Source organism: Streptococcus sp. Marseille-Q6488, assembly GCF_946902925.1.
Lineage (GTDB): Bacteria > Bacillota > Bacilli > Lactobacillales > Streptococcaceae > Streptococcus.
Map to the genome: position 1 here is coordinate 1 of NZ_CAMPPZ010000010.1, position 57671 is coordinate 57671.

Here is a 57671-nt window from a genome sequence, read left to right on the forward strand (position 1 = left end):
ACTCATGGATTTCATCCGCCCCAGCTAAAAGTCATGCCGTATTCAATCTCGTATTCACTTTTGGTAGACATGCTAGAAACCCACTGATTTCAAGGGATTAGGAAGACGTGTACTATTTATACCATAATCCGCTTTCATAGATAAAGAAAAGGTAAGAAAAATGAAACATTTAGAAATTGAATTGAAAACACTCTTGAAAAAAGATGAGTATGATCGTCTAAAAGACCAGTTCACAGGTGTCACTTCTGTTCTTCAAAAAAATTACTACATCGACACACCTGATTTTGAGCTGCGAGAAAAGAAAGTTGCTATGCGCATTCGAACCTTTGAAGACTGGGCAGAATTGACACTCAAAGTCCCACAAAGTGTTGGGAACATGGAATACAACCAAAAATTGCAACTAAAAGATGCTGAGAACTATCTGAGTAAGGAAGAACTTCCTCAAGGGCTGGTTCTTGATGAATTGGCTAAACATGGTATCCAAACTAGTGAATGGCAGGTTCTTGGTTGTCTAACAACGCTTCGCTATGAAATGCAAACAGCTATCGGTCTCATGGCTCTGGATGAAAGTCAATACTTTGATATGACGGATTACGAATTGGAGCTTGAAGTGGAAAATCACGAGCAAGGCAAACAGGATTTCCAACAATTTTTAGAGAAAAATCAGATTTCCTATCAAAAAGCTCCTTCAAAATTGGTTCGATTTGTCAAAAGTATGAAAAATAGCTGAAATAATCTCCATTTTTTGGTAAAATAGAAAAGATAAAAATACAAAAATCCCAGTTCATATATGTAAGGCAAATATCACTAGGATTTATAAAGTTTACAGAGGACGGTCTATAATGTCAGATAGAAAAAACATGAAACTTTTCGCACTCAACTCTAACCAAGAGATTGCACAGAAAATTGCCCAAGCTGTTGGTGTCCCACTTGGAAAACTATCATCACGTCAATTTTCAGACGGAGAAATCCAAGTAAATATCGAAGAAAGTGTCCGTGGTTATGATGTGTACATCATCCAATCAACAAGTTTCCCTGTTAACAACCACCTAATGGAATTGCTTATCATGGTCGACGCTTGTGTGCGCGCAAGTGCCCACAGTATCAACGTTGTCCTTCCATATTTTGGCTATGCACGTCAAGACCGCATTGCTTCACCACGTGAGCCACTTACAGCTAAACTAGTTGCTAATATGCTAGTTAAGGCTGGGGTTGATCGTATCCTGACTCTTGATTTGCATGCCGTTCAGGTTCAAGGTTTCTTTGATATTCCAGTGGATAATCTTTTCACTGTTCCCCTATTTGCAAAACACTATTGCGATAAGGGCCTCCTTGGCTCAGATGTTGTTGTCGTCAGCCCTAAAAATTCAGGTGTCAAACGTGCTCGTAGCTTGGCTGAGTATCTTGATGCTCCTATCGCCATTATCGATTACCCTCAAGACGATGCAACTCGTAACGAAGGTTACATTATTGGTGATGTTGAAGGTAAGAAAGCCATCTTGATTGATGATATTCTTAACACAGGACGTACCTTCTCTGAAGCTGCTAAAATCGTTGAACGTGAAGGGGCTACAGAAATTTATGCTGTTTCTAGCCACGGTCTCTTCGTCGAAGGAGCTGCTGAACTTCTTGACAATACTAAGATTAAAGAAATTCTTGTGACTGATTCAGTAGCAACAAAAGAAAAAACTCCTAAAAACGTATGCTACATCACTGCTAGTGAGTTAATTGGTGATGCCATCGTCCGTATCCACGAAAGAAAACCAGTCAGCCCACTCTTTGCCTACAACAAAAAGAAATAAGGTGATTCTTTGATTTATTTGGACAATGCTGCGACAACTCCTATGTCAGCAGTTGCTATTTCAGCTATGACCAAGGTGATGCAAGAAACCTACGGCAACCCTTCTAGTATTCATGGTCATGGTCGTCAAGCTGGTAAACTCTTACGAGAAGCCCGTCAGGAACTAGCCCAGTTACTGGGGACAAAACCTCAACATATCTTTTTCACTTCTGGTGGGACTGAAGGCAACAATACTGCTATCATTGGCTACTGCCTTCGTCACCAAGAACAAGGAAAACATATCATCACAACTGCCATTGAACACCATGCTGTCCTTGAAACCATTGATTACTTGGTTCAACACTTTGGGTTTGAAGCAACCATTATTCAACCAGAAAATCAAGAAATCACAGCCCAGCAAATTCAAGAGGCCTTACGTGACGATACGATTTTGGTTTCTACCATGTTTGCCAATAATGAGACTGGAAACCTACTGCCCATTGCTGAAATTGGCCAAATACTCAAGCAACACCCAGCCGCCTATCATGTCGATGCAGTTCAGGCTATTGGTAAAATCCCTATACACCCAGAAGAATTGGGCATTGATTTTCTCACTGCTTCTGCCCACAAGTTCCATGGTCCTAAGGGAATCGGCTTTCTCTACGCATCTAGCATGGATTTTGATTCCTATCTACATGGCGGAGACCAAGAACAGAAAAAACGTGCAGGAACTGAAAATTTAGCTGCTATCGTAGGCATGATTGCAGCCCTAAAAGAGGACCTAGAACAGCAAGAAGAACATTTTCAACATGTACAAAATCTAGAAACTGCCTTTCTGGCAGAGCTAGAGGGTATTCAATATTACTTGAACAGAGGAGACCATCATCTCCCTTATGTCCTCAATATTGGATTTCCTGGCCAGAAAAACGACCTCTTACTCCTTCGTCTAGATTTAGCTGGAATTTCAATCTCTACTGGCTCAGCCTGTACGGCAGGCATTGTCCAATCCAGCCATGTTCTTGAAGCTATGTACGGAGCAAATTCAGAACGCTTGAAGGAATCCGTTCGTATCAGTTTGTCGCCACAAAATACCGTTGAAGACCTACAAACCCTCGCAAAAAACTTAAAAGAAATTATCGGAGGTTAGCCATATGGCATTTGAAAAAACCATTCAGTTAAAAAATTGTCGTTACGACTACACTCTTAGCCCTTCTGTTAAAAAATTCACCCTCAAAGATAACACCTTTTTTGAGACAAAAGTTGGTAACTATGAACTGACTCGCCTTTTGGAAAAAGTGCCAAACAGCGGTGAAGGATTCCAACTCAAAATCATCATTAACAAGGAACTTACAGGGGCTAAAATCAATATCACTGACAAGTTTGGCCTTCGTCTGGTTGATATTTTCAAATCAGAAGACCACCACATTCATCAGGAAAAATTCTATTTCCTCATGGATAGCTTGGTAGAACGTGGTGTCTTCACAAAATCGGAAAGATAGGTCCCATATGTTTGAACTGACCTATAAGGACAGCTATCATGTAGAGCGCACTCTCAAGTATGAGGATTACGAGGCTCTCATGCTGGCTCTATCAGGATGTGTGACTCTGCCAGATACACTTTATGTAACTTCTTTGACCTTTCAAGAGCAGGAAGTTTACCAAGGACTGGTCGGAGACCTCTACCGTTTTCTATCACATGCAGATTTTTTACATCAAAACTAAGATTTTTCTTAGTTTTTTCTTGTTTTTGTTGATTTTTTCACAATGTTTCTATAAAATAGAAGAATAGAAAGGTTGTGATTTTGTGAAAGATAAACAGTCTGCTATTCCAAAAGCTACAGCGAAAAGACTCTCTCTCTACTATCGAATTTTTAAGAGATTTCATGCAGAAAAGATTGAACGTGCCAACTCTAAGCAAATTGCAGAGGCTATCGGTATTGATTCAGCGACCGTACGTCGGGATTTTTCCTATTTTGGTGAACTAGGTCGTCGTGGTTTTGGCTATGATGTTAAAAAACTGATGACGTTTTTTGCCGATTTACTCAATGATAACTCTATTACCAATGTCATGCTGGTTGGTATTGGAAATATGGGCCATGCCCTTCTCCACTACCGCTTCCACGAGCGTAACAAGATGAAGATTATCATGGCCTTTGACCTGGATGACCATCCTGAAGTCGGTAGCCAAACTCCTGATGGGATTCCCATTTACGGAATTTCTCAAATCAAGGATAAAATCAAGGATGCTGATGTCAAAACTGCTATCCTGACCGTTCCCAGCGTCAAGTCACAAGAGGTTGCCAATCTCTTGGTGGATGCTGGCGTGAAAGGAATTCTCAGTTTTTCACCAGTCCATCTGCATTTACCAAAGGACGTGGTCGTTCAGTATGTCGATTTGACAAGTGAACTCCAAACCCTCCTCTATTTCATGAGAAAAGAGGATTAGAAAGCGAAAATCATTTTATGAAAAAACCAGTTATAGGGATTACAGGAAACGAAAAAACTCATCCAGATGATGACATCATGATGAGCTACGCAGCAAAAGGCTTTGTTGAAGGCGTTAAAGACGCTGGAGGGATTCCCATCATCCTACCGATTGGTGATCAAGAAATGGCCTGCCACTATATCAGTATGATTGACAAGCTCATCTTGACAGGTGGGCAAAATGTTGATCCAAAATTCTATGGTGAACCAAAAACTATTGATAGCGATGACTACCACCTTCAAAGAGATATATTCGAACTAGCCCTCATCAAGGAAGCTATCAAACAGCAAAAGCCGATTTTCTCTGTCTGTCGTGGGACTCAGCTTTTTAACGTTGCCATGGGTGGAACTTTGTACCAAGATATAGAAGACCACTGGCAGGATTGTTCTGCCGAATACACAACTCAACGCTTGGTGACAGAACCAAATACTGTTCTTCGAGAAATCTATGGAGAAATCTCCCATATCAACTCCTTCCACCACCAGAGCATCAAGGATTTAGCACCAAATTTAAAGATTGCGGCTCATGATCCTAAAGATGGTATTATAGAAGCTGTTATGAGTACGGATGATGTCGCCTTTCTCGGTGTCCAATGGCATCCAGAATTTCTATTTGAAAATCGTCCCAAGGATAAAAATCTCTTTGATTATGTCGTTAATGAACTTTAGATTAAATCCGTCTTTTCACGGTAACTAAAGTAACTAGATTGTGAGACAATCAAATGGTCCAAGAGGACAATCCCCATCAGTTCGCAGGCTTCTTTGACAAGTTTAGTGACATGATCATCATTTCGGCTAGGCGCTACCGCTCCTGAAGGATGATTGTGAACCAAGATGAGAGAAGTCGCCATATGCTTGATTGCATAGTGAAGGATCTCTCGCGGCTCAGCGATACTACGAGTGGCAGAACCGATAAAAATGGTCTGTTGATGGATGATTTGATTTTGAGTATTGAGATAGAGCGCCACCAGGTGCTCTTGTTTTTTGTCCCCTAATTCCTGTTGCATCTTCTTGGCCAACTTTTGACTACTGAGAATACTTTCCATTTCAAGGGTCTCGTATTTGTGAATACGATGCCCCAATTCAATCATAGCTTGCAACTCTATAGCCTTAACACGACCGATACCAGACAGACTCTGCAATTCCTGCAGGGTCATTTTTTTCAAATCCGTTAGGCTTGAAAGATTGCTCAAGACTTTCTGGGCAATTTCAAAAACGCTGGCTTGACGTGTTCCTGTCCTAAGTAAAATAGCTAGCAACTCTTGATTACTGAGCGCTTCAACTCCTTCCTTGGCCAGTCTTTCTCTTGGCAATAATGAATCTTCTTGAAATGAAATACTGTACATAAAAATCCTCCTCACTTTATTATTCGTGAGAAGGATGAAAAATTAGATTTTTTTCTCAATTGGAGCCACACTGGCTAAAAGTTTTTTCAAACCTACTTCTGGGAAATTGATTTTCAATTCCTGCGTAGCACCACTACCTGAAACTTCCAGAACGGTTCCCTCTCCCCACTTCTTGTGGAGGGCAATATCACCAATGGACCAATTTGTCTCACTAGACGCTGATTTTGCGCCAGCTGTAAATTGACCAAATGGGAGACCGCTTGATTGGATAGTTCTTGGGGCAGCACTACGTTTACGGTCTTGAAGAGCTTGAGCCAGACTCATACCTTGACCGAAGGCAAGACCACCACTGCTATATGATGCCTTAAAGCTTGCATTGGCTGGACGGGCCAATCCTTGATACTCAAGCAAGTCTGAACTAATTTCATTAATAAAACGAGTCGGACGGTTGTAGTTGGTACGACCGAAAAGCAGGCGCGAGTTGGCATTGGTCAGATAGAGAATTTTCTCTGCACGCGTAATTCCTACATAGGCTAGACGGCGCTCTTCTTCTAGTTCATCTTGATCTTCAGCTGCACGGCTAAGCGGGAAGACATTTTCTTCCATCCCAATCAAAAATACAACTGGAAACTCTAGACCTTTGGCAGCATGCAGGGTCATCAAGGTCACTTCTGATGTCTCCTGACTACCTGAATCTGTGTCGGCAATCAAGGCCAAGTCATTTAAGAAACGACTCAGTTTGTCCAGACCAGTTTCTTCTTCTGCCACATCAGAGGTGTCATCAAAGTTTTTTGTCACAGAAAGGAACTCTTCGATATTTTCAACCCGAGCCTTGCTTTCTAGAGTTGCTTGGGCATTAAGAATATCGACGTATCCTGTTTTTTCTAGAACAGCCTCAACCAACTCTGTAATAGTTAAGTGATCTAGCTGCTCTCGTAAATCTAGAATCATATTGGCAAAATCCCAGATAGACTGAGATACCTTACCCTTGATACCAGATAACATGATATTAGCTGAAGCATCTAACATAGACATGTCTTGCATATTCGCAAAATCACGGATTTTCTCAACAGTACCTGGGCCAATTCCACGTTTAGGCTCGTTAATAATACGTTCAAAACTAATATTATCACTCAAATTAGCAATAAGGTTGAGGTAGGCAATAATATCACGAATTTCCTTACGGCTGTAGAACTTGGTCCCTCCGACCATTGTATAAGGGATATTTGACTTGAGCAGGGCTTCTTCAATGGTACGAGACTGCGCATTTGTACGATAGAGAACTGCAAAATCCTTGTGAAGAAAGTTTTGACTGCGACTAAGTTCATCGATGGTTCTGGCTACAAATACAGCCTCATCTAGCTCATCATCGGCACGATAGTAAACGATTTGTTCCCCATCAGCGTTTTGGGTCCAGAGATTCTTAGGACGGCGGTTTTTATTGTTTTGAATAACCTCATTGGCCGCTTGGAGAATAGTTTTGGTTGAACGGTAATTCTCCTCCAACAAAACAACCTTGGCTTGAGGATAATCTTTCTCGAAGTCCAAGATATTCTGCATATCAGCACCACGCCAACCGTAGATAGACTGGTCCGCATCTCCAACAACACAGATATTTTTAAAACGGGAAGCCAAGAGTTTGACCAATTGGTACTGAGCATGGTTGGTATCTTGGTACTCATCAACGTGGATGTATTGGAATTTCTGTTGATAATAAGTCAAAACATCAGGATTTTGATCAAAGAGACGCAGGGTCAGCATAATCAAATCATCAAAGTCAACCGACTCCGACTGACGCAGTTCTTTCTGATAGGCTGTATAACACTGGGCCACAATTTGCGTGTACATATCGCCAGCTTGGGCAGCATAAGCCACATCATCAATCAAGTCATTCTTGGCATTGGAAATAGTCCCCAAGATGCTCCGTTCATTCCATTTTTTCGGATCCAAGTTTAACTGCTTAAGAATGCGTTTCATAAGAGTTCGCTGTTCACCAGGATCCACAATAGTAAAATTACGGTTGTAGCCAATATGATCCGCATCACGACGCAGAATACGAACACACATGGAGTGAAAAGTCGCAATCAGACAGTCCTGAGTGGCTGGATTGAGGTTATAAGCACGCTCTTTCATCTCACGCGCAGCCTTATTAGTAAAGGTAATGGCCAAGATATTCCAAGGATTGACCAGCTTTTCATCAATCAGATAAGCAATGCGGTGGGTCAAAACTCGAGTCTTTCCAGAACCAGCCCCCGCCATGATCAACAAGGGACCTTCTGTCGTTTGTACCGCCTCAGCCTGACGGTCATTCATTCCATTTAATAATGCGTTCATCTTCTCTTCCTTACTCTTGAAGTCAATATTTCTATTATATCAGAATTCAGGGAAAATAGAAACTTTACGGGGAGTAGCAAAATATAGTGGATTGAAACTAGAATACTACACTGTGGGTTTCTAAAACACTCGACTCTTTCACTCAATTTTTTCATAAACTAGCTCAATACCTCAATATAAAAAAGTAAATTTAAGATTGGCAATACGAACGTTAAACAGAATTCCATTTATCTTTTTAAAACCAAAACAACGATATCGTAAAACCTCTACACGAACAATAGATTGCGACACTAAAATATTCTCCCCTAGTTTTGCTTTACTAATAGTATATAGGAGGAAAGCCCTGAATCCTAGATCCTCTGTTATGATGTGGTTACAAACAGAGTTGAAAAAAATCTTAAAATCAGAAAAACGCATTATACCAGGTACTTAAAGCTTGATACAATGCGTTTTATTATAAAAAGATCTACTAGATTTTTTATCAAAATAAACTTCCAGTAGTCTTTTCACTTTTTATTAATAAGTCCCTTCTTCACCTTGACTAGTCAAAATAACAGGTCCATCTTTCGTAATGACAAATTGGTGTTCATACTGACATGACAATCCACCGTCAATGGTCTTATGGGCCCAACCAGTCTTCATATCTGTATCAATTTCCCAGTCACCTGTATTGATCATTGGTTCAATAGTCAAGACCATTCCTTCACGAAGACGGAGTCCTCGACCTGCAATACCATAGTTCGGAACCATTGGTTCTTCATGCATGGTTGGGCCAACACCATGACCAACCAAATCACGCACTACACCGTATCCACGACTTTCAGCATATTCTTGAATAGCTGCTCCAATATCACCAATACGATTTCCAACAACAGCTTGCTCAATACCCTTGTACATAGCTTCTTTGGTTACATCCATCAAGTTTTTCACTTCTTCGGACGGTGTACCTACAGCATAAGCCCAACATGAGTCTGCAAGACCACCAGAATAGCTCTGAGTGTATTTCTTCATTTGCTCAACATTGTTGAAGTTTAATTTTGAGACATTCAGGTCAGATTTAGCAATAGGACCTCCCAAAACCATATCAACTTTGAGCAAATCACCATCTTTCAAGATATAGTGACGAGGGAAAGCGTGAGCCACTTCATCATTAAGAGAGCAGCAGGTAGCATAAGGATAGTCCATCATTGCACCATCAACCCCAATCTGAAGCGGAAGGAAATTTTCTTCCTTACAACGACGGCGGACATACTCTTCAACTTCCCACATATCTACGCCAGGCTTAATCAAATCACGTAAGCCGATATGAATACTTGCTAGAAAATCACCGGCCTTATCCATAGCTTCGATTTCACGAGCTGATTTTAATGTTATCATTTTTTCTCCTAGTTTCTAATTAATTTTAACGGTTACATTTGCTTTTGAAACAATCTGGTGACCATGATAAATATCGTAGTCAATAATAGCTGATCGTCTCGTATGATGAATAATCCGTGCTTGAATGCGCAGTATATCATCTATCTGAACAGCCTGCAAAAAGTAGATCAGCATCTGCTCGATAATGAGATTGCGACCACTATTCACAACTAAATCTTGAGTCATATGGGTCAAAATTTCTGCCAATACACCATTAGCCAAAACACCATTTTTCTCTAGCATAAAGGGTTCCACTGTAATCACTACTTCATCATGGTGATAAGAAAGTTTTTGACCAATCTGCTCAGAAAAAGTAGGTAGAGCAGAAACTTGGGAACGACTCATCTTCTCCATGACATCTCGTCTGGTTACAACCCCAAGCAAGGTTTGATTGCTTCGAACAACTGGTACCATTTCAAAGTCTTCTGCTATCATTCGTTGACTCACATTGGCAATATTGGTCGCTAACCCTGTTACGAAGATACTGCGCGTCATCACCTTGTCAATCGTCGTGCTGGGAGACTTGTCTCCTGCGTCACGCATAGTAACAAGCCCAACAACCACTTGATGTTGATTGATAACAGGGAAACGACTGCTACGATTCTTGCGTACCAAGTCCAAATAATCTTTAACAGTGTCTGTCTCTCTCAGAAAACCATATTCATGACTTGGACGATAAAGCTTCTCAACTGTCAAAATATCAGTCTTGATTTGGACATTTGACAAGGCTTTATTGATCATGGTCGCGACAGTGAAAGTGTCATGCTTGCTTCTCAGAACAGGAATTCCTTTTTGATTGGCCAGTTTAAGAACATCATCATGAATCTGAAATCCCCCTGTAACCAAAACGGCATTTTCATTTTCAAGTGCTAACAGTTGGATACGGGTACGGTCTCCGACAATCAAGAGCCCCCCATCATGAAGGTAAGATAAGATATTTTGCTCAGTCATGGCACCGATTGAAAACTTACTAAATTCTCTCTCTAAACCTTCTTGTCCAGCCAGAACCTCAGAAGAGGTCACTTCAGCAATTTCAGCAAAAGTTAATCTTTCGATAGCAACTTTCTGGGATTTAACACGAATTGTTCCACTTCTAGGACGGGTCTCCACAATTCCACGGTTTTCAGCTTCCTTGATAGCGCGATAAGCCGTTCCATCACTGACTCCCAGATGGTTGGAAATGCTACGAACACTGACCCTTTTACCTACTGGTAATTCCTCCAAATAGCTTAGAATTTCCTGATGCTTACTCATTGAATTCTCCTTTTACATACCGAAATTCAAGATAATCCCGCATTTTCCTTGTATAGCGATCACTTCCTTTAAACTGACGAATCAATCGAAATCCAGACTTAAGGGCAACCCGTTGACTAGCTTCATTTTCAAGGTGGGTAATGATGGATAATTGTTTTAAGCCAACTTCTTCAAAAGAAAGTTGACAAATTTTTCTAACAACCTCTGTCATAAATCCTTGCGACCAAGCATCTTTTCTCAAAAAATAGCCAAGTTCAGCTTCTTTTTTAATTTCATCTAACTTTTCAAACTTAACAGAACCAATCATTTTTTCAGTTTTCTTGTCACAAATAGCCCATACTCCCAAAGGGGACTTCATAAAGTAATTGGCCAACGCATATTGGCTCTCTTCCAGACTTGCCTGAGTCGGGAAAATAAATTGAAGATTGTCTGGATTTGAAGCTATCTCATGGAAGTCTTGACTATCACTAAAAAAGAAAGGACGCAAATACAAGCGATCCGTTTCAAAAAAAGAAAACATTGCTAATTTGGTCCAAATATTCATAAACACCTCTACGGTTTAATCCTCAACAAGTGTAATATCCGCTCCTAGATTACGTAATTTTTCGATAATATCAGAATAACCACGTAAGATAAACTCGATATTGGTAATTTCAGTTTTACCTTCAGCCATAAGCCCAGCAATGACTAGTGCAGCCCCAGCTCGTAGGTCAGTCGCTTTAACACTTGCCCCACGCAAATTACGTCCACCTGTGTACAAAATATGACCATTTGTTGTCGAAATGTCCGCATCCATCTTTGCTAGTTCAAAAACATGATTTACACGTTTTTCGTAAATCGTATCAACAATTGTACCACGACCATTCGCTCTTAGTAAAAGTGGGGTAATCGGTTGTTGCAAATCAGTTGCAAAGCCTGGGTAAGGAGCTGTCTTAATATTGATTGCCTTCAAATTAGACTGCTCTTCGACAAAAATGCTGTCTTCAGATACAGTCATTCTCACTCCCATTTCTTCCAGCTTAGCAATAAATCCTTCTAGGTGTTCGTAAAGAACATTATTTATACGAATCCCCTTGCCGACTGCAGCAGCTAAAGATATATATGTTCCAGCTTCAATGCGGTCTGGAATAACCTGATGACGTGTCCCATGTAATCTTTCGACACCATCAATAATGATGATATTGGTTCCTGCCCCACGGATATGGGCACCCATATTATTCAAGAGGGTAGCTACATCAATAATCTCAGGCTCACGGGCTGCATTTTCAATAATAGTACGACCATTCGCTTTAACCGCAGCAATCATCGTATTGATCGTTGCCCCTACACTAACCGTATCCATGTAAATACTTGCACCATGAAGTCCTGTATCTTTAGCAGATAACTTCATGTTATCTCCCTCGTAGCTAACAGTGGCACCCATAGCTTCAAACGCCTTAAGGTGTAAGTCAATCGGACGAGGACCAAGATCACATCCTCCCGGTAGACCAACTGTCGCTTCACCAAAACGACCCAAGAGGCTCCCATAAAAATAGTAAGATGCACGAAGACTGTTGATTTTCCCATAAGGCATTGGAATATTTTGAACACCTCTTGGATCAATCTCCAAGACATCGTCATAACGCTTAACAGTAGCTCCCATCAATTCCATGATTTCGACAAGACTTGCTACATCCGAAATATCTGGAACGCAATCCAAAGTCACCACATCATCAGCCAAGATAATAGCTGGAATTAAGGCTACAACACTATTTTTAGCACCACTAATAGTGATTTCACCTTGTAGTGGTAATCCACCATTGATAACAATTTTTCTCATTCTAAGTTTTCAATACTCTTTCAAGATTTCTAATAAGGTCTTTAAAATAAATTATATCATAAATGCAACCTTTTTTCCATCCTTTTCAATTTTATTGGATAAATCAGAGTTGATGATTTAGTCACTGATACTCAATGAAAATCAAAGAGCAAACTAGGAAGCTAGCCGCAGGCTGCTCAAAACACTGTTTTGAGGTTGTAGATAAGACTGACGAAGTCAGTCACATATATACGGCAAGGCGATATTGACGTGATTTGAAGAGATTTTCGAAGAGTATAATCTTTCTCGAATCGCTATTGCCCCTTTTTTGCCCCCTGAAATCGAGTAGGAGCTAAGACTAACCCCCTTATCTAAGTATCGGAATACGGCTGTTCAACTAAACTTTAGAAAGAACTTCTCCCCCTTCTCTCAGTTCACAGAAGCGTTTTATACATAGCGTCCTATATTTCATGAACAAGACGTTTTCAGGCTAGCATCCTATCAGACAATCTATTTTAAAGATAACCGTGACTCAGGATCACCTCTATCTGTCGTTTTCTCTTTATAGTGATAGACCTCACGGGATAAGTCATACATCTTTCCTCGTGTATACAAGATATGAGGACGTTAAAAGGTTACAGTGAAAATAGAAAATCTTAGTCCGAATTCAATTACTCTCGTGCTTTATGTATATAGGTTACGACTACCTTTTTGGACTTTAGAGTTTTGAGCCCCCTTATCCACTATATACGCCTTACTATCACGTTCCTGTTCGTAGAGCCACGATTTCGCTATCCCTTCCCCTGACGATTCTTATTTCCAGCATCAGACTTAAAACGATCTATCCCCAGACCGTTTTAATCCGCTACCTCACGATAGTCAGGCTTGGGAATCGCTATTTGACTCGCCGAGAATTTTGACATCAGATATACTATAACAAAGTGAAATAAGAATCAAACAATTTAATTTTGAAATTCAAATCAATTGATAACAATATTTTAGAAGATATGCTGTGCTATTCCAGATTCAGTTTGCTATACATCCCGTCGTACCACAAAATCCCGTATCTGATGAGGCACGGGATTTTTTAGCTTCTTTACTGAGATGGATTGTCTTTTTTAGTTCGTGCCAATCTCAGAGCACGATTTGGATTGAGACGATTAAACAGTTCTTCCAATTTCTTTTCATTCCAAACGTCTGCAGCGGAAACAAAATTACCATCCGCATCTCGGAAAGATATCGGTTTATCTCCCATATCAGTCTCCTAGTCTACAAATTCAAACTCAAATTTACCAATGCGGACCAAATCCCCATCCTTAGCACCACGCGCACGAAGGGCTTCATCAACCCCCATACCACGAAGTTGGCGGGCAAATTTCATAACAGATTCATCACGATCAAAGTTGGTCATATTAAAGAGTTTCATGAGTTTTTCACCAGAAAGCACCCATGTTGCATCGTCATCACGACTAATTTCAAAGGCTTTTTCTTCCTCGTCAAATCCATAGTAAGCTTCTTCTTCCATATCTGACTCGTCGTAGAGCAAGAATTCTGGTGTCTTGTCTAACAATTCAGCTGTCGCATCCAAGAGCGTTGCCAAACCTTGCTTGGTCAATCCAGAAATCGGGAAGATAGCTGGTAACTCTTCAAATTCATCGTAGTTTTCAGCCAATTTCTTCTTGAATTCTTCAAGATTTTCCTGACTCTCAGGCATATCCATCTTATTGGCTACGATAATCTGTGGACGCTCCATGAGACGAAGATTGTATGACTCCAGCTCTTTATTGATAGCTAGGTAGTCCTCATAAGGATCACGGCCTTCGCTAGCTGACATATCAATGATATGGAGGATGACACGTGTACGCTCAATGTGGCGGAGGAACTGGGTTCCCAAACCAACACCTTGACTAGCCCCTTCAATCAAACCTGGTAAATCGGCTACTGCAAAAGATTCACCCGATTGGGTGCGAACCATACCTAAATTTGGTACAATTGTCGTAAAGTGGTAGGCTCCAATTTTAGGTTTAGCTGAGGTAATAACACTTAAAAGTGTTGATTTCCCAACAGATGGGAATCCTACTAAACCGACATCTGCCAAGATTTTTAGTTCCAATTGTAACTCACGTTCCTGACCTGGTTCTCCGTTTTCAGAGATTTCAGGTGCAGGATTTTTGGGTGTCGCAAAGCGGATGTTTCCACGTCCACCACGACCACCGTGGGCTACAATAAATTCTTGACCATGTTCAATCAAATCTTTCAAAACCTTGCCAGTCTCTGCATCACGAACAGTCGTACCTTGTGGAACACGAACTCTGAGATCCTCTGCACCACGACCATGCATCCCTTTGGTCATTCCTTTCTCACCAGAATCAGCCTTGAAATGGCGATTATAGCGGAAATCCATGAGGGTACGTAGACCTTCATCTACAACGAAGACGACATTGCCTCCACGACCACCATCACCACCCCAAGGACCACCATTAGGGACATATTTTTCACGGCGAAAGGCAACCATACCATCGCCACCATTACCAGCCTTGACCTTAATCTTGGCTGTATCTAAAAACATACTCATTATTTCTTCTCACTTTAAAAAAGGGCTGGGAAATCCCAGTCACTAAATTTTCTTGAATCTATTTTATAGATTACTGAGGGCACCAATTGCAGTTGCAAAAATTCCCAATAAACTTGCTACTAGCATGATAATCACGATAAACAAGGTTATTTTCTCAAACATCGTTTTTTTACGATTTCCATTATCTCCAAATGCCATTTTTCTCTCCTTCGTTACATTCTATTTTCTATTATCTTAGCATGAATTGAGCTAGTTTTCAATAGTCACTTGCTACTGGTGCGATAATCCATAAAATGATATAAGCTACAATTCCCGCTCCGTAACAGCAAGCAAGAACACCCCATATTACACGAACAATAGTCGGATCCATATCAAAATAATGGGCTACCCCAGCACAAACACCAGCAATTTTTTGATCACTACCACCTCTCATCAATTGTTTTTTCATAGCTATTCCTCTTTCTATTCTTCATGGTCTTTCCAATAATCTCTGATGCTGATTAACTGTGTTTTTGAAGCCTTCAGCATGCGTCTAGAGCCTTTTACCGGTACAGCGACTACCTTTTGCGGAAGATACAAAACTGTTTTAAAAATACGCTGACTGACCGTATCATCTTTTGCTAAATCTTTCTGGAAATTATTTGAAATAATAGCATCAAGATAAAACTCATGCACCCGTTTCCCAAAGTTCTCAGCCGAAATCTCGTACAATTTTTCTGATAAGGTATGCTCATTCATGTCTGGTGTTGCAATCAGGGCTTCTAAAATGGCTCCAGCCAAATCATACTCGCCGTAATACAAGGTACCAAACATTTTATCACTAATAAGATTGTCCAGATACGGATTTCCGTGAGCAATAACAGGCGTTCCACTAGCTAAGCTTTCCAAGTAGGTCAAACCCTGCGTTTCACTTGTCGATGCCGAGATGAAGAAATCTGCCGCCTTATAATAAAGAGCCGTCTCACTAGGAGCAATCATCCCTGTAAAGACAACAGAGTCTTGAATCTCTAGTTTCTGAGCTTGCTCTTTGAGATCATCCAGATAAGGACCATCCCCAGCTACCACCAGTTTAACCTTGTCTTCTTCTTTCAGAACTTCTGCAAAGGCTGCTAAAACTGCTTGAATATTTTTTTCATAGGAAATTCTGGAAAGACTAAGCAACATCTGTTCATCATCTTGAATCCCTAATTTACTACGCAGTTCTTTCAAATTTTCCTGCTTGATTTCCGGACGCTCAAACTTGGCTAATTCAATCCCAGTTGGAATGACGCGTTTTTCAACCTTGACCTTATAGTCAGATAGCAAATCACGGACAATCTCACTCGGGCAAATAACCCCATCCACATCGTGCAGGAAACCTCTGACCAGATACTTGACCATACTAGGACGAATCAACATCCCCTTGGCAATATAATGCACATAGTCTTCGTACTGGGTGTGATAGGTATGGATGACTGGAATTTTCAATTCACGCGCAATCCAAATCCCCAACAAGCCAAGAGAAAATTCTGTCTGAGTGTGGATAATATCTAGCTGATATTGTTTAGCAATTTCAAGTGCCTTACTGAATCCTCGATAGGCAAAGCGGCGATCCTTAAAAGCAAAGAAGGGAACACTTGGAATGCGGATAATTTGCCAATCTTCATAGCGATTGACATCCTTATCTGTCGTCGTAAAGATAAAAACAGCATGTCCCTGTTTTTCAAGTTCTGTTTTCAAGGTTCGAATACTGGTCGCAACACCTGAAACCTGAGGAAAATAGGTATCTGTAAATAAACCAATTCGCATAGATTACCTCACTTTTTACTTTCTCCCTAAAGTGGCTTGTTTCTCATAAAAGTCCAACCAGATTTGTAACAAATGCTCTTCTGAATACTCTCTGGAAATATTCTTAGCTTTTTCTTTGAGATCTTTTAAAGCATCAGGATTTGCTTGATATTCCAAAATAGCTTCTTTCATCTCTTCTCTATCTGCTGTCGCCCGATAATTTCCCTCCAAAATCACCTTATAAAGATCCAAATCACGCAACATAATCGGAGCTTCACAACTGGCAGCCTCTAAAATCGTCATCGGAAAGAGTTCATTGTAACTAGGCAACAAGAAAAGATTCGCTAGGGCATACAATTCGCGCATCCGCTCTGGCGACACAATGCCTGGAAACATCAAATTTTCAGGTGGATTTTCCATGATTTTCTTGTAGCGTTCATAACCATCTGTCATGCCACCAAAAGAAAAACCGCCAGCCCAGATAAAGGTAATCTGCGGCAATTCCTCAGCCAGACGGATAAAATCGTCAATCCCTTTGCGTTTCTGAACTTGACCAGCACCTACTACGATAAACTGATTGTCACTAAGACCTAGCTCTGTACGCAGTCTGACTACCTCTTCTTGTGGAAGTGGATGCCATTTTTCCTTGTTGACAAAGTTAGGAATATAAGTCACTTTTTCACGTGGAATACCAGCCGCCACCAAATCCTCAATGAACATAGGATTGACCACCACCAGGTGCTCCATCCGGTTGTAAAAAGAAAATACATAGCGTTTCACAATTCCCTTTAAGAAAAATGGAATTTTCAAACTCCCATCAAGTGTATCAGGCAAGAAATGCACATAGCCAATTTTCCTTCCTGAGCGTTTCTTTTGGAAGGTTGATAAATAATAGGGGAAATCAATTGTATGAAAGTGAGTCACATCTGCCTCTATTGGAAGATTTTCTGTAACAATCAATTGGTCCTTGGCATCACGGTGAAGAAGACGAACTAATTCACGATAAGCACCTGAAACTCCTTGTCCTGCTACTTTCTCACTTGAACTCAACATATTGATACGTAATTTCTTTTTTTCCATAACTACTATTATATCATTTTCTTTGAATAAAATCAGCAAAAGAAAGGAGAGACTAGAGGAAAAGAGGGGGAAATTTCCTCGCTCTTCCAATAATCTCTCACATGCTTTTATTTGTTTACTTAATGCCTAGGGCAATGCGTGCATAGCGACTCATTTTTTCAACTGTCCAGGCTGGATACCAAACTAATTTGACCTCAGTATCCGTTACTTCTGGCACCTCTGTCATGGCATCATAAATCTGGTCTGTCAAAAGGTCTGCTAGGGGACAACCCATAGTTGTCAAAGTCATATCAATCTCTGTTTGCCCTGTGTCACCGTCAAAACGAATCTCATAAATTAAACCAAGATTGACAATATCGATTCCCAACTCAGGGTCGATGACTTCTTCTAAGGCTGTTAAAATCCGTGTTTTGATGTTTTCGATTTGCTCTTCTGTATAAGCCATATTTTCCTCACTCTTAGTCTTCAATAAAATCACGAAGCGGTTTGCTGCGACTTGGTTGGCGTAATTTTCTCAAAGCTTTAGCTTCAATCTGACGGATACGCTCGCGAGTCACGTTAAAGACTTTACCCACATCTTCAAGAGTGCGCATTTTCCCATCATCTAGTCCAAAACGTAGACGCAAAACATTTTCTTCACGGTCTGTAAGAGTATCCAAGACCTCATCCAACTGCTCACGCAAGACGATACGAGTCGTATAATCCACTGGATTTTCAATCACTTCATCTTCGATAAAGTCTCCAAGATGGCTATCATCTTCTTCACCGATAGGAGTTTCAAGAGATACTGGTTCTTGAGCAATCTTCAAGATTTCACGAACCTTATCAGGTGTCATATCCATACGTTCAGCAATCTGTTCTGGTGTTGGATCTTGACCTAATTCTTGAAGGAGATTACGTTGTTCACGAACCAATTTATTGATGGTTTCAACCATGTGGACAGGGATACGGATGGTACGAGCTTGATCCGCAATAGCACGAGTGATGGCCTGACGAATCCACCAAGTTGCATAAGTTGAAAACTTGAACCCTTTAGAATAGTCAAACTTGTCAACCGCCTTCATCAAGCCCATATTTCCTTCTTGAATCAAGTCAAGGAACTGCATACCACGACCGACATAGCGTTTGGCGATGGAAACAACCAAACGAAGGTTGGCTTCCGCAAGACGTTGTTTGGCTTCGATATCACCAGCTTCAACAGCCAGTGCCAATTCTTTTTCCTCTTCATTGGTCAAGAGAGGAACGACTCCGATTTCTTTCAAGTACATACGGACAGGGTCATTAACCTTAGCAGAAGTTGACCCAATCAAGTCCTCATCGCTGAGTTCTGGTTCTTCTTCATTGCTAAGAACACGCGCACTCGGATTTCCTTCGTTATCTGTGATCGAAATTCCTGCATCCTGAATCCGTTGCAAGAGATCTTCAATCCCATCAGCGTCCAAGGTAAAAGGAACGACAAGACTAGCATTGATTTCATCATCTGTTGCTGTCCCTTTTTGCTTATGATTACGGATAAATTCTGCTACTTGTACGTCAAATGTTGTTACTTCTTTTTGTTTTGTTGCCATTATTACTCCATTCTTCTCTTTTGGGAAATTAAACGTTCCAATTCTTCTAGGGCTGTATCTGTATCTCCTACATGGCTAGCTTCCTGCACCTTCTTTTTGATTCTCATATTGTCCTGATTCAAGAGAGCCTTATTTCGAGTCAACTCTACTTCACTAAGTTCCTGCGGTGACATCTCAACAGGCAAATCCTGAGCTAAAACCTGATACCAAGCTCTTTCAACTTCATCTGTCTGTTCCGCTAAAACTTCTGGAGGAAGATTGCCATACTGACCAAGCAAGTCATATAAGACCTGAAATTCAGGTGTTTCAAATGCAAAGTCTTCTCTCAAACGGTAATCATTCAAAACAAGAGGGGATTCCATCATTCGATAAAGTAGATGAGCTTCTGCCCTCATAATAGCCGATAACTGCTTGGTGACAGGCATAGTGATTTGCGTCGGTCTGGAAACCCCTTCCATGCGATTCTGCCTTTGCGCCTGACGACACTCATTAACAATCTGCTCAATCTGGGCATAATCAAAGGATGCCAGACTGTCAGCTAAAATATGAATATAGCTGTTTTGAGCAGTGATGGACTTTTCTTGAACAATCAAGGGAGCTATTTTTTCAATAAACTCAATCTGGGCCTGCAGATTTTCACTATTTTCAGGCTTATACTGATGAATGTAGAACTCAATCGGACTAATACGAGTTTTTGTTAATAGATAGGCCAAGTCTTCTGGTCCATTTTTTTGTAGATATTCATCTGGATCCAAGTTATCAGGCATGCTGACGATTTGCACAGGCATATCACCAATTTCGTCCAGCACTTTCAATGTCGCAGCTTGCCCAGCCTTATCGCCATCGTAAACAAGAACCAACTTCTTGGTTAACCTTTTCAGATGCTCAACATGCTCACGACTCAAGGCTGTTCCCATAGATGCGACAGCGTTTTCGATTCCAGACCGATAAGCTGCAATGACATCCATGAATCCTTCCATCAGGTAAATCTCGCTGGCTTTTCCAGAAGATTTTTTTGCCCTATCCATATGATATAATTCGTAACTTTTGTTAAAAATTGCAGTCGATCGGCTATTTTTATACTTAGAAGTTTGTGAATCCGTTTTCTGCCAGATACGACCTGAGAAGGCAATAACCTTTCCCTGGTCATTTGTCAGGGGAAACATAATGCGATTGTGAAAGGTGTCTACAAATTGATTGGCATCTGAGAGGTAAAACAGTCCTGAATCTAGGAAATCCTCATCACGATACTGACCAGACAAACGTTGATAGAGATAGTTTCGTTCTGGAGGTGCTAAACCAATCCGAAAATGCTTGAGCACTTCATCTGTCAAACCACGCTGATAGAGGTAATTTCTGGCCTCTTCCCCCATGGTCGCTGTCATGAGAATAGCATGGTAAAATTTGGCTGCATCTTCGTGCATATCATAAAGAGCTTGGTGAGGCGAAACTGGCTTTTGTTCACTATAAAGCGGTTTTTCCACCTCAATTCCAACACGCTGACCTAAGATTTGGACAGCTTCCATAAAAGGAACCCCTTGGTACTCCTCGATGAACTTAAAGACATCACCCGAGCGGCCACAACCAAAACAGTGGTAAAACTGCTTGTCCTCTACAACGTTGAAAGAAGGTGTTTTTTCACCATGAAAAGGACAGAGCCCTAGATAGTTCCGTCCTGCCTTTTGTAAAGAAATCACATCCCCTATGACTTCCACAATGTTGGCATTGTTTTTGATTTCTTCAATGACTTGTTTGTCAACCATACACAATACCTCCATGTTATCATAGTTTACTTTATATAGTATACTTTATTTCAGAAAAAAAGTAAACCATTTCACTCATTTTCCTTACTTTATTCAAAGAGCTGATAATAATCAGAGATTTTCATTTTTGCTTTTTCTTCTTGGTTCAAATCTTGGATAATTCGTCCTTCTTTCATGACAATTAAGCGATTGCCATATTTGAGAGCATCTTCCATATGGTGGGTAATCATAAGCGCTGTCAGCTGATCTTTCTTGACAAATTCATCCGTCAATTCCATGAGGGCAACACTGGTCTTTGGATCAAGAGCTGCAGTATGCTCGTCTAACAAGAGTAATTCAGGTCGCTTCAAGGTTGCCATCAAGAGACTCAAGGCCTGTCTTTGCCCACCTGATAAGAACTCAATTGGTGTATTCAAGTGTTTCTCAAGACCATTTCCTACTTTTTCAATTGTTGTCTGAAACTCATCCTTATAGCTAGCCAGACGTCTTGGTAACAATCCACGCTTTTCACCACGAAACTTGGCAATCAAGAGATTCTCTGCCACTGTCATACGAGGAGCTGTCCCCATCTTTGGATCTTGGAAAACACGAGACAGATACTTAGCCCGCTTTTCTGGTGAAAACTTTGTAACATCCTCACCTAAAATACGGATGGTTCCACTGGTTAAGGACAAGGTTCCTGCAATAGTGTTAAAGAGAGTTGATTTCCCAGCACCATTTCCACCTAAAATCGTGATGAAATCCTGTTCAAAAATTTCTAAGGAAACATCATTTAAAATAATCTTTTCTTCATCAAAGCCATTTTTAACGACTTTGGTTGCATTTTTTAATTCTACAATTGCTGTCATTTGCTTAATTTGGCTCCTTTCAAGATTGTTTGCTTAAATGTTGGAATCATGAGGCAGACTGCTAAAATCACTGCACTGTATAGACGAAGGTAACTTGTGTTAAAGCCAAGCGCGATAACTGCCCATACTAAGAATTGATAGGCGATAGAACCGACAACAATGGTAACCAAACGCTCTGCCAAGCTCAAGCTCTTAAAGATAACTTCTCCAATAATCAAACTTGCAAGCCCCACAACGATAACCCCGATTCCTCGAGACACATCGGCATAGCCTTCTTGCTGGGCAATGAGAGCGCCTGCAAGGGCAATCACACCATTTGATAAGACCAAGCCCATAAGCTCCATGCGCCCAGTATGAATCCCGAAACTTCTAGCCATATCAGGATTGTCACCTGTAGCAATATAGGCTTGTCCTAGTTTGGTGTCCAAGAAAAAGAGCATGAGAGCAATAACAATACTCACAAAGATGAGACCTGTCAAGAGTTGATTCAAATCCGAATCAAAAGGCAAAACATCCTGAATTTGCTTGGTTCCAAGCAGGCCTAAATTCGCACGTCCCATAATCAAGAGCATGATTGAGTGACAAGAAGTCATCACCAAAATCCCTGAGAGCAAGGTTGGGATTTTCCCTTTTGTATAAAGAAGCCCCGCAACCATTCCAGCCAAACAACCTGCTCCAACAGCAAGCAGTGTTGCTAAAAAGGGATTCACGCCTTTGGTTATCAAAGTGACAGCAACAGCTCCCCCAAGAGGGAAAGAACCTTCTGTTGTCATATCTGGAAAGTTCAAAATCCTAAATGTCATAAAGATTCCCAGACCTAGAATAGCCCAGACAAATCCTTGAGAAATAATGGAAACAATCATATTTTATTTAATCCTTTCTATATTCATCTTTTTAAAAAATGGGAAGAGTCTCCTCCTCCCTACCTTATTTATTCGATGACTTGTCCTGCTTCTTTGAGAACAGACTCAGGAATCGTAATACCTAGTTCTTGTGCTATTTTTTTATTGATCACTGACTTACCAGTTGAAAAGACATTGACTGGGGTATCGGCTGGTTTTGCACCTTTCAAGACTTGCGCAATCATTTTACCAGTTGCCACACCAAGGTCATGTTGGTCAACTACAACTGATGCCAAACCACCTACTTCTACCATAGCTGTCGCACTTGGATAAATTGGTTTCTTAGAACTTTGATTGCTAGAGACAACCGTTGGAAATCCTGATGCAATGGTGTTATCAATTGGAACCCAAATAGCATCTACCTTGCTAGTCATAACAGTGACAGTTGAGGCAATTTCATTTGTTGAAGGAACTGCAAATGTTTCCACTGTCAGACCTGCTTTTTCAGCATAAGCCTTAAATTCTTCGACCTGTGTTTTTGAATTATCTTCGCTGCTTGAGTAAAGAGCTCCGATTGTTTTCACATTCGGTGTCAAAGCTTTGATGAGTTCAACTTGTTGTTGAGCTGGATTGTGGTCAGATACCCCTGTAATGTTGCCACCTGGTTTTTTCAAATCTTTGACCAAGTTAGCACCAATTGGGTCTGTAATAGCAGCCATGATAACAGGTAGGTCTTTTGTGGCGCTTGCCAAACCTTGAGCAGCTGGTGTTGCAATACCAACCACAAGGTCATTCCCATTTGCAACCAATTGTTTACTCATTGTCGCAACCTTACTTTGGTCACCTTCTGAGTTCATAAAGTCGATCTTCAACTGGTCATCTTTATAACCTTCTTCTGCAAGTCCAGCTTGAATCCCTTTATAAATCAAATCAAGGGATGGATGACTCACAAATTGAAGCACACCAATCTTGGTTATTTTCTTCTCATCCTTATTATTCTGAGCTTCTGGTTTATTCATTGAAGAGTAAATCAAGCTTCCTGCTACTAAGACTGCTAATGCAGCAATAATTCCAATTAAACGTTTATTTTTCATTCTATTTCTCCTTTTTATTCCTTTAAAATACTTCACTTATCTAATACTCTTCGAAAATCTCTTCAAACCACGTCAGCTTCACCTTGCCGTAGGTATATGATACTGACTCTGTCAGTTCTATCCACAACCTCAAAACAATGTTTTGAGCAGCCTGCGGCTAGCTTCCTAGTTTGTACTTTGATTTTCATTGAGTATAAACAAGCGACGCCATCGTTTTCTTTCCATACTAACCTCCATCAAAAAAATCCTCACACAAAAAACTTGTGTGAGGACGTCGATGCGCGGTACCACCTCAATTATAGGGAATTTCCCTATCGCTCTGTCTCGCAATAACGAGATGCACTGTAAGGTGTGCTCACCGAATTTTTATGATTTCAAATTCTAAATAGCATTCAGCCCAATTTTCATCATCGCCACTTATCTGTTTTCAGCTACCACAGACTCTCTAAAAAGTTTGTACGATTACTTTTCTGAATGGTTAAATTATATCATTTTTAAACTACTTGTCAATAGTCTATTAGAATTTTTTTCATCTTCACTTTTGAAAATGATTAGCCTGAATTACGCAATCCTGTCGCAATTCCGTTGATGGTGATATGAATCAATCGTTCTTGATCACTTGACAATTCTCCACGACGTTGGCGTTTAATCAACTCTAACTGAATATAGTTGAGAATATTAAAGTAAGGCATACGGTAATCCAGACTAGCTTTTAGATATGGATTGTCAGCTAAGAGTTCGTCATGTCCTTCAATAGCCAAGATAACGTTCTTAGTAACTTGCCATTCATTTAAAATAGTCTCATAGATGGCCTTAACTTGCTCATCTTCACAAAGTTTAGCATATTCAAAAGCAATATTCATATTTGATTTTGACAAAACCATATCAACATTTGAAAGAAGCGATTGGAAGAAAGGCCAATTTTGGTACATGTCTCGTAAGATAGCAATATTCTCTGGATTTTTATCGATAAATTCCTTGAAGCTTGAACCAACCCCGTACCATCCAGGGAACATAACACGACTCTGTGACCATGAGAATACCCAAGGGATGGCACGCAAACCACCGATTTCAGTAATCGTCTTACGGGCGGCTGGACGAGAACCAATATTAAAACTTGAAATAGCCTTGATTGGACTTGACTCGAAGAAATAATCATAGAAATGCTCATTACCAAAGACCAAATCACGGTAGATATCGTAACTACGGTCCACTACTTGATCCATAATGGCTTCATAACGATTTGAGGTATTGGTATCGCTCTTCTTCTGAGTAATCATACGGTTAATAGCTGCCGATACTAGCATTTCAAGGTTATAGTAAGCAGCGTCTTTATTACCGTATTTATTGCCAATTACTTCACCCTGCTCCGTCAAGCGGATACGATCCTTGATAGACTTGAGCGGTTGAGATGTGATGGCTTCATAGGTTGGCCCACCACCACGACCGACAGTCCCACCACGGCCATGGAAGAAGGTAACCTTAACGCCAAATTCATCTCCAATAGCAGTCAATTGTTGTTGAGCCTTGTAGAGGGTCCAACATGATGACAAGTAACCGCCATCTTTATTACTGTCAGAGTAGCCCAACATGATTTCTTGATAGTTATTACGTGAAGCAATCCATTTTTTGGCAAGAGGAAGAGAAAGATATTGTCTCATTGTTTCCTCTGAATGATCCAAGTCTTCAATTGTTTCAAAAAGGGGAACAATCTGAACACGCGCCCTTTCCGTATCCACCAGTCCTACTTCTTTTAATAGAATAGCTAATTCTAGCATATCAGAAAGGCTGGTTGCATGTGAAATGATGGTCTGACGGATGACATCATCTCCCAACTTATCTTTCAAAACACGAGCCGTCTTAAAAATAGCTAGTTCTTTTGCTAATAATTCTGATTTCTCTGCGTGAGTCGCAGAAAGAATTCGGGGATCTTCTTCTAACTCTTTCAAGAGAAGGTCACATTTTTCTTCTTCGCTCAACTCGCTATATCGAGAATGAATTCCTGCTGATTTCAAGAGTTCTGCCACACAGGCTTCATAGACGCTAGAGTCTTGTCGCATATCAATTGATGCTAGGTAAAAACCAAATATCTCTACTGCCTGCAATAATTCCACAAAATCACCTGAAATCAAGGACTCGCTCTTATTTTCTAGTAGAGAATCTCGAATGGCAATCAAATCCTTGTAGAAATCATTGGCGGTTTCATAACGAGTCCCAACTTCCTTATCCTCAATCAGATAGGTTTTTGTTGCTTGGATTTTTGATTGAATATCAAACAAGGCACGACGGTAAAGCTCTTTTTCGCGGTAAATCGAGTTATCCTTGGATTGACGAGCCATTTCTCTGACTTGCTTACTTACATTGACAATGCTAGTTGAAAGAGAAAACTCACGATAAAGTTGGTAAATCTTTTCATCATAATAGTTCATGATGACTTCACACTGAGTGAGTGCAGACTGTTTCAAGGTATCTGCTGTAACAAAGGGATTACCATCACGGTCTCCACCAATCCACATACCCATGGTGATTGGCTTAGCCTGTTTTAAATTCAACCCATGTGCTTGCGCTAAGCGCTTATACTCCGTCGTCAAGTGAGGTACAGCTTTCAAAAAGGAGCTGTTGTAATATTCCATAGCATTCGTGATTTCGTTAGTCACTTTTAATTTTTTCTCACGAATCATGTCTGTCTGCATAATAATTTCGATGTAACGACGCAAATCATTGTGCCATTTTTCTTTATTGATCAACCCCAACTTAACATCACGGTATTTACGCAAAAGACTATGAATATGATTTGTTAAATCCAACATACTTTTGCGTTGCACTTGTGTTGGATGGGCTGTCAAAACAGGGACAACATTCAAGTGTTCAAGAATTTCAACGGCATTTTCTTTTTCAGCAACCATTTTGATCGTTGTAGATAATTTACCTAAATAGTCCTGATCAATATTATTTTGATGATTGATTTCATAAGCTAAATCCACATCCTCTGAAATATTAATCAAAAGAGGTAAGATTGAAAAATAGCGTGAAATATAGACCATTTCATCATTTGATAAGCTAGTCACTAGACGGTTTAGACCTTGATAATCTTCCTGCGTTGATAATTCTTTCAACTGCATGATTTTTTCAAAGGTCTCTGGGGCAAGCATATTTTTAGTAATATCTTCCAGCAATTCTGTTAGAATCAATACTTCTTCTTGCACAACACTTTTATTACTATAATTTTCTAATTTTTGAAGAGACATAGACTATCCTTTCTTTATTCTACTTCACAGAAGGTTCATTGGTTGATTTTCCAATTCTCGGTACAACTTAGCGCGTTTTTCACTGGCATCAATATTTAAGACAAAGGCCACTGCCACTGACAAGACTAGAAGACTGTTTCCACCCTGGGATAAGAAGGGAAAGGTTACTCCTGTAGATGGAATCAAGCCCGAAATCCCTCCGATATTGACAAATACCTGAACCAACATCATCCCTCCGACACCGAGTGCAACCATGGCATTGAAAGGATTCTCCGCTCGGATACCGACCAAGATAATCCGCAAAATCATGAAAAACAAGAGAGCTAAAATCAGACTGGCACCAACAAAGCCAAATTCTTCAATCACGATAGAAAAGACAAAGTCTGTATGAGCTTCTGGTAAATAACCTCGTTTTTCAATCGAATTCCCAAGACCTAGACCAAACCAACCGCCATTGACCATGGCAAAATAAGAATTAGATAACTGGTGACCCGCATCCGCACGATCGGCAAAAGGATTAAAAAAGGCACTAAAGCGCTTGGCCACATAGCCAAATACTGGAATTTTTGAAAAGGTCTCAACACCGATTAGGCTGATAGTGGTCAAGACAAAGACAGAAGCGGCAGATACGAGCGCCAGAATGGTTGAAAACCAACGATAAGCGATTCCACTAACTGTATACATAATCAAGGAAACCAATACTAAAATAGTCGCATTTCCTAAATCAGGGAAAATTCCCAAACTTCCAATCAGAACCAGGAGAACGAATCGCCAATCATTAAAAGCACGGGGAAGCCATTGATTTTGAGTCAAAACTTGAAAATCATAAATAGCTATTTCTTCTTGCTGTTTGGAGAATCGGTGAGCCAAATACCAAATAATAATGATTTTTAAGTACTCAGCTGGCTGAATAGTTACTCCTGCAACCGAAATCCAACCGTATGCCCCGTTCACGGAAATACCAATAAAACGAGCCAAAAACAATAAAACCATTTCTATCAATATAACTAAAATGATTAGTCGCTCATTTCTCAAAAAATCTAGTCTCAATTTATAAATTAAGGCAATCAGTATCAAACTAACAATCCAAAAGATTCCTTGATTTCGAACCAATTGCAAGGCGCTCTTGCCTTCTTCAATTAAAATAGCGCTGGTGGTCGAATAGACCACAATCAAGCCCAAAATAGATAAAAGCAAGTAGGGAATCAAGATGGAATAATTTAATAAGTGCCTCTTACTAATCTTCATAGTATCACCACTCTACTAGGATACAGACAAATCTGTTCCAAATTCCGTTTTATTTTCTAGTTTTGATTGCTATTATACCATTTTTTCAGAAAGAAAAAAACTCTTACCTTACAATCCTTCGAATTTTACTGTTTTTTATAATTAGGGCAGAATTTGAAATCGTAAAACCATTTTGAATAAGAGTTGCTTCAACCCATTGACTCCGATGGATTAAGTTGCTTTCGTGAATACTAAAATCAGCCGCAATTTGTTCATAAGTGCGCTATTCTCGCATGTATTGAATAGTTACCTTGAGGAGATAGTCTAGGCTTAATTTGGGTTTTCGTCCACCTTTTGCGCGTTTACGTTGATAAGCTGTTTTTAACACAGCTAACATCTCTTCAAAAGTCGTGCGCTGAACACCTACAAGGCTCTTGAAACGGCTATCGCTTAATTGCTGACTTGCTTCAGAATTCATAGTTTTATTGTATTATATTTTGTTTCGCAGAAAGTCTATTATTCCTTTCGTTCAAAGGTTTTTACGCTTTTAGCAACAAGCTTACACACTGAGCGTTTCGGACTTACCGTATCGTTTCGTCGGTTTTCCTCTTCATTCTACGAGTCCTATCGAATGGGAGAACATTTACTTCTACTTCGCTGATACCTCAGCTTGTACAAGCAGTGATACTGCCTCAACATGGTAAGTCTGCGGAACTCAAAAGGTTTGGGGAACCTTTTGAGGATTAACTACGTTTCTCTAACAAACTTACACATTCGACATGATGCGTCTGGGGAAATAGGTCAACCGGCTGTACTTTCTTCAACTCATATCCCAACTCTTGGTAGAGTTTGATATCACGTGCCATAGTTGCGACATTACAAGAAATATAGGCAATGCGATCAGCTCCTGTTTGGCTACTTGCCTTGATAAAGCTTTCGGTTAAGCCCTTGCGTGGAGGATCAACCAAGATAACGGTTGGTTCTATTCCATCTTTAAGCCAAGTCTTCATAGCATTTTCAGCTGTGTCGCAGACATAGTAGGCGTTAGTAATGCCGTTCAAGCTAGCATTTTTCTTGCTATTTTCAACCGCTTCTGGAATGACTTCAACACCATAAACTTCTTTGACATGTTTAGCAACAGAGAGGCCAATTGTTCCAATACCAGAATAAGCATCGATAACCACATCATCTGCTCTTAATTCAGCAAAGTCAATGGCTGTTTGATAAAGTTTTTCAGCCATTTCAGTATTGACTTGGTAAAAAGCGGGTCCAGCGATTTGGTAGTCATTTCCCAACATTTGGTCGGTAATATAGTCTTGTCCATAAAGTGTGCGCCATTCCTTACCAAAAATAGCATTAGTGTTCTGGTCATTGATATTTTGCATAACAGACACAATATCTGGGAACTGCTTGATTAGTTGTTCAATCAATTGCTCTACACGAAAAATCTTCGGACGAGTGGTCACCAAAATAACCATGATTTGTCCTGAATAGTGTCCACGACGTACCACAAGATTTCGAATCAAGCCAGATTGTTCCTTTTCATCATAAGGTTTCAGGTCATAACGACGGAGCAAGTCACGTAGAGCTACTACTACCTCATCAATCACAGGATCTTGGATAAAGAAATCTTCCAGAGGCATGAGGTCGTGGGAATTCTTACGGAAAAATCCTGTTTCTAAGATAGCATTAACACGACGAACAGGGACCTGTGCTTTGTTGCGGTACTTGACTGGATTTTCCATACCAAGCGTCTCAGCAACCTCTACATCAGCAATTCCAGCAATCTTGTATAGACTGTCCTTGACTTGCTTAGTTTTAAACTTGAGCTGTTCTGGATAAGAAAGGTGTCCTAAATCCGCGATTCCTGAACGCAGGTAAGCCAAATCTAGATCTTGATTACGGTGTGGTGACTGGACAAGGTATTTTTCAACTTTTCCAAAGCCAATCTTTTTATTGACCTTGAGGACACGCATGAGAATTTTTTCACTCGGTAAAGCATTCTCTACAAAAAAGACCAAACCATCCACCTTGGCCACTCCTGCACCTTCATGGGTCAAGTCAACAATTTCAACTTCTACAATATCATTTTTCTTTAACATTCTCTTCTCTTTCTATTGGCCGACAAAAAAGACGGCAACGTTACGGTTACCATCTATTATACCATGATTTTTCTTAAGAACCAAAACTCTTGAAGAAGTTGACAATGGCTTGCCAGAGGGAGCTTAAGAAGTTCCCACCGTCCTCTAGCGCCTTATCCGCATCAAAATTAAGGTTGATATTTTTAAAACTGTCGCCAGCTTGTGAAACAATACTTTGTTTAAGGTCATTTAGGGTTTTAGTGAAATCTGCATTGCTGAGGATATCACTCTTTGAGAGATTCAAAGCAAAATTGATGATGATATTGATTTGGTTTCCTGTTATAACCTGATCAAGTTTGTAATTTTTCAAGGTATCTTCAACAATTTTACGGACATCTTCCTCTGTCAGATTTCCCTTGCTTTCTTTAGCTTTGGCGAGTCCTGACTTGATATCGGCTAGGGCAACGTTTAATTTATTAGCATCATAGCCTGATTTGTCCTTATTTTCAGCATTGATATCTGACAAAGCCTTTAGCTCTTCTTGAGCCAAATCTTTATTGGCCTGCGGCACCTTGGCTCCATTAGCTTCTAGCGAATAATAAATCCCTGCTAAGGCACTCTCACCTGTAACTGGAATGGGTGCTGCTACAGTGATTTTGGCATGTTCCACTCCCAGCGTTACGGCTGCGTTTCGGTACATATCCTGCGTCACCTTAGTAATGTTTTCTGGAGTTTCAATCTTGACCTCAAGTGGTGATTTGTCACCTAGTTTTTGAATCTTGGCTGATGAATACAATTGTAAGCTAGAGTCATTGGCAACATTCATAATCTTAGAATAGACATCAGGTGTCATGGTCTTGAGTTCTTTTGTATCTGTTGAGGCATTGTAGCCTAGTTTTTTAAGGGTTTGATTTTTTTGATCTTCAGACAATGAAGAACCTAGGACATATTCAGGTTGGACATAGGTTTCATCGATAACTTTTTGAACATCTGTTGCTGCATGGGCGCTATTCATAGCTGTTACTGCCCACAAGACCGCAGCACTGGTCAGAAAGAGTTTCTTTCTCATAGGGAATTCCCTCCTTTACCTTTCTAGAGTAATATATCTATCTTAAAGAAAACTTATAACAAAAACACCTGGATTAGCCAGATGTTGAAAAGAGAGTGAAACATTTGATGATGTAAAGGTTGAGTTGCACCTGTCTAGAATAATAATAGTTTCCTCCATTTACATAGAGTTCGGCTCCATGAAAAATGGAAATGGGGTGAATATAACTATAAGTCTTTCCAGTGGTATTGCCAAGCAAGGGGGCAACAGTCTCACGAGAGTACTGTTTAGCCAGAGCCAAGGTATTTTCCTTGCCATTTTGTGCGATAAAATCGATATAGGCAGGACCAAAATTATAGGCTTGAACAGCTGTCCAGACATCTACCCCCTGCTTCTGGGCTAGATAGAGATTGTCTGTCAGAGTTTGAACGCCTTGCCGAATGCTAGAGGCATTATCATTGATGGTGTTGGTGGAACCACTTGCAGACTCACTAGACTGCATAACATCGCCTTCTTTTCCTTTTGTTTCGGTATAAATCATAGCGAGCACAAGCTCTTCGTTTGCTGGGGTGTCTTTTTCACTCAAGATTTCTCGCACCATGGGTTGATAGGTCATGACTTGCTTGACATCTTGATGAACGCGGTAAGCTTTGTAGCCAGCAAAAAGGAAGACTGCTAGTACAAGCACTCTTCGAATTCGTTTAAACATTATTTACTTTGGATATCCTCGATATTTTTGATTAAGATAGAGTAAGTTCCATTGTCGTTTTGGATAAACTCAACAGACTCGGCGTCTTGATAGACGTTATTGGGAACGATGAGCTCAATTCCATTTGACAAGGAGAGTTTTTGATTTTCAAATTTCTTTAACTGGCGACTGGCATCAATTTCATCAAATTGAACAGGCTCTGGTACAGCTTCCTTGACTTGATCAATAAAGCTCAAACGAGCCGTCAGATTATTATCAAAAAGGTCGTTAGCCAATTTCTCAGGTGACAATTCATTGCTTTCTTCTAGATTGTTGAAAATCGCTGATTTGACCTTGGATTGAAATTGAAAGTCATCTGTGTTAAAAGTCTCAGCAATTCTCTGGGCCGTTTTTTCCAGTTCTTTGATAGATTTCTTAGGAGAAATCTTAGGGGCGACAGCAAGAAGATTATCTGAAAAGTAATTCAAAAAAGTCCCGTTGTACTTGATTCGTTTTTCAATCAGGTGGTACTTGCGACTCTGAAGATTGACCACCAAGGCCTCGTCAGCACCCGTCCCAAATCCAGGCAGGTTATTCTGAGTTAGCTTGATTGGATTATCAACTTCTCCACCGAGGTGGGTCAAGGTCTCCCGCAGGGCAATTCGCAAGAAAGCAAAATGTTCTACACCTTCTTTAGAAAATTGCGCAAAAATCAAGTCATTGGTCTTGAGATTTTCTGAAATGCTGAACTCCTCTTTCCAGAGATTAGCTAGTGCTACTGATGTCTCCAACAAATCGTCTGTGATATGATTGAAGAAGAGATTTTCTTCCTCGAAAATCCCAGTCTTGGCTTCATCTGAATACACACGTTCAATTTTTTTACGCAGGTATTCTTCGATTTTTGGAGTAATATTGAGAAGCTTATCCGCTAGAAACAGCTCGGTATCAGCCGGACTGAACTGGTGAATAATGGCTTTCTTAATATAAATGTCCATAAAAGTTTTAGTCCTCGTATAATGGGAAGGCGTCTGTCAACACTTTGACTTCACTTCTCACTTCTTCTAAGACAGCTTCATTTTCTGCATTCTTAAGGGTTTTAATGATGAGTTCAGCCACTTTGCGACTTTCTTCTTCACCAAATCCACGTGCAGTAATGGCTGCTGCTCCGATACGAATACCACTTGTCTTGAATGGTGACAAGGTTTCGTAAGGGATTGAGTTTTTATTTAGGGTAATATTGACTTCATCCAGCAAGTTTTGGGCAACTTTGCCATTTTCTACAACCTTAGTCACATCCACTAGGAAGAGGTGGTTTTCAGTTCCGCCAGAAATGATACGGAAATCAGGGTCTTGCAAGAAGACATCTGCCATAGTCTTGCTGTTCTTGATAACATTAGCAGCATATTCCTTGAAGGCTGGATCCAAAACTTCTTTGAAGGAAACAGCTTTAGCCGCCACAACGTGCTCCAAAGGACCACCCTGAATACCAGGAAAAATAGCTGAATTGATTTTCTTAGCTAAGTCTTCATCATTGGTCAAAATCAAACCACCACGAGGGCCACGAAGGGTTTTGTGGGTCGTTGTTGTCGTGATGTGAGCGTATGGTACTGGGCTTGGATGTAGACCAGCAGCAACCAAACCAGCGATATGAGCCATATCTACCATAAGTTTAGCCCCAACAGCGTCCGCAATTTCACGGAATTTTGAAAAGTCGATAATTTGAGAATAGGCTGAAGCACCTGCTACGATTAGTTTTGGTTTGACTTCTTGGGCTTGTTTCAAGATAGCATCAAAGTCCAAGAGTTCTGTTTCAGGATCCACACTATAAGAAACAAAGTTGTAGGTTTGACCTGAGAAACTAACTGGAGCTCCGTGGGTCAAGTGTCCACCTGCTGCTAAATCCATCCCCATAACGGTATCACCTGGCTCAATCAAGGCCATGTAAGCCGCACAGTTAGCTTGGCTTCCTGAGTGAGGTTGGACATTAGCGAATTTAGCGCCGAAAATTTCTTTTGCGCGTTCAATGGCAAGAGTCTCTACCACGTCTACCACATCCGTTCCACCATAATAACGGCGGCCTGGGTAGCCTTCGGCGTATTTATTCGTCAAGATAGACCCTTGAGCTGCCATAACAGCCTTGGAAACTACGTTTTCCGAAGCAATCAACTCGATATTGTTTTGCTGGCGTTCTTCTTCTTTGGCAATAGCATTCCAGAGATCAGCATCGTATGCTTTAAAATCATCTTTATCAAAAATCATAGGTCTTCTCCTTTATTGTGTGACTAGTCCATTAGTTTAATTTTCTTATTAGAAAATCAAACTAAAAGATGCGAATAAACCGTTTCTGCACTTTATCACAAGTATAACCAACTTTTTCATAAAATGCATGAGCTCCCAGACGATGATCGGCAGAGTTTAAACGGATAAACCCATAACCACGTCTTTTGGCTTCTTCTTCCAACCCTTGTAGTAAACTTTTACCAATACCTTGACCTTGCGCTTGAGGTGAAACTGCTAAGGCTAAGATATTAAATCCTGCTTTGGAATAGAGTGATTCGTAAACTTCAGCGTGGACATATCCAAGCAAGGCATGACTAGCTTCATCCTCATAGCCAAGTAGAAAATGATGTGAATTCTGAGATAATCTAGCTAATTGACTAGCCGTTTCATCTGGACTAAAAGAATAACCCAAAGCCTCTTGGTTGATGTCACATATAGCTTTCACATCTGTTTCTTGCAAATCTCTTAGCATTTCATGCCTCCTCAAAAGAAATCTCTGGCAACCGAGTAAGAATATCTTCTCGCTTAATCGCCCCTTGGCGTAAGATTTTCACCTTGTCTCCAGACAAATCTATAATAGTTGAATCCTGTCCAGTTAGAAAAGCATCGTCTTCCAGACCCAGAACTTCTTGGTCAAAATCCTTCAGAATTTGTTCAAAGGTCACTCCACTTGCCTGACCTGAAATATTGGCAGACGGCCCAATCAAAGGACCTGTCTCTCGAATCAAATCAAGCGTGATAGGATGACTTGGCATCCGAAATCCAACAGTTGCAAGGTCAGAATTGACCCAATAGGGAACTCGGTCATTAGCTTCGAGAATAATGGTCAAGGGACCTGGTAAAAAGGTCTCGACAAGTTTTTGTAGATAAGTTGGCTGATTCTTTGAAAAGTGTAAGATATTCTCTAAAGAGGCAATATTGAGATTGAGTGCCTTGTCTCTAGGACGACGTTTGAGCTGGTAAACATGGTCAACTGCTTTTTCGTCTAGCGCCTTGGCAAAAAGACCATAAACCGTCTCTGTAGGCAGAACGACTGCTCCGCCCTTTTCCAACTCTTGTCTAATCCTGTCCATCATCAACCACGACCATCCTATCTTGACCAAATTGGTCCTTGAGTGTTCGTACTCGCTTTTCAGGAAGATGTTTCCTAAAAAGTTCAGGAACACTTTGACCTTGCTTGTATCCAATTTCAAGGTAAATCTTACCACCATCTTTGAGATAGTCTTTTGCATCTTCCGCAATTCTACGGTAAATAGCTAGGCCATCCTCATCTGCAAATAGAGCTAGATGAGGCTCCGAATGCAAAACATTCAAGCCGACCTCTGACTCATCTTCACGAGAGATATAGGGTGGATTGGAAACAATTATATCATATTTTTCAGAAATTTCTGTAAAACAGTCAGATTTTTTTAAAAATATTTGAAGATTTTGATTTTTAGCATTTTCGCTGGATACATCTAAAGCATCTTGGGAAATATCTGCTGCTGTCACTGACCAATCTGGTCTGTTTTTTGCTAAGGCGAGAGCAATAGCTCCACTACCTGTTCCAATATCCAGAACTGAAAAATTCGTCTCAGGATTTTCAGCTAGGATAAGCTCAACCAATTCCTCTGTCTCTGGACGAGGGATCAATACTCGTTCATCCACTTTTAGCTGCATTCCATAAAAATCTGCCTGTCCAATGATATACTGTGCCGGTTTATGAGCTGCTAACTGTTGAAAAATTCCTTTTACAAATTGTTTTTCTTCCTCTGTTACCTCTTTCTGGAGGGCAAAAACAAAGTCTGTAAAAGATAGATTTTTCAGGCTACGATAGACAAAAGAGAGGCTTTCAGCTTCCTCTCCTTGTCTTATCAATTCTTCTTCAAAATCTGAAAATAATTGAGCTAATTTCATTATTTGTTTAATTCTTCTAATTTTTGTGTTTGGTCATAAAGAACCAAGGCATCCACAACTTCGTCCAATTTACCAGACAAAATGGTATCTAGTTTTTGGAGAGTCAAGCCGATACGGTGATCTGTGACACGGTTTTGTGGGAAGTTATAAGTACGGATTCGTTCTGAACGGTCACCAGTACCGATTGTTGACTTACGCTCAGCGTCTTGTTCGTCTTGTGCAATCTGAGCAAAGTGGTCAGCAACACGCGCACGAATGATTTTCATGGCTTTCTCACGGTTCTTCTGCTGGGTACGTTCTTCCTGCATCTCAACCTTGATATTGGTTGGCAAGTGAACTATACGAACGGCAGTCGCAACCTTATTGACGTTCTGTCCACCAGCACCAGAGGCGTGATAGATGTCGACACGAAGGTCTTTTGGATCAATGTCGTATTCAACCTCTTCAACTTCTGGCATAACAAGAACTGTCGCTGTCGAAGTATGAACACGGCCTTGACTTTCTGTCACAGGGACACGTTGCACACGATGGGCTCCAGACTCATACTTAAGTTTAGAGTATACAGATTGACCAGAAACCATGGCAACCACTTCTTTGAAACCACCGACACCATTCATAGAGGCCTCCATGACTTCAAAGCGCCATCCTTGGGCTTCCGCATACTTTTGATACATAGTTAGAAGGTCTCCAGCGAAAAGTGCTGCTTCGTCTCCTCCAGCTGCTCCACGGATTTCTAGGATGATATTCTTGTCATCGTTTGGATCCTTTGGAAGGAGTAAAATTTTGAGTTTTTCTTCGTATTCTTCTTTTTCAGCCTTGGCATCTTTGAGCTCTTGTTTGGCCATTTCTTCCAAGTCCGCATCTCCGCTTGATTCCTTAATCATCTCTTCAGCGTCAACGATGTTTTGAAGGACTTGTTTGTACTCACGGTAGGCTGTTACGGTATCACGAGTTGAAGCTTCTTCTTTTGAAAGCTCCATGAAACGCTTTGTGTCCGAAACCACATCTGGGTCACTGAGCAACTCTCCTAATTCTTCATAACGGTCTTCTACAGCTTGTAGTTGATCATAGATGTTCATTTTTCTTCATTCTCCTTATTGATTTCAGGGGCAAAATAATGTTTACGGCAAACCGAGATATAGGTTTCATTACCACCAATCTGAATCTGCTCACCATCATAGACTGGTAGTCCATCCTGTGTACGCAAAACCATAGTTGCCTTTTTCTTACAATACTGACAGATGGTTTTAATCTCATCGATTTTATCTGCTAAAAGCAAGAGATATTTTGAACCTTCGAATAGTTCATTGCGAAAGTCGTTTTTCAAACCAAATGCCATAACGGGTATGTCTAACTCGTCTACAACACGAGCTAGGTCATAAACATGATGACGTTTGAGAAACTGGGCTTCATCGACCAAAACACAGTATGGTTTCTCAGGTAAATCTCGGATAAATCCAAAAATATCTGTTGACTCCTCAATTGCAATGGCAGAGCGTTTCATGCCAATACGACTCGACACATAGCCAACACCGTCACGAGTATCCAGAGCCGAGGTCATAATCACAACACTTTTTCCCTGCTCCTCGTAGTTATAGGCCACCTTGAGAATCTCGATTGTCTTTCCAGAGTTCATGGTCCCATAACGATAATACAACTGTGCCATGTTTCTTGCTTCACGTCCATTTCTAAATTTTTGCTACATTCTAGTATATCATAATTTTCTTAAGCTTTAAACGGCAAAATGTGGTAAAATAGAAGAAATCAAAAACTAGTGGAGGAAGCTATTATGCCATTTGTACGCATCGATTTATTTGAAGGACGCACGCTCGAGCAAAAGAAAGCTCTTGCTAAGGAAGTGACGGAAGCTGTTGTCCGTAATACTGGAGCCCCTCAATCTGCTGTCCATGTCATCATCAACGACATGCCAGAAGGAACTTACTTCCCACAAGGGGAAATGCGCACCAAATAAGCTAGCTTAAGCAGAATTGCTTAGGCTTTTTCAATCTCCAAGTAACATCCATTGAAGAAATAGCCTAAATTTGTTACAATTTGAAAGGATACTTGGAAAAATTTCTAAGAAAAGAGCTATTTATTAAAGGAAACATTATGATTACACGTGAATTTGATACCATCGCTGCTATCTCTACTCCACTAGGTGAAGGGGCTATTGGTATTGTCCGCTTGAGCGGAACAGACAGTTTTGCTATTGCGCAAAAGATTTTTAAAGGAAAAGACTTGAGTCAGGTTGCTAGCCATACCCTTAACTACGGTCACATCGTTGATCCTCTGACTGGTAAAGTCATGGACGAAGTCATGGTTGGAGCCATGAAATCTCCAAAAACCTTCACTCGTGAGGATATTATCGAAATCAACACCCACGGTGGGATTGCGGTGACCAATGAGATTCTCCAGCTAGCTATCCGTGAAGGAGCTCGATTGGCTGAACCTGGTGAATTTACTAAACGTGCCTTCCTAAATGGACGTGTGGACTTGACTCAGGCTGAAGCCGTTATGGACATCATCCGTGCTAAGACAGACAAGGCCATGAACATTGCAGTTAAGCAATTAGACGGCTCCCTTTCTGATCTTATCAATAATACCCGTCAAGAAATCCTCAATACGCTTGCCCAAGTCGAGGTTAATATTGACTATCCTGAGTATGACGATGTTGAGGAAGCCACTACTGCTGTTGTCCGTGAGAAGACTATGGAGTTTGAGCAATTGCTAACCAATCTCCTTAAGACAGCCCGCCGCGGTAAAATCCTCCGTGAAGGAATTTCCACTGCTATTATCGGACGCCCAAACGTTGGGAAATCTAGCCTCCTCAACAACCTCTTGCGTGAGGACAAGGCTATCGTTACAGATATTGCTGGTACTACTCGAGATGTCATTGAAGAATACGTCAACATCAACGGTGTCCCTCTCAAATTGATTGATACAGCCGGTATCCGTGAAACGGATGACATCGTGGAACAAATAGGTGTTGAGCGTTCGAAAAAAGCCCTCAAGGAAGCCGACTTGGTTCTACTGGTGCTAAATGCCAGTGAACCACTAACCGCCCAAGACCAACAACTTCTTGAGATTAGCCAAGATACAAACCGTATTATTCTTCTTAATAAAACCGACCTGCCAGAAGCGATTGAAGCTTCGGAACTACCTGAAGACGTTATTCGTATTTCAGTCCTTAAAAACCAAAATATCGATAAGATTGAAGAGAGAATTAACAACCTCTTCTTTGAAAATGCTGGCTTAGTTGAGCAAGATGCTACCTACTTGTCAAATGCCCGTCACATTTCCTTAATTGAGAAAGCAGTTGAAAGCCTACAAGCTGTAAACGAAGGTCTTGAACTGGGGATGCCAGTTGATTTACTTCAAGTTGATTTGACTCGTACTTGGGAAATCCTCGGAGAAATTACTGGGGATGCTGCTCCTGATGAACTCATCACCCAACTCTTTAGCCAATTCTGTTTAGGAAAATAAGAAAAATCCATGATCGTTCTTGCGGTCATGGATTTTATTGTCTTATTAGTAATCTGGTCTTAAAACCCCTGTTACAGTTGCCTTGGTTGCTTCGTAGTCGCCATCTACGACAACCTTGATAATGCGTTTAGCATCTTCTTCTGGTGCTGGAACAAGAGGTAGACGAGTTGGTCCAGCTTCAAATCCCATGTAGTTCAAAACTGCCTTAACTGGAGCAGGACTTGGATAAGAGAAGAGGGCATTGACCTTAGGAATGAATTTACGTTGAATAGCTGCGGCTTTCTTCATATCGCTTTCTGCAATGGCAGTAAACATCTCGTGCATTTCATCCCCATTTGTATGAGAGGCAACAGAGATAACCCCATCCGCACCAAGGTTCATGGCATGGAAAGCATCTCCATCTTCACCTGTATAGACCAAGAACTCTTCTGGCTTATGCTCAATCAAGTAAGCCATATTGGCAAGACTGGTACATTCCTTAACACCAATGATATTTGGATGGTCAGCCAAGCGAAGCATGGTTTCTGGAGTCAATTCCACAACCACACGACCTGGAATATTATAAATGATAATAGGTAAGTCAGAAGCGTCTGCAATAGCTTTAAAGTGCTGGTACATTCCTTCTTGAGAAGGTTTATTGTAGTAAGGGACGATTGCAAGTCCAGCAGCAAAGCCACCAAATTCTGCTACTTCTTTGACAAACTCGATAGAGTCACGCGTATCATTGGTACCTACACCCGCAATCAAAGGAACTCGTCCATTGACAATCTTTTGTACAGCCGCAAACAGTTCCAACTCCTCATCGTGGGTCAAGGTTGGACTCTCAGCAGTGGTCCCTGCAAGAAGAATTCCGTCAGTATGATGCGCCAACAAATGCTCAATCAAGGCTGGAATAGCATCAAAGTTGATGGAACCATCCTCGTGAAAGGGGGTAATAAAGGCTGTGATGATTTTACACTCTTTTAAATCTTTATAAGACATGAAAACACCTCTCTATTTCAAAGAAGGAGTTCATCTGAACTCCTAAATTATATGACTATTTTAATTCAAATTTCAATTCAGCTGTTGGACGAACCAATCCACGTTCGTGCAAAGTTTCAGCAATCTGAACTGAGTTCCAAGCAGCACCTTTGAGAAGGTTATCTGAAACAACCCACATGTGAATTCCTTTTTCTGCATCCAAGTCTTTACGGATACGACCAACAAAGGTATCACGTGAACCAACTGCATTGATGGCTTGCGGATAGATTTGATGAGCTACATCATCTTCAAGAACAGCGCCTGGGAAGGCTGCGATAGCTGCTTTGACTTCTTCTATTGGAGCCACTTCTTTTGTTTCGATGTAAACAGACTCAGAGTGAGCTGACAAGACTGGAATACGCACACATGTTGCAGATACTGCAATGCTATCATCTTCCATGATTTTCTTAGTTTCCTTGGTCATCTTCATCTCTTCGTATGTGTAATCATTGTCAGTGAAGACATCGATTTGTGGAAGAGCGTTAAAGGCGATAGGATAGTGTTTCTTGTCACCACCTGAAGGCAAGATTTCGGCATGCAAATCACGTGGTTTCACTCCGTCATTCAAGACCTCACGAAGCTCACGTTGTGTCTCAAGAATTGCTCCCATACCAGCACCTGAAACGGCTTGATAAGTTGAAACAATGATACGGTCCAAGCCCCATTTTTGGCGAACTGGCTCAAGAGCCACCATCATTTGGATTGTTGAACAGTTAGGGCAAGCAATAATCCCGTTGTGGGCATCAAGTGCGTGAGCATTGACCTCTGGAACAACCAAAGGAACATCTGGATTTTGACGGAAGTAAGATGTATTATCTACTACTACTGCGCCAGCTTTCACTGCGTATGGTGCATACTTAGCTGATGTAGAACCACCTGCTGAAAAGAGAGCAATATCAACTCCTTCAAAAGCAGTTTCAGTCGTTTCTTCAATCGTAATATCTTGGTCTTTAAATTTCAAAGTCTTACCTGCTGAACGTGCAGAAGCAAGTAAACGAATTTTATCAATTGGAAGTGTTGATTCTTCCAACATTTTTATCATCTGAGCACCGACAGCACCTGTCGCGCCGACTACAGCAACTGTATATCCCATAAATAACCTCTTTCGGAATTTTCTAAAAATTTCTATAATAGAAGTATTATACTACTTTTTCCATGAATTGCAAAGCTTTTTCATCATTTTTTGGAAAATAAAAAGCCCCAGTCGTTAGACCAGGGACTAAGAGGCATCTTCATGTGATGAGCAGGTTCACACAACTCATCAAGGTCCGCTCCTTCGTTATGACCTCCTTATGCTCAATAGTAGTCCGAAGACTACCTATCGACTCATCGCATCTACTATTCTACTAAAGAGAATGACTTTTGTCAACAGACGAAACTCTTTAGTTTTATTTACACAGGTGCATAAGCAGTATCTTTGAAAAATTTGGGGCAGACATAACAAAAACCCTTGTCAATCAAGGGTTTTACTGTATATTTAATGCTAATTGCCGGGATTGAACCGGCGACCTCATCCTTACCATGGATGCGCTCTGCCAACTGAGCTAAATCAGCTTACTTGAAAAGTATACTATAATCAGAAAAACTTGTCAAGTTTCCTTAGAAATTTTCTATAAGAAAAAGCCAGGTAAAGGCTACCTAGCTTGTCCTGTTCTATTTGCTTAAATCGATTCGACGACCAATTTTACCAATAATAATCGCTCCAATAATCAATGAGGCAAATTCACCGATTCCTGTTGTAAACCAAGTAAGGAAGAATGGTAATTCTGCTACAATATTTAACTCTGCAGCGATAGTAAACATGGAAATTGAAAAGAGGATTGAAAAGAAGAAATGATCTTTTCGAATCAATCCGTTAAAGAGGTAATCCTTACTATATTTTGCAAAAAGCCAAACACCTAAACTAAGGAATACTAGGGTTGATCCACCACCAACAAAGACATCTAGCAGTCCGAAGCTAAAGAAATTAGCAATCATACAACCGATGGTAACTCCGATGATGTACTTAGGATTGTAAAAAGCCATAAAGTTCATCATTTCTGAAATACGAAACTGATAAGCACCATAGCTAATGGCATTTAGGGGCGGTGTGACAGTCAAAACGACATAAATAGCAGCAACAATTGCAATGTCTACAACATCACGAATAGTTAATTTTTTCATCTTTTCTCCTTTGGCGGTTATCCGCGTGTAATATGCTTGGTGAAAGAAGCTAAGCACCAAGGGTTGCTTTATTCAACCTTACTAGTATAGCACAATAGCCTGCTTTATGCTATACTTAAAGCATGAAAAAACCTATTCAAAAATTTTTTAACAATGAAATCTTAGCCTATCTCTTTTTTGGCCTTGCAACAACTCTAGTTTCGATTCTCTCACGACTAGTCATTTATCAACTAAGTCATCAGGAACTCCTTGCTACTGCCTTAGCAAATATTATTGGTATCTTATTTGCCTTTATCACAAATGATACGATTGTATTTAAGCAAACAAGGAAGAATCGGCTTATTCGTTTAGTGAAATTTTTTCTTGCCCGCCTTTCTACTTTTCTGTTAGATTTGCTCTTTACTTTTCTGTTTGTGACTCAATTCCCTCATATCATAGGGCAATTCGTAAATGAAAACATTGATAAGATAAATGCTATTGAAACAATAATTGCACAAATACTCATTATTATCATCAATTATATCTTGAGCAAGGTCTATATTTTTAGAAAATAATGCTCCATTTATGAGCCTTTTAATTGCCTTCTATAATGATTTAGGATACAATGAAACACGAAACGTTGAAAGGAAAACAGTATGTTAAAAAATCTAAAATCATTCTTGCTTCGAGGAAATGTTATTGACCTTGCTGTCGGTGTTGTCATTGCCTCTGCTTTTGGTGCTATCGTTACTTCACTTGTAAACGACATTATCACTCCTCTTATTTTAAATCCCGCTTTGAAAGCTGCTAAAGTCGAACGTATCGCTCAACTTTCTTGGCATGGAGTCGGCTATGGTAACTTTTTAAGTGCTATTATCAATTTTATCTTTGTGGGTACCGCCCTCTTCTTTATTATCAAGGGTATTGAAAAAGCACAGAAGCTGACTGGCATAAAGGAAGAAAAAACTGCCGAAAAAAAACCAACTGAATTGGAAGTACTTCAAGAAATCAAAGCCCTTCTTGAGAAAAAATAATCGTTTAAAAGGATCTAGCACAAAGCTAAATCCTTTTTCTTTACTCTTTTGGTAATTTACCTGCTTTCTCAAGCATTTTTTTGATAAGATAAGGCATCTTAACATTCTCTCGACCTTTTTTCTCAATCAGTTTTTTCACAAATTCTGGCATTTGTAAATCTTGAGATTCAGCCAAAATATTTTTCGTCTCGTCTGAAGGAACTAACTCATCAAAGGTCTCTTCTTCTGGGAGAAATTCCTTAAACTCTTGATGTTCATTGGCTCTGACTGTATTGACCAAGGCATCAATCAAGCGAGAATCCGTATTTGGCATTGGTGGTCGATGGTAGTTCACACCCAATTCTTGACACAAGTCATAACATTCCACATCATTATCAAACAAGACCTCAATGTGCTCACTGATAAAGCTGATTGGAACAAAGATATAATGGTCTGGATGTTCTGTCTGTTCTCTGAGATATTCTAATACATCTGGCTTAATCCATGGAATCCCAATATCACTCTCACTTTGCCAAGTATTAGTATATTGTTCGGAACTCAAACCTAGTTTTTCAGCAACTAACTTGCTATTTTCAAAAATTTGGTCAATATAAGGGTCACCAAAATCCAAGGCAAAAATGGGCACACTATGGGCTGAAAAGATGACTTTAAAGCTATCCTGCTTTACTTCTTCTTTTAAAATATTAGCAATTTCATCTGCCCAATAGTTTAAGAGCGCTTCTTCCTGATACCAGTCCTTAATGACCAAAAATTGAATTTGTTTGCTTTCTAAAAATTTCTCATAACCCATGACAGAGTAAAAAGAATAATGAGGCTCCAAAATCAAGCAAATACACTGTTCAATACCGTATGCTTCCATCTGACCAATCACATCTGGAATAAAAGGTCTGGAAAATTTATTGGCAAAATAGACACTATATTCATTTCCCAGTCTAGCTTCTACCAAGGCAACTTCTTCACGAGTAATTCTTTGCAGAGGCGTGCCCCCAATTCGTACATAATTATCATAGAGAGTTTGAATTTCGTGGTCTTGAGGCCTCACTCCGCGACGAATATTTGTGAAAAAATCAGCCACACCTTCAAAGGTAATCTCTTCTGGCGAACCGAATGTCATCATTAAAATTGCTTTTTTCATAACTGCTTCCTTGTGATATTTTTATCAAATTTATTTTATCATGAATCCACTGATAAGTAAACGCTAACATAGCAACATTCACAATCTTTTGTTTTTCTCTTCTTTCTATGATACAATGGAAAAAATGAATTCAAAAGGAGTTTTTTATGACTTATCCAAATCTCTTGGACCGCTTCTTAACCTACGTTAAAGTCAACACGCGCTCTGATGAACACTCTACTACTACTCCAAGTACACAGAGTCAGGTTGACTTCGCAACCAATGTTCTGATTCCTGAAATGAAACGTGTTGGATTACAAAATGTTTATTATCTACCAAATGGTTTTGCGATTGGTACCTTGCCAGCCAATGATCCATCTTTAACACGTAAAATTGGCTTCATCTCCCACATGGATACTGCTGATTTTAATGCCGAAGGAGTCAATCCACAGGTAATTGAAAACTACGATGGTGGTGTGATTGAACTTGGAAATTCTGGTTTCAAACTCGATCCAGCTGACTTTAAGAGTCTTGAGAAATATCCAGGACAAACGCTCATTACAACCGATGGAACAACCTTGCTAGGGGCTGATGACAAGTCCGGAATTGCTGAAATTATGACAGCCATTGAATATCTGACTGCCCACCCTGAAATCAAACACTGTGAAATTCGTGTTGGTTTTGGTCCAGATGAAGAAATCGGTGTTGGTGCTAATCAATTTGATGCAGAAGATTTTGATGTGGATTTTGCCTACACAGTTGATGGTGGCCCACTAGGTGAGCTTCAATACGAGACGTTTTCAGCAGCTGGGGCTGAATTGCATTTCCAAGGACGCAATGTCCACCCTGGTACTGCCAAAGGTCAGATGGTCAACGCCCTTCAGCTAGCAATTGATTTTCACAATCAACTTCCAGAAAAGGACAGACCTGAGTTAACGGATGGTTACCAAGGTTTCTATCATCTAATGGATGTAACAGGTAGCGTTGAGGAGGCAAGTGCTAGCTACATCATTCGCGATTTTGAAAAAGATGCCTTTGCAGCGCGTAAAGCAACTATGAAGTCTATCGCTGATAAGATGAATCAAGAACTTGGGAGCGACCGTGTCACTCTCAACTTGACAGACCAGTACTACAATATGAAAGAAGTCATTGAAAAAGATATGACTCCAATTACCATTGCTAAAGCCGTTATGGAAGATCTAGGTATCACTCCTATTATCGAACCAATCCGTGGAGGGACAGACGGCTCTAAGATTTCCTTTATGGGAATCCCAACCCCTAATATCTTTGCTGGTGGCGAGAATATGCACGGTCGTTTCGAATACGTTAGCCTTCAGACTATGGAACGTGCAGTTGATACCATCATTGGTATCGTAGCTTATAAAGGCTAAAAAGACGAGGTAGCTCAGCTACTTCGCCTTTCTTTTTATTCTGCTGGTTTTTCTTAGTTTCCAGTACTTGTTGCAGATTATGCTGTTTCATTTTCTGAAGTTGATTCAGCAGGTTTAGAATCTCTTGCGTTGCTCGGTTTGTTTTCGTCGCTAGCAGTTTCACTGTTAGATTCCGTAGCTGTTGATGTTTCTGTTTCGGTACTTGTCTTATCACCATTTGCTTCAGCATTTCTTGCTGGACTTGTTTCTTCACTTGCGCTAGCTTTTGACTGGATTTGGTGATTCAAAACTAGAATAGCTTTTGTCAATTCAAGTAAAGCTGCTTTGTCTTTACTCTTAGCAGAAAGTTGATCTAGTAATGCATCCACTTTATCAAAGTCCGCATCAGATCCATTATTACTTTCTAAATAAGAGTGAAGCGATATGAGAATATCGTAGAGTTTTTGATAGAGTACAAGTGTCTGAGGATCTTGCTCTGCATTTTCCTTTTCTTGTTGAAGGGCACTAGCGATACGAGTCAAGACATCTTTTACCTGGCTGTTTACTTCATCCAAGTCTGCATCAGCCTTGTTTGTAGCAGCTTTGAGATTTTCTACTTCTTCTGCCAAGGATTGTCTGATTCCTTCTTCTTGGATTTGCTCCAAGAGTTGAGTTGCCTTGTTCAAGAGGCTTTCTACTTCTTCCTTGCTAACATGATTGACATGCTCTTCTTTTTTAAGATCAGGATAAAGATCTTTCAAAAATTCATAAATCGCTTGCTTAGCAGATTGGTTATCAACTTTTTCTTTATCTAAAACTGTTTCATTTACTTTTGCAGTAGCTGGCTGATTTTTCAAAGCCTCTTCTACTTCTTGTTTTGTTTGGTAAATGCTTGGGAACAGTTTATTCAAGTCCACAGCCTTACGGAAGGATTGGGATTGATATAAAGTAAAAGTCAAATTAGCTACTTTATTACGAAGCTCATCACTTAAACGACCATCATTTACATGCTCATAGAAGTACTTGATGTATTCCACTGTTGTATCACCAGTACGATCATTAAAGTCTTGAAGAGCTTGAAGTTGTGATTCAACCGCTGCTAAACCAGCCTCATCTTTAGCCAACTTAGCCTCTTGGAGTCGAACGAGAAGGTCTTTCTTAGGAAGCCCATAAGAGTCTGTATCCAAGGTATTGATTTTATCAATCAAGGCCTGATATTTCTTATCTAAAGCACTTGTTTCAACAGGTTTGACACTTTCATCAATATGGATATATTGCTTATCAAAGAGATCAAGTGTCGCAAGATAACCTGCTGTAGAGTTAGTTGCTAGTTTCTTCATATTTTCAGTAAACTGTCCTAAGGCTAACTCAATCTGTCTTTGTTTGATTGGTTGATTTTGATAGATCGTTCTACTTTCAGCTAGAAGTTGATCTACTTTTGCCAAGACTGCCTTTTCATCAAAAGCTCCAGGTTGGTAGTTAGATTGAAGGGCTGGAATCTTGTTTTTCAAGGCTACTTCATAGCCCTTAGTTTGAACCTTGATGTAGTGATTGTGGTCTCCATGAGGGATCACAAAACTGCCGTTTTCAACCTGCAAACGATAAGGTGATACGCGATCACGTAAGGCAGTCGTATAAAGTTCATTTAGGAAATCAAGTTCAGGATTTCCAGTTTGGAGTGGAAGTCGAACGTGTTCCTTACGAACAGCATAGGGATGGATATGAGTTGGATCGTAGGCTTGGTCAGGATTATTAAATACAAAGAAACCTTTTGAAATTCTAATAGCTTCAAGTGGAACCCCATAGGTCTTAGAAATATAAGCTATTTTTTCTTCATCACTAGCATCTTTAGAGAATGATTCAACAGATTTTGCAAGTGGTTGAACAGGCTCTGCATCATGATGTGTTTTCAAATGTTCCTGAGCTTCCTTAATTTGATCAGCTGTCAAATCCTTCTTGAAGAAGTAATGATTGTGGTCTCCGTGACTCATGACAAATCCTTGATCATCCTCACTAATGACACGATCGGCATCAAAACCGTGATCGTGATCTTCACCATGATGGTGGTCATGCTCATCGCCATCGTGATCGTCATCATGAGCTGGATTTGGTGTTGCTGTATTTGCCCCTTTCAAGTGGTCTTGCGCTGCCTTAATTTGGTCTGCTGTCAAATCTTTCTTGAAGAAGTAATGATTGTGATTACCATGAGTCATGATAAATCCTGATTCATCTTCAGCGATAATACGATTAGCATCAAAGCCGTGTCCATCTTCTTCATGTTCCTCATGTGAAATTCCTGGATTGATTGGAAGAGATGGAGAAGGTGTTGCTAGACCATTGTTTGGAAGAGTCGGTTGTCCAATTTGATTCGACTTAGGAATGTAATGTAAATGATCACCATGTCTTACAATATAAGCTGTGGCTGTTTCTTCGACAATATCTTTAGGATTAAAGATATAACCATCAGATGTTGAAGAGATAGGCTTATTTGTAAGTAATGAGGCACTATTCAAAGTAGATGGACTGCTTGAAAGACTTCCAAGACTAGACGCTACTTCATTAGGTTTTTCATTTGTAGAACCAGTTCCACCGATAGGCACCATTCTAGCAATCTTTTCTTCTAAAGCGGAAAGTTTGCTGTAAGGAATAAAGTGGTAATGGTCGCCATGCGGAATCGCAACTCCATTTGGCGTACGGCTGATAATCTTAGCAGGGTCAAAAACCAGACCGTCTGATTCACTGTAACGTTGGTCACTAGGTGAATCATAGAGTTCCTTCAAAAGACTCTGGAGATTTTCAGCTTTATTTGCTGGCTTGCTAGTTGATCCTTGTGCTACAGATTGCGTGTTATTGTCACTAGCTGCTGAAGAATAGCTTAACTGACTCGGTTGCGTATTTTTCCCAGCCAGATGAGCTTTAGCAGCAGCTAACTCACTAGCAGACAAATCACTTTTTGGAATGTAGTGATAGTGACCTCCGTGAGGAACGATATAAGCATCTCCCGTATCTTCGATAATATCAGCTGGATTAAAGACATAACCATCATCTGTCGTATAACGTCCCTGAGACCTTGCTACAGCAACATCAGCACTGACCTTCTCATTATCTTTGACGTGTTCTTGTTTTTGACGATTGATTTCATCTTTGGTTCGAACATTATCAGCATGAGCTGCATCTTTCAGGTAAACATAATATTTTCCATCGACCTTGATGATATAACCACCCTTGACCTCATTGACAATATCTCCATCCTTAAGTTGGTAGTTTGGATCCTTCATCAAAAGTTCTTCACTAAAGAGGGCATCATAAGGAACTTTCCCATTATAGTAATGATAGTGGTCACCGTGTGACGTCACATAGCCCTGATCTGTAATTTTGATGACAATTTGCTCAGCCTGAATTCCTTCTTTCTGGCTAACCTGATCTGGTGTCAAGTTTTCACTTTTCTGACTTGACTGGCTACCATCCACATAAGAGACACGCTTATTGTCCTTATTTTCCTGCGAACGATGCTGGTTCAGTGCATATGCACATAGACTCAAGGATACGATAACAGCTGATCCAGCTGCAATATACTTTTTACTGAATTTCATAAATCCCTCATTTCAATAAATGATGAAGCTTTTTCTCAACTTCTTTTTCTCGGTTAAACAGTTTTTCTAAACCGGTTATTTAACCATTTAATTAACCAGTAAATAGTTTACCTTTTTTAAGTTTATCTGTCAAGATTTTTATATCATTTAAAAAAATAAAAGCCAGTATTACTACTGACTCTTACATTATATCGATTTAATAGGATAAACTTATGCTTCTGGCTTCGTCTCAATTGACTCACTACCTTTTAACAAAGCAAGTAATTTTTCTGCCTCTGTCATGATGTCATTATTATCCATGGTTTGCAGGCTCAAGTTACCTCGTAAACTAGCCAGGGTTTCAGTCGCAGTAGCTTTCAGACTAGCATCCGTTACTTTATCAAGTAAAGTTTCTACTTCTTTGAGTTTAGCTTCTACTTTTGCAGTCTCTACTTGATGGACTTCTGGCTCTTCTGTAGTATCTTCAGCTTCTTCCTCTGTCTCGTCTTCATCAGTGCTCGGTTTATAAAGATTATCTGCTGAAGGATTTAAACCAGCGTGATTCTCTTTTTCATCAGATTCAGGGCGAGTTGGCTCACTTACTTCATCATGTTCCTTATTTTCATCAGGTTTACCGTCTTGGTCTGCCTTATTTTTACGAACATGGTCGCTAGCATTACCCCAACCATTATCTGAATGAGGACGTTGGTCCGGATGTTCAACGTAGTATTTTACAGTCGCAAATAAATCTTCTAAGGTATAACCCTCAGGTGCCTTATAGAGTCCTTCGTCAAACCATGCAAACTTAAGATTATGATAGTGATCAAAGTGAGGAATTATAAAGTAACCATTCTGTACAGCTACAGTATACTGTAAATGATTTGGTATTTTTTCTAATGGTACCTTGTTCTCAGCTTTTACGCGGTTATAGATAGCTTCTGTCCCTGTTGCCTCTGGTTTTGCTTCAGTAGAATTTGGAGCTTGTAAGCCTTTTTCTTTAGCATAAGCCTGAGCTGCTGCCCTTTCAGCTTCAGATAAGCTGTCTTTTTTAATCCAGTGGCTATGGTTCAAGTGTGGAGTGACGTAGGCATTTCCTGCATCACTTTCAATATCATGTTCGTCAAAAATGTAGCCATCTGAGGTTGTATATTTACCTGCTAATTTCGCTAATTTAATTTCATCGTTTGTATAGGCAATTTGAGCATTTGGTTTGCCAAGGCGTTCTGGGTGGGTAATTGGTGCTAGAAATGCCAATAAATCATCTACCAATTTTACTTTATTATTAGAAGATTCATTATTCAAGCGTTCTGCTAATTTGTCTAAGGCTTGGAAATCAACAGCACGCCCCTTATTTTCAGACAAGGCTTTATGAGCCTGGGTTAACAGATTATAAGCTTTATCATAAAATTCTTTGTCACGAGAAGAGACGTTTTCTTTCTTCGCAACTAGAGCATGTGTCTCTTGAGTTTTCTTAGACAAGAGATTTTCAATAGCATCAATCTTATCCTTAGCCAAGTCTTTAGCAAAAACATAGTGACTGACACCAGCAATTTCCACAACATATCCTTTTCCAACTTTTCTAACAACCTGTTCTACTGCAAAATTAGTTTGTTTTTTCTCAGTTGACGGTTGAGCTTGCGGTTTTGGTGCTGGTTTCAAATAATGCATTCCTGGCAAGACTATACCATTTTGTCCTTTTAACGGAATCATGCTTGCAATCCTCTGCTCTAAATCAGACATTTGTGAATAAGGGATAAAGTGATAATGATTTCCGTGAGGCACAGCAACACCATTTGCTGTACGATCTGTTATTTGTGCTGGGTCGAATACCAAGCCATCCGATTCCACATGTCGTTCTGACAAAGGTTTGGCATACAATTCACGTAAAAGGCTTGAAATATCTTCCCCTTGATTCTGATGATAAGTTGGAGTGACAGTTAGATTGTGGTTCTCTGACAAGCTTGGTTGAGCTGGATTTGCATTATGACTAAAACTTGAAGAAGGACGAGACCCCTGCTTCCCATTCCAATAGGCTTGGGCTGCAGCCAATTCCCCTGCAGACAAAGCGCCTTTTGGTATATAGTGGAAATGATTGCCATGCGGTACAATAAAAGCGTCTCCTGTATCTTCAATCACATCTGTCGGACTAAAGACATACCCATCATCCGTTGTATAGGCGCCTCCAGTTGATCTATTCGGTGCTTGCGTATTGAGATTAAAGTTTGGTTTAATGGTTGAACTTAGTTTATCTGTACTGCTTGGTTTCGTATTATCAGAATGCTTTTGAACTGGCTGACCTCCAATTGGTAGATTTCGAGCCAATTTTTCTTCCAAAGCAGACATTTGTGAATACGGAATGAAATGGAAATGATCCCCATGAGGAACTGCGACCCCATTTGCAGTACGTTTTATAATTTGTGCTGGGTCAAATACCAATCCATCAGACTCCACATGACGTTGGCTAAGTGGCAAAGCGTACAATTCTTGAAGGAGACTAGCTAAATCCTCACTTTGACTTTCAGAATCTGTTGCAGGATTTTGAGGTGTCTCAGATTGACTCGTTCTCACACTAGATCTTGTTTCTCCCCTGCTAGAACGATATTCAACCGTACTTAATTGACCGCCTTTTCCAGATAAGAAGGCTTGGGCAGCAGCTAATTCACTAGCAGACAAGTCACTCTTAGGAATATAGTGGAAGTGATTACCATGAGGAACGATATAGGCATCACCTGTATCTTCTATAATATCAGAGGCATTAAAGATATAACCATCATCCGTTGTATAGCGCCCTTGAGCTCTGGCTACAGCAACAGCATTATCTGTGCTTGAATTATGATTATGACTGTGTTCTTGCTTCTGACGTTTAATCTCTTCTTTTGTCCGAATATTGTCAGCATGGGCGGCATCCTTGAGGTAAACATAGTATTTCCCGTCTACCTTAATGACATAACCACCCTTGATTTCATTGACAATGTCTGAATCCTTCAACTGATAATTCGGATCTTTCATCAGCAGTTCTTCACTGATGATAGCATCATAAGGAACCTTCCCATTATAGTAATGATAATGGTCTCCATGAGAGGTCACATAACCTTGATCCGTAATCTTGATGACAATTTGTTCGGCATTGATTCCCTCTCTCTTACTGACTTCATCTGGTGTCAAGTTCTCTGCCTTTTGACCAGCCTGATCACCGTCTATATAAGCAACTCGATTAGACTCTTTCTTAGCCTGACCAGCCTGATACCGTCCAAGCTCATAGGAACAAACACTTAGGGCAAGAACTGCCACTGAACCTGCTACATATTTTTTATTGATTTTCATTCTTTCCTCACTTTAATTCTTCTGCTAGAACACTCATATTTTCTTCCAGATTTTCTAAATAGGTCTTGTCATTTTGTGGGTCTGCCTCTAAAGGATTCAGAGTTTTAAGACCCACACCTGTTGATTTGACAAGAGTTTCAGCTACTTTTGAAGAAGCATTACTTTCTGTAAAAATCGTTTTAACCTTATAGGTCTTAACAAATTCCTGAATTTCTGTTAGTTGTCTTGGACTTGGTTCTTGTTCAGGAGAGATACCTGCAATACCAAGTTGATTAAGTCCAAATCTCTTCGCTAGATAAGAAAAGGCTGTATGTTGTGTTACAAAGGTTTTCTGAGTCGCTTTTTCAAATTTAGGCTGGAATTTCTTAGTTAGTTCTTGAGCTTTTTTGATAAAGGCTTGCGCATTTTTCTGGTAAGTTTCTTTATGCTCACTATCCACCTCTGAAAGTTTATCAGCGATAATCTGGGCTTCTTCGCCAGCTTTTTCAGGATCTAGCCAAGTGTGAGGGTCATAGAGCGTTTTTTCATCAACTCCATCCCCTGCTTCCACATCTTCTAGCCCAGGGACGCGGTCTAAAGTCATTCCCTCAGAAGCCTCTAAAACTTTCACTTTGGATTTTTTTAGATTTGGATCCAGACTTCCTGCCCAAGATTCTAGCGTATGAGAATGGTAAACAAAGACATCTGCATCATAGATGGCCGCGATGTCATTTGCTGAAGGTTCAAAGGAGTGAATCCCACTACTTGACTGAATCATCCGAACATCATTCAAGTCACCAGATACTTCCTTAACCATAGCGTAGATAGGATAAAAACTGGTCACAATTTTCATCCCCTTTCCTGTCTGGCTTTCCTTTTGACCACAGGCTCCCAGCAATAAAAGAAAAACACTTAACAAGACTAAAAATAAATTTTGTTTCTTCATGAACAACTCCTTAACCGTTTAATTAACTAGTAAACATTCTACTCCTAAAAATTTAATCTGTCAAGATATTTTTAGAAAAAATTTGAAATTTCTTTCACATATAAAAATCTGCTGAGTTTCAACAACTCAACAGATTCTCACTTTATTCTTCTATGGTAGAATGCTTATAACCATAAGTAAAGTAAATAAAACTTCCTACTAACAATGCAACTAGGAAAGCAATCCAAGTTTCCATATTATACTGCAACATAAAGGATAAACAAATGATGATTGATAAAATTGGTAACAGGGGTACCAAGGGTGTTTTAAATTCCCCAGCTTTTGGCATCCCTTTTTCTTTCCGTAAGCGAATCAGACCATAAGCCAGCATAATCAAGTAGGCTAAGGTACAAATGTTTAAGAAGGCTGCAATACTAGCTAGTGGGAAGATTCCTGCTGCTACTGCTGAAGCTAGACCGGTTAAGATAGTCGCATTTTTAGGTACCTTGCTTGTTTTGGTCAGTTCTTTAAAGGCGGCAGGCATTAAGCCATCGCGTGCTAAACTGTAAATCATCCGCGATAGGGCATAGGTCATCGAAATACAAACTGTAATCAAGGTCAAGATAGCCACCAATGACACATAGTTGGCTGCCCAACTAATCCCAACACTACGAAGGGCAAAGGCAACGGCATCATCGACATTTAGATGACTATAGTGAACCACACCAGTCAAGACAAGCGTCACCAAGGCATAAAGAATGGTTACGATAGAAAGCGATAAGACAATCCCTCTAGGAATATTTTTTTGAGGAGTCTTGACCTCATCTACAGCCATAGAGATGGATTCAAATCCCAAAAAACCGAAGAACATCAAGGACGCACCAGCCATAATACCAGTACTAGCGCCATAGATTTGTCCAAAACCATAAGGAGCAAAATTACTCCAGTTATCAAGTTTGATATGCCAAATTCCTACTAAAACAAAGAGAGCTAAAGCGGAAAATTTCAAAATGACTAGAATCGAATTAAAGCGTAAGGCTGCCTTGGCATTTAGTAAAACAAGCGAAGTCACCAGAACCAAGACAAGAATAGGCAATAAATCAACAAATGTCCCTGCTTGAGGATTAAAGGTACCATTTAAAGCCTGAGGAAGGGCTATCCCGTATTGAGAGAGCAACCCTTTAAAATAAGCTGCCCAACCCGAAGCCACACCAGATATAGCTGTCATGAATTCCATCATGGTTAACCAGCCAGCCAACCAAGCTGGAAATTCTCCTAAAATAGCATAGAGATAACTGTAGGCACCACCTGTAGCGGGTACTCGTGAAGCAAATTCTGCAAAAAAGAGGGCTGATAATCCTACACACAAGGCAGAAATGACGATTGAAATCACTAGGGCTGGGCCAGCAAGTGTAGCAGCTGCAGTACCTGTAATTGTAAAGACACCTGTCCCTACCATGGCTCCGATACCCAGCAAAATCAGATCCCATAACTTCAAATGCCTGTGCATCTCTGTTTTATCCAAACTAACGTTCTTTGTTCTAAATATATTCATCTTTGACTCCAAAATAAACTGATGATTCTATTTTACCATAAATATAGGAGATTTGTGAATATTTATAAAATGTTTTTCTAAAAAATCTGACTACTCTCTTGTAATCAGATTTTTATCTATTCTAGTTCATTTCTTTAAAGGCTGCTTCTGCATCCGCATTACTGATAACACCAAATTGAATCTTTCCAATCTTCCCTTGGCTATCAATTAGGTATTCTGTAGGAATACTTCGAATTTGATAAGCTTGGAAGGTTGTGGCCTTGGTATCATAAAGAACAGGGATATCCTTATAACCTTGATCTTGGAACCATTGTGGGAATTGCTCAACAGTTTTTTCACCTTGAATTCCTGGTGCAATGACACTAAGAATTTCGAAATCACGATCTGGTTTCGCAGCTAATTCCATCAACTCAGGCATACTTTTCTTACATGGACCACACCATGACGCCCAAAACTTCAAGTAAACCTTTTTACCCTTAAAATCAGATAACTTAACTTCTTTGCCATCCATGGATTGTAAGGTAAAGTCTGGAGCATCTTTTCCAACAGCGATTTGTTGTACAGTCGTTTCTTGTTTTGGCTGTTGTGGGGCTTGAGTTTTTTTAGTCTCTTCCTCACCACAGGCCATCAATACAACTAATGACAAGAGGCTTAAGCCAGCAAACATTACTTTTTTCATCTTTTTCTCCTTTATTCAAAAATTCCAGCTAGAACATTTACTTGTCCTAATAGTAACAAAATTCCCATTAAAATAATGAGGAAACCACCAATTTTCTTTAGTAGCATCATATGACGTTTAATTTTACTAAAATAAGGCATTACTACACCTGAAGCTAGGGCCAAAACCAAGAAAGGAATGGCCATGCCCAGAGTGTAAATGAGAGTATAGATGGCTCCTTGCCAAGCGCCATTGCCTCCCGAAGCCGCAAGTGCTAAAACAGAACTCAAAACTGGACCGATACAAGGCGTCCAACCGAAGCTAAAGGTAATACCGAGTAAAAATGCTGACCAATAACGATTGGCTTCTGATTTCTTAAAAGTAAAGCTTTTTTGAACCTCTAATTTCTTAAAATGAAAAATTTCCATCTGGTGAAGACCCAAAATGATAATAATAGCTCCCATAACATATCGAAACCAATTGGCATAGAGAATATGACCAAAGTAACCAGCACCAAAGCCTAGAATAAAGAAAATGAGAGAGATACCTGCTATAAAGCAAAGTGTTCGAATCAAGCCTGACCAGAGAACCTTTCTCCCAAATAAAGAAAAGCTTTTTGCACTTTCCTGATCATCCAATAAAATTCCAGCATAGACTGGCAGAAGAGGAAAAATACAGGGAGAAAAGAAGGACAAGACCCCTGCTAAAAAAACGGAAATTGAAAATACTATCGTTTCCAATAAAGAACCAACTTTCTTAAGATTTCTAATCCTATTTTACTATATTCAATTTAATTTGTATGCTTTCTGCTACGCAAAATCGTATCGGGAACTATTGGACTAATCTTTTCTTTTGCTAGTCAAGGTGGATTTTATCCCCCCAAATAGCCAAAAAGCAACGACAAGGGTTACTCGTCGCTGCTTTTGTGAACGGAAACGTCTTTTAGATTTGACATTTCATAACTCATGTTTTACTTGAGTTTGGCAAGGATTGCTTTAAGCTCCTCTACTAGTTTAGCTTCTGTCTCTGCTGAGCCATTTTCTTCTTTCACGAAATCAAGGGTTTCTTGGAGAAGGTT

54 protein-coding genes, 1 tRNA gene, 1 pseudogene, 1 riboswitch and 1 other annotated feature (1 of these 58 running past the window's edge) are annotated in these 57671 nt (G+C 40.1%); of the genes and pseudogenes, 12 read left to right on the forward strand and 44 right to left on the reverse strand.

The features are described 5' to 3' along the window. Positions 1–160: 160 nt before the first annotated feature. From OVN23_RS05670 to OVN23_RS05700, 7 genes are all read left to right on the forward strand, one after another. The gene (locus OVN23_RS05670; RefSeq protein ID WP_173218403.1) at positions 161–730 is read left to right on the forward strand and encodes a CYTH domain-containing protein; all 570 of its coding nucleotides are present in this window, start codon (positions 161–163) and stop codon (positions 728–730) included. Between the two features lie 112 nt (positions 731–842). Beyond that, a complete protein-coding gene (locus tag OVN23_RS05675; protein ID WP_004254210.1) occupies positions 843–1802 on the forward strand; it encodes a ribose-phosphate diphosphokinase in 960 nt (319 codons plus the stop codon). 9 nt (positions 1803–1811) lie between these two features. Next, complete coding sequence (locus OVN23_RS05680; protein ID WP_023935874.1) at positions 1812–2927, forward strand: cysteine desulfurase family protein; 1116 nt, start codon at positions 1812–1814, stop codon at positions 2925–2927. A gap of 4 nt (positions 2928–2931) precedes the next feature. Continuing rightward, positions 2932–3279 carry a DUF1831 domain-containing protein gene (locus OVN23_RS05685; RefSeq protein ID WP_000863540.1) on the forward strand — a complete coding sequence of 116 codons (348 nt, stop codon included), beginning with the start codon at positions 2932–2934 and terminating at the stop codon, positions 3277–3279. A gap of 7 nt (positions 3280–3286) precedes the next feature. Next, on the forward strand, positions 3287–3502 hold the full coding sequence (locus OVN23_RS05690; protein WP_173218401.1) for a DUF4649 family protein: 216 nt from the start codon (positions 3287–3289) through the stop codon (positions 3500–3502). Between the two features lie 82 nt (positions 3503–3584). After that, complete coding sequence (locus OVN23_RS05695; RefSeq protein ID WP_000653414.1) at positions 3585–4226, forward strand: redox-sensing transcriptional repressor Rex; 642 nt, start codon at positions 3585–3587, stop codon at positions 4224–4226. 17 nt (positions 4227–4243) lie between these two features. Then, entirely contained in the window at positions 4244–4933 is a 690-nt protein-coding gene (locus OVN23_RS05700) for a gamma-glutamyl-gamma-aminobutyrate hydrolase family protein (protein WP_023935878.1), read from the forward strand. On the opposite strand, the gene radC is transcribed toward OVN23_RS05700, so the two are convergent. The 32 genes and pseudogenes from radC to OVN23_RS05860 form a co-directional block, all read right to left on the reverse strand. Beyond that, on the reverse strand, positions 4930–5610 hold the full coding sequence (radC, locus tag OVN23_RS05705) for a RadC family protein (protein WP_054392765.1): 681 nt from the start codon (positions 5608–5610) through the stop codon (positions 4930–4932). The genes OVN23_RS05700 and radC overlap by 4 nt on opposite strands. A gap of 42 nt (positions 5611–5652) precedes the next feature. Next, positions 5653–7944: a DNA helicase PcrA gene (gene pcrA / locus OVN23_RS05710; protein WP_173218399.1), complete on the reverse strand. Its 2292-nt coding sequence runs from the start codon at positions 7942–7944 to the stop codon at positions 5653–5655. Between the two features lie 516 nt (positions 7945–8460). Beyond that, positions 8461–9321 carry a methionyl aminopeptidase gene (locus OVN23_RS05715; RefSeq protein ID WP_000631543.1) on the reverse strand — a complete coding sequence of 287 codons (861 nt, stop codon included), beginning with the start codon at positions 9319–9321 and terminating at the stop codon, positions 8461–8463. 15 nt (positions 9322–9336) lie between these two features. Next, positions 9337–10614, reverse strand: coding sequence for a CBS-HotDog domain-containing transcription factor SpxR (gene spxR / locus OVN23_RS05720; RefSeq protein WP_173218397.1), 1278 nt, complete (start codon positions 10612–10614; stop codon positions 9337–9339). Then, positions 10607–11158, reverse strand: coding sequence for a GNAT family N-acetyltransferase (locus tag OVN23_RS05725; protein ID WP_173218395.1), 552 nt, complete (start codon positions 11156–11158; stop codon positions 10607–10609). Before OVN23_RS05725 ends, spxR begins: the two co-directional genes overlap by 8 nt. Positions 11159–11173: 15 nt before the next feature. After that, a complete protein-coding gene (locus tag OVN23_RS05730; protein ID WP_054392759.1) occupies positions 11174–12433 on the reverse strand; it encodes a UDP-N-acetylglucosamine 1-carboxyvinyltransferase in 1260 nt (419 codons plus the stop codon). Between the two features lie 1075 nt (positions 12434–13508). Beyond that, positions 13509–13667: a hypothetical protein gene (locus OVN23_RS05735; RefSeq protein ID WP_007284777.1), complete on the reverse strand. Its 159-nt coding sequence runs from the start codon at positions 13665–13667 to the stop codon at positions 13509–13511. Between the two features lie 9 nt (positions 13668–13676). Beyond that, on the reverse strand, positions 13677–14987 hold the full coding sequence (gene obgE / locus OVN23_RS05740; protein WP_173234029.1) for a GTPase ObgE: 1311 nt from the start codon (positions 14985–14987) through the stop codon (positions 13677–13679). 63 nt (positions 14988–15050) lie between these two features. Then, a complete protein-coding gene (locus tag OVN23_RS05745) occupies positions 15051–15185 on the reverse strand; it encodes a DUF4044 domain-containing protein (RefSeq protein ID WP_000863859.1) in 135 nt (44 codons plus the stop codon). 58 nt (positions 15186–15243) lie between these two features. Continuing rightward, positions 15244–15420: a PspC domain-containing protein gene (locus OVN23_RS05750; protein WP_173234132.1), complete on the reverse strand. Its 177-nt coding sequence runs from the start codon at positions 15418–15420 to the stop codon at positions 15244–15246. A 29-nt stretch (positions 15421–15449) separates the two neighbouring features. Continuing rightward, positions 15450–16775, reverse strand: coding sequence for a glycosyltransferase family 4 protein (locus OVN23_RS05755; RefSeq protein ID WP_173234027.1), 1326 nt, complete (start codon positions 16773–16775; stop codon positions 15450–15452). Positions 16776–16790: 15 nt separating this feature from the next. Continuing rightward, complete coding sequence (gene cpoA / locus OVN23_RS05760) at positions 16791–17834, reverse strand: alpha-galactosylglucosyldiacylglycerol synthase (RefSeq protein WP_267240794.1); 1044 nt, start codon at positions 17832–17834, stop codon at positions 16791–16793. Between the two features lie 115 nt (positions 17835–17949). Beyond that, positions 17950–18279, reverse strand: a complete 330-nt coding sequence (locus OVN23_RS05765; RefSeq protein WP_000331929.1) for a metal-sulfur cluster assembly factor — start codon at positions 18277–18279, stop codon at positions 17950–17952. A gap of 13 nt (positions 18280–18292) precedes the next feature. Next, complete coding sequence (gene rpoD, locus OVN23_RS05770; RefSeq protein WP_000201906.1) at positions 18293–19402, reverse strand: RNA polymerase sigma factor RpoD; 1110 nt, start codon at positions 19400–19402, stop codon at positions 18293–18295. A gap of 2 nt (positions 19403–19404) precedes the next feature. Further along, positions 19405–21165: a DNA primase gene (gene dnaG / locus OVN23_RS05775; RefSeq protein ID WP_267240795.1), complete on the reverse strand. Its 1761-nt coding sequence runs from the start codon at positions 21163–21165 to the stop codon at positions 19405–19407. Between the two features lie 89 nt (positions 21166–21254). After that, positions 21255–22013: an ABC transporter ATP-binding protein gene (locus OVN23_RS05780; RefSeq protein WP_247930265.1), complete on the reverse strand. Its 759-nt coding sequence runs from the start codon at positions 22011–22013 to the stop codon at positions 21255–21257. Next, positions 22010–22876, reverse strand: a complete 867-nt coding sequence (locus tag OVN23_RS05785) for an ABC transporter permease (protein WP_267240796.1) — start codon at positions 22874–22876, stop codon at positions 22010–22012. The genes OVN23_RS05780 and OVN23_RS05785 overlap by 4 nt, the downstream gene beginning before the upstream one ends. Before the next feature lie 68 nt (positions 22877–22944). Further along, on the reverse strand, positions 22945–23949 hold the full coding sequence (trpX, locus tag OVN23_RS05790; protein WP_267240797.1) for a tryptophan ABC transporter substrate-binding protein: 1005 nt from the start codon (positions 23947–23949) through the stop codon (positions 22945–22947). 62 nt (positions 23950–24011) lie between these two features. Beyond that, positions 24012–24137 (reverse strand): hypothetical protein, encoded by a 126-nt coding sequence (locus OVN23_RS05795; RefSeq protein WP_050211763.1) that lies wholly within the window; start codon positions 24135–24137, stop codon positions 24012–24014. Positions 24138–24213: 76 nt separating this feature from the next. After that, positions 24214–24431 (reverse strand) — a binding site (T-box leader). Between the two features lie 69 nt (positions 24432–24500). Further along, positions 24501–27197 (reverse strand): phosphoenolpyruvate carboxylase, encoded by a 2697-nt coding sequence (gene ppc / locus OVN23_RS05800; RefSeq protein ID WP_173252953.1) that lies wholly within the window; start codon positions 27195–27197, stop codon positions 24501–24503. A gap of 24 nt (positions 27198–27221) precedes the next feature. Then, positions 27222–28445, reverse strand: a complete 1224-nt coding sequence (ftsW, locus tag OVN23_RS05805; RefSeq protein WP_061439109.1) for a cell division peptidoglycan polymerase FtsW — start codon at positions 28443–28445, stop codon at positions 27222–27224. 142 nt (positions 28446–28587) lie between these two features. Further along, positions 28588–28902, reverse strand: a pseudogene (locus OVN23_RS05810) (transposase family protein); the annotation flags it as partial. A 265-nt stretch (positions 28903–29167) separates the two neighbouring features. After that, positions 29168–30526, reverse strand: coding sequence for a 23S rRNA (uracil(1939)-C(5))-methyltransferase RlmD (gene rlmD, locus OVN23_RS05815; RefSeq protein ID WP_173252955.1), 1359 nt, complete (start codon positions 30524–30526; stop codon positions 29168–29170). Between the two features lie 73 nt (positions 30527–30599). Continuing rightward, a complete protein-coding gene (locus OVN23_RS05820) occupies positions 30600–31574 on the reverse strand; it encodes a DUF1002 domain-containing protein (RefSeq protein ID WP_042751122.1) in 975 nt (324 codons plus the stop codon). 73 nt (positions 31575–31647) lie between these two features. After that, the gene (gene pmp23, locus OVN23_RS05825; RefSeq protein ID WP_004254352.1) at positions 31648–32262 is read right to left on the reverse strand and encodes a cell wall hydrolase Pmp23; all 615 of its coding nucleotides are present in this window, start codon (positions 32260–32262) and stop codon (positions 31648–31650) included. Next, positions 32262–33236 (reverse strand): nucleoid-associated protein, encoded by a 975-nt coding sequence (locus tag OVN23_RS05830; RefSeq protein WP_267240798.1) that lies wholly within the window; start codon positions 33234–33236, stop codon positions 32262–32264. Before OVN23_RS05830 ends, pmp23 begins: the two co-directional genes overlap by 1 nt. A gap of 7 nt (positions 33237–33243) precedes the next feature. Beyond that, positions 33244–34500 carry a serine hydroxymethyltransferase gene (gene glyA, locus OVN23_RS05835; protein ID WP_173252958.1) on the reverse strand — a complete coding sequence of 419 codons (1257 nt, stop codon included), beginning with the start codon at positions 34498–34500 and terminating at the stop codon, positions 33244–33246. A 61-nt stretch (positions 34501–34561) separates the two neighbouring features. Next, entirely contained in the window at positions 34562–34993 is a 432-nt protein-coding gene (locus tag OVN23_RS05840) for a GNAT family N-acetyltransferase (RefSeq protein WP_101506923.1), read from the reverse strand. 1 nt (position 34994) lies between these two features. Beyond that, positions 34995–35597 (reverse strand): L-threonylcarbamoyladenylate synthase, encoded by a 603-nt coding sequence (locus OVN23_RS05845; RefSeq protein WP_173252960.1) that lies wholly within the window; start codon positions 35595–35597, stop codon positions 34995–34997. Further along, positions 35581–36417, reverse strand: coding sequence for a peptide chain release factor N(5)-glutamine methyltransferase (prmC, locus tag OVN23_RS05850; protein WP_101506921.1), 837 nt, complete (start codon positions 36415–36417; stop codon positions 35581–35583). Before prmC ends, OVN23_RS05845 begins: the two co-directional genes overlap by 17 nt. Continuing rightward, a complete protein-coding gene (gene prfA, locus OVN23_RS05855) occupies positions 36417–37496 on the reverse strand; it encodes a peptide chain release factor 1 (RefSeq protein ID WP_001028819.1) in 1080 nt (359 codons plus the stop codon). The genes prmC and prfA overlap by 1 nt, the downstream gene beginning before the upstream one ends. After that, a complete protein-coding gene (locus OVN23_RS05860; RefSeq protein ID WP_000068157.1) occupies positions 37493–38083 on the reverse strand; it encodes a thymidine kinase in 591 nt (196 codons plus the stop codon). Before OVN23_RS05860 ends, prfA begins: the two co-directional genes overlap by 4 nt. A gap of 123 nt (positions 38084–38206) precedes the next feature. Here OVN23_RS05860 and OVN23_RS05865 point away from each other — a divergent pair, with 123 nt between their 5' ends. Continuing rightward, positions 38207–38389: a 4-oxalocrotonate tautomerase gene (locus OVN23_RS05865; RefSeq protein WP_001117401.1), complete on the forward strand. Its 183-nt coding sequence runs from the start codon at positions 38207–38209 to the stop codon at positions 38387–38389. Between the two features lie 137 nt (positions 38390–38526). Continuing rightward, positions 38527–39900 carry a tRNA uridine-5-carboxymethylaminomethyl(34) synthesis GTPase MnmE gene (mnmE, locus tag OVN23_RS05870; protein WP_173252961.1) on the forward strand — a complete coding sequence of 458 codons (1374 nt, stop codon included), beginning with the start codon at positions 38527–38529 and terminating at the stop codon, positions 39898–39900. A gap of 45 nt (positions 39901–39945) precedes the next feature. Here the strand turns inward: mnmE and dapA are convergent, their stop codons facing one another. The 4 genes from dapA to OVN23_RS05890 form a co-directional block, all read right to left on the reverse strand. After that, the gene (gene dapA, locus OVN23_RS05875) at positions 39946–40881 is read right to left on the reverse strand and encodes a 4-hydroxy-tetrahydrodipicolinate synthase (RefSeq protein ID WP_112443646.1); all 936 of its coding nucleotides are present in this window, start codon (positions 40879–40881) and stop codon (positions 39946–39948) included. A gap of 55 nt (positions 40882–40936) precedes the next feature. Next, positions 40937–42013, reverse strand: a complete 1077-nt coding sequence (locus tag OVN23_RS05880) for an aspartate-semialdehyde dehydrogenase (protein ID WP_000542462.1) — start codon at positions 42011–42013, stop codon at positions 40937–40939. Between the two features lie 388 nt (positions 42014–42401). After that, positions 42402–42474: transfer RNA gene (locus tag OVN23_RS05885), tRNA-Thr, on the reverse strand. 99 nt (positions 42475–42573) lie between these two features. Then, positions 42574–43083, reverse strand: a complete 510-nt coding sequence (locus tag OVN23_RS05890; RefSeq protein ID WP_267240804.1) for a QueT transporter family protein — start codon at positions 43081–43083, stop codon at positions 42574–42576. Beyond that, a riboswitch (PreQ1 riboswitch) is annotated at positions 43081–43177 on the reverse strand. It overlaps the preceding gene by 3 nt. 28 nt (positions 43178–43205) lie before the next feature. Here OVN23_RS05890 and OVN23_RS05895 point away from each other — a divergent pair. Both OVN23_RS05895 and mscL read left to right on the forward strand, forming a co-directional pair. Beyond that, positions 43206–43637, forward strand: coding sequence for a GtrA family protein (locus OVN23_RS05895; protein WP_173218339.1), 432 nt, complete (start codon positions 43206–43208; stop codon positions 43635–43637). 81 nt (positions 43638–43718) lie between these two features. Next, positions 43719–44096: a large conductance mechanosensitive channel protein MscL gene (gene mscL, locus OVN23_RS05900; protein WP_000916790.1), complete on the forward strand. Its 378-nt coding sequence runs from the start codon at positions 43719–43721 to the stop codon at positions 44094–44096. A 40-nt stretch (positions 44097–44136) separates the two neighbouring features. On the opposite strand, the gene hemH is transcribed toward mscL, so the two are convergent. Continuing rightward, positions 44137–45231 carry a ferrochelatase gene (gene hemH, locus OVN23_RS05905; protein WP_166736674.1) on the reverse strand — a complete coding sequence of 365 codons (1095 nt, stop codon included), beginning with the start codon at positions 45229–45231 and terminating at the stop codon, positions 44137–44139. Positions 45232–45377: 146 nt separating this feature from the next. On the opposite strand from hemH, the gene pepT reads away from it, so the two are divergent. Further along, positions 45378–46601 (forward strand): peptidase T, encoded by a 1224-nt coding sequence (pepT, locus tag OVN23_RS05910; RefSeq protein WP_166736673.1) that lies wholly within the window; start codon positions 45378–45380, stop codon positions 46599–46601. Between the two features lie 77 nt (positions 46602–46678). Here pepT and OVN23_RS10325 read toward each other — a convergent pair whose 3' ends face one another. The 7 genes from OVN23_RS10325 to OVN23_RS05950 all read right to left on the reverse strand — a co-directional run. After that, on the reverse strand, positions 46679–50173 hold the full coding sequence (locus tag OVN23_RS10325; RefSeq protein WP_173218337.1) for a pneumococcal-type histidine triad protein: 3495 nt from the start codon (positions 50171–50173) through the stop codon (positions 46679–46681). A gap of 210 nt (positions 50174–50383) precedes the next feature. Next, on the reverse strand, positions 50384–53476 hold the full coding sequence (locus tag OVN23_RS05925; protein ID WP_267240805.1) for a pneumococcal-type histidine triad protein: 3093 nt from the start codon (positions 53474–53476) through the stop codon (positions 50384–50386). A gap of 7 nt (positions 53477–53483) precedes the next feature. Then, complete coding sequence (gene adcAII / locus OVN23_RS05930) at positions 53484–54401, reverse strand: zinc-binding lipoprotein AdcAII (protein WP_267240806.1); 918 nt, start codon at positions 54399–54401, stop codon at positions 53484–53486. Between the two features lie 142 nt (positions 54402–54543). Then, a complete protein-coding gene (locus tag OVN23_RS05935) occupies positions 54544–55935 on the reverse strand; it encodes an APC family permease (RefSeq protein WP_267240807.1) in 1392 nt (463 codons plus the stop codon). 121 nt (positions 55936–56056) lie between these two features. Continuing rightward, entirely contained in the window at positions 56057–56614 is a 558-nt protein-coding gene (gene sdbB, locus OVN23_RS05940) for a thiol-disulfide oxidoreductase-associated lipoprotein SdbB (RefSeq protein WP_267240808.1), read from the reverse strand. Between the two features lie 11 nt (positions 56615–56625). Next, the gene (gene ccdA2 / locus OVN23_RS05945) at positions 56626–57333 is read right to left on the reverse strand and encodes a thiol-disulfide oxidoreductase-associated membrane protein CcdA2 (protein WP_267240809.1); all 708 of its coding nucleotides are present in this window, start codon (positions 57331–57333) and stop codon (positions 56626–56628) included. A gap of 230 nt (positions 57334–57563) precedes the next feature. Continuing rightward, positions 57564–57671: the 3' end of a hypothetical protein gene (locus OVN23_RS05950; RefSeq protein ID WP_267240811.1), read on the reverse strand. The gene runs 309 nt beyond the window's last position; 108 of the gene's 417 nt are visible here — the last part of the coding sequence; the start codon falls outside the window, past its right edge; it ends in the stop codon at positions 57564–57566.

Coding starts and splice junctions, on each gene's coding strand:
- OVN23_RS05670 (WP_173218403.1), top strand. CDS start 161: ATGAAACATTTAGAAATTGAATTGAAAACACTCTTGAAAAAAGATGAG.
- OVN23_RS05675 (WP_004254210.1), top strand. CDS start 843: ATGTCAGATAGAAAAAACATGAAACTTTTCGCACTCAACTCTAACCAA.
- OVN23_RS05685 (WP_000863540.1), top strand. CDS start 2,932: ATGGCATTTGAAAAAACCATTCAGTTAAAAAATTGTCGTTACGACTAC.
- OVN23_RS05690 (WP_173218401.1), top strand. CDS start 3,287: ATGTTTGAACTGACCTATAAGGACAGCTATCATGTAGAGCGCACTCTC.
- OVN23_RS05700 (WP_023935878.1), top strand. CDS start 4,244: ATGAAAAAACCAGTTATAGGGATTACAGGAAACGAAAAAACTCATCCA.
- radC (WP_054392765.1), bottom strand. CDS start 5,610: ATGTACAGTATTTCATTTCAAGAAGATTCATTATTGCCAAGAGAAAGA.
- pcrA (WP_173218399.1), bottom strand. CDS start 7,944: ATGAACGCATTATTAAATGGAATGAATGACCGTCAGGCTGAGGCGGTA.
- OVN23_RS05715 (WP_000631543.1), bottom strand. CDS start 9,321: ATGATAACATTAAAATCAGCTCGTGAAATCGAAGCTATGGATAAGGCC.
- spxR (WP_173218397.1), bottom strand. CDS start 10,614: ATGAGTAAGCATCAGGAAATTCTAAGCTATTTGGAGGAATTACCAGTA.
- OVN23_RS05725 (WP_173218395.1), bottom strand. CDS start 11,158: ATGAATATTTGGACCAAATTAGCAATGTTTTCTTTTTTTGAAACGGAT.
- OVN23_RS05730 (WP_054392759.1), bottom strand. CDS start 12,433: ATGAGAAAAATTGTTATCAATGGTGGATTACCACTACAAGGTGAAATC.
- OVN23_RS05735 (WP_007284777.1), bottom strand. CDS start 13,667: ATGGGAGATAAACCGATATCTTTCCGAGATGCGGATGGTAATTTTGTT.
- obgE (WP_173234029.1), bottom strand. CDS start 14,987: ATGAGTATGTTTTTAGATACAGCCAAGATTAAGGTCAAGGCTGGTAAT.
- OVN23_RS05745 (WP_000863859.1), bottom strand. CDS start 15,185: ATGGCATTTGGAGATAATGGAAATCGTAAAAAAACGATGTTTGAGAAA.
- OVN23_RS05750 (WP_173234132.1), bottom strand. CDS start 15,420: ATGAGAGGTGGTAGTGATCAAAAAATTGCTGGTGTTTGTGCTGGGGTA.
- OVN23_RS05755 (WP_173234027.1), bottom strand. CDS start 16,775: ATGCGAATTGGTTTATTTACAGATACCTATTTTCCTCAGGTTTCAGGT.
- cpoA (WP_267240794.1), bottom strand. CDS start 17,834: ATGGAAAAAAAGAAATTACGTATCAATATGTTGAGTTCAAGTGAGAAA.
- OVN23_RS05765 (WP_000331929.1), bottom strand. CDS start 18,279: ATGGCTTATACAGAAGAGCAAATCGAAAACATCAAAACACGGATTTTA.
- rpoD (WP_000201906.1), bottom strand. CDS start 19,402: ATGGCAACAAAACAAAAAGAAGTAACAACATTTGACGTACAAGTAGCA.
- dnaG (WP_267240795.1), bottom strand. CDS start 21,165: ATGGTTGACAAACAAGTCATTGAAGAAATCAAAAACAATGCCAACATT.
- OVN23_RS05780 (WP_247930265.1), bottom strand. CDS start 22,013: ATGACAGCAATTGTAGAATTAAAAAATGCAACCAAAGTCGTTAAAAAT.
- OVN23_RS05785 (WP_267240796.1), bottom strand. CDS start 22,876: ATGATTGTTTCCATTATTTCTCAAGGATTTGTCTGGGCTATTCTAGGT.
- trpX (WP_267240797.1), bottom strand. CDS start 23,949: ATGAAAAATAAACGTTTAATTGGAATTATTGCTGCATTAGCAGTCTTA.
- OVN23_RS05795 (WP_050211763.1), bottom strand. CDS start 24,137: ATGAAAATCAAAGTACAAACTAGGAAGCTAGCCGCAGGCTGCTCAAAA.
- ppc (WP_173252953.1), bottom strand. CDS start 27,197: ATGTCTCTTCAAAAATTAGAAAATTATAGTAATAAAAGTGTTGTGCAA.
- ftsW (WP_061439109.1), bottom strand. CDS start 28,445: ATGAAGATTAGTAAGAGGCACTTATTAAATTATTCCATCTTGATTCCC.
- rlmD (WP_173252955.1), bottom strand. CDS start 30,526: ATGTTAAAGAAAAATGATATTGTAGAAGTTGAAATTGTTGACTTGACC.
- OVN23_RS05820 (WP_042751122.1), bottom strand. CDS start 31,574: ATGAGAAAGAAACTCTTTCTGACCAGTGCTGCGGTCTTGTGGGCAGTA.
- pmp23 (WP_004254352.1), bottom strand. CDS start 32,262: ATGTTTAAACGAATTCGAAGAGTGCTTGTACTAGCAGTCTTCCTTTTT.
- OVN23_RS05830 (WP_267240798.1), bottom strand. CDS start 33,236: ATGGACATTTATATTAAGAAAGCCATTATTCACCAGTTCAGTCCGGCT.
- glyA (WP_173252958.1), bottom strand. CDS start 34,500: ATGATTTTTGATAAAGATGATTTTAAAGCATACGATGCTGATCTCTGG.
- OVN23_RS05840 (WP_101506923.1), bottom strand. CDS start 34,993: ATGCTAAGAGATTTGCAAGAAACAGATGTGAAAGCTATATGTGACATC.
- OVN23_RS05845 (WP_173252960.1), bottom strand. CDS start 35,597: ATGATGGACAGGATTAGACAAGAGTTGGAAAAGGGCGGAGCAGTCGTT.
- prmC (WP_101506921.1), bottom strand. CDS start 36,417: ATGAAATTAGCTCAATTATTTTCAGATTTTGAAGAAGAATTGATAAGA.
- prfA (WP_001028819.1), bottom strand. CDS start 37,496: ATGAACATCTATGATCAACTACAAGCTGTAGAAGACCGTTATGAAGAA.
- OVN23_RS05860 (WP_000068157.1), bottom strand. CDS start 38,083: ATGGCACAGTTGTATTATCGTTATGGGACCATGAACTCTGGAAAGACA.
- OVN23_RS05865 (WP_001117401.1), top strand. CDS start 38,207: ATGCCATTTGTACGCATCGATTTATTTGAAGGACGCACGCTCGAGCAA.
- mnmE (WP_173252961.1), top strand. CDS start 38,527: ATGATTACACGTGAATTTGATACCATCGCTGCTATCTCTACTCCACTA.
- dapA (WP_112443646.1), bottom strand. CDS start 40,881: ATGTCTTATAAAGATTTAAAAGAGTGTAAAATCATCACAGCCTTTATT.
- OVN23_RS05880 (WP_000542462.1), bottom strand. CDS start 42,013: ATGGGATATACAGTTGCTGTAGTCGGCGCGACAGGTGCTGTCGGTGCT.
- OVN23_RS05890 (WP_267240804.1), bottom strand. CDS start 43,083: ATGAAAAAATTAACTATTCGTGATGTTGTAGACATTGCAATTGTTGCT.
- OVN23_RS05895 (WP_173218339.1), top strand. CDS start 43,206: ATGAAAAAACCTATTCAAAAATTTTTTAACAATGAAATCTTAGCCTAT.
- mscL (WP_000916790.1), top strand. CDS start 43,719: ATGTTAAAAAATCTAAAATCATTCTTGCTTCGAGGAAATGTTATTGAC.
- hemH (WP_166736674.1), bottom strand. CDS start 45,231: ATGAAAAAAGCAATTTTAATGATGACATTCGGTTCGCCAGAAGAGATT.
- pepT (WP_166736673.1), top strand. CDS start 45,378: ATGACTTATCCAAATCTCTTGGACCGCTTCTTAACCTACGTTAAAGTC.
- OVN23_RS10325 (WP_173218337.1), bottom strand. CDS start 50,173: ATGAAATTCAGTAAAAAGTATATTGCAGCTGGATCAGCTGTTATCGTA.
- OVN23_RS05925 (WP_267240805.1), bottom strand. CDS start 53,476: ATGAAAATCAATAAAAAATATGTAGCAGGTTCAGTGGCAGTTCTTGCC.
- adcAII (WP_267240806.1), bottom strand. CDS start 54,401: ATGAAGAAACAAAATTTATTTTTAGTCTTGTTAAGTGTTTTTCTTTTA.
- OVN23_RS05935 (WP_267240807.1), bottom strand. CDS start 55,935: ATGAATATATTTAGAACAAAGAACGTTAGTTTGGATAAAACAGAGATG.
- sdbB (WP_267240808.1), bottom strand. CDS start 56,614: ATGAAAAAAGTAATGTTTGCTGGCTTAAGCCTCTTGTCATTAGTTGTA.